Annotated in this window: 47 protein-coding genes; 14 read left to right on the forward strand and 33 right to left on the reverse strand. The window is 68.3% G+C overall.

Annotated elements, in window-relative coordinates; genetic code table 11:
* Nucleotides 1–113: 113 nt before the first annotated feature.
* Both KRR55_RS14780 and dinB read right to left on the reverse strand, forming a co-directional pair.
* Nucleotides 114–488: a DUF3040 domain-containing protein gene (locus KRR55_RS14780; protein WP_217389881.1), complete on the reverse strand. Its 375-nt coding sequence runs from the start codon at nucleotides 486–488 to the stop codon at nucleotides 114–116.
* Nucleotides 489–663: 175 nt separating this feature from the next.
* Nucleotides 664–1,866, reverse strand: a complete 1,203-nt coding sequence (gene dinB / locus KRR55_RS14785) for a DNA polymerase IV (protein WP_217389882.1) — start codon at nucleotides 1,864–1,866, stop codon at nucleotides 664–666.
* Between the two features lie 98 nt (nucleotides 1,867–1,964).
* Here dinB and KRR55_RS14790 point away from each other — a divergent pair, with 98 nt between their 5' ends.
* Complete coding sequence (locus tag KRR55_RS14790) at nucleotides 1,965–3,071, forward strand: polyprenyl synthetase family protein (protein WP_217389883.1); 1,107 nt, start codon at nucleotides 1,965–1,967, stop codon at nucleotides 3,069–3,071.
* A gap of 112 nt (nucleotides 3,072–3,183) precedes the next feature.
* Here the strand turns inward: KRR55_RS14790 and KRR55_RS14795 are convergent, their stop codons facing one another.
* Nucleotides 3,184–3,540, reverse strand: a complete 357-nt coding sequence (locus KRR55_RS14795) for an Rv2175c family DNA-binding protein (protein WP_217389884.1) — start codon at nucleotides 3,538–3,540, stop codon at nucleotides 3,184–3,186.
* 200 nt (nucleotides 3,541–3,740) lie between these two features.
* On the opposite strand from KRR55_RS14795, the gene KRR55_RS14800 reads away from it, so the two are divergent.
* Nucleotides 3,741–5,261 carry a LysM peptidoglycan-binding domain-containing protein gene (locus KRR55_RS14800; RefSeq protein WP_217389885.1) on the forward strand — a complete coding sequence of 507 codons (1,521 nt, stop codon included), beginning with the start codon at nucleotides 3,741–3,743 and terminating at the stop codon, nucleotides 5,259–5,261.
* A gap of 100 nt (nucleotides 5,262–5,361) precedes the next feature.
* Here the strand turns inward: KRR55_RS14800 and KRR55_RS14805 are convergent, their stop codons facing one another.
* From KRR55_RS14805 to KRR55_RS14825, 5 genes are all read right to left on the reverse strand, one after another.
* The gene (locus KRR55_RS14805) at nucleotides 5,362–6,834 is read right to left on the reverse strand and encodes a sensor histidine kinase (RefSeq protein ID WP_217389886.1); all 1,473 of its coding nucleotides are present in this window, start codon (nucleotides 6,832–6,834) and stop codon (nucleotides 5,362–5,364) included.
* Between the two features lie 3 nt (nucleotides 6,835–6,837).
* Nucleotides 6,838–11,652 carry an NAD-glutamate dehydrogenase gene (locus KRR55_RS14810; protein WP_217389887.1) on the reverse strand — a complete coding sequence of 1,605 codons (4,815 nt, stop codon included), beginning with the start codon at nucleotides 11,650–11,652 and terminating at the stop codon, nucleotides 6,838–6,840.
* A 105-nt stretch (nucleotides 11,653–11,757) separates the two neighbouring features.
* Nucleotides 11,758–13,008, reverse strand: coding sequence for a CpaE/TadZ family protein (locus KRR55_RS14815; protein ID WP_217389888.1), 1,251 nt, complete (start codon nucleotides 13,006–13,008; stop codon nucleotides 11,758–11,760).
* A complete protein-coding gene (locus KRR55_RS14820) occupies nucleotides 13,005–13,661 on the reverse strand; it encodes an SAF domain-containing protein (RefSeq protein WP_217389889.1) in 657 nt (218 codons plus the stop codon). The genes KRR55_RS14815 and KRR55_RS14820 overlap by 4 nt, the downstream gene beginning before the upstream one ends.
* A gap of 184 nt (nucleotides 13,662–13,845) precedes the next feature.
* The gene (locus tag KRR55_RS14825; protein ID WP_217389890.1) at nucleotides 13,846–14,391 is read right to left on the reverse strand and encodes a hypothetical protein; all 546 of its coding nucleotides are present in this window, start codon (nucleotides 14,389–14,391) and stop codon (nucleotides 13,846–13,848) included.
* A 119-nt stretch (nucleotides 14,392–14,510) separates the two neighbouring features.
* On the opposite strand from KRR55_RS14825, the gene KRR55_RS14830 reads away from it, so the two are divergent.
* Nucleotides 14,511–15,296: a LysM peptidoglycan-binding domain-containing protein gene (locus KRR55_RS14830; RefSeq protein ID WP_217389891.1), complete on the forward strand. Its 786-nt coding sequence runs from the start codon at nucleotides 14,511–14,513 to the stop codon at nucleotides 15,294–15,296.
* Between the two features lie 51 nt (nucleotides 15,297–15,347).
* Nucleotides 15,348–16,031 carry an Rv3235 family protein gene (locus KRR55_RS14835; protein WP_217389892.1) on the forward strand — a complete coding sequence of 228 codons (684 nt, stop codon included), beginning with the start codon at nucleotides 15,348–15,350 and terminating at the stop codon, nucleotides 16,029–16,031.
* On the opposite strand, the gene secA is transcribed toward KRR55_RS14835, so the two are convergent.
* The 7 genes from secA to mtrA form a co-directional block, all read right to left on the reverse strand.
* Entirely contained in the window at nucleotides 16,028–18,751 is a 2,724-nt protein-coding gene (gene secA / locus KRR55_RS14840; protein ID WP_217389893.1) for a preprotein translocase subunit SecA, read from the reverse strand. The two genes, KRR55_RS14835 and secA, sit on opposite strands and share 4 nt — an antisense overlap.
* A 77-nt stretch (nucleotides 18,752–18,828) precedes the next feature.
* Nucleotides 18,829–20,049: a winged helix-turn-helix domain-containing protein gene (locus KRR55_RS14845; RefSeq protein WP_217389894.1), complete on the reverse strand. Its 1,221-nt coding sequence runs from the start codon at nucleotides 20,047–20,049 to the stop codon at nucleotides 18,829–18,831.
* 24 nt (nucleotides 20,050–20,073) lie between these two features.
* Nucleotides 20,074–20,784, reverse strand: a complete 711-nt coding sequence (gene hpf, locus KRR55_RS14850; RefSeq protein ID WP_217389895.1) for a ribosome hibernation-promoting factor, HPF/YfiA family — start codon at nucleotides 20,782–20,784, stop codon at nucleotides 20,074–20,076.
* A gap of 151 nt (nucleotides 20,785–20,935) precedes the next feature.
* Entirely contained in the window at nucleotides 20,936–21,817 is an 882-nt protein-coding gene (locus KRR55_RS14855; RefSeq protein WP_217389896.1) for a ComF family protein, read from the reverse strand.
* A gap of 80 nt (nucleotides 21,818–21,897) precedes the next feature.
* Nucleotides 21,898–23,613: an LpqB family beta-propeller domain-containing protein gene (locus tag KRR55_RS14860; protein WP_217389897.1), complete on the reverse strand. Its 1,716-nt coding sequence runs from the start codon at nucleotides 23,611–23,613 to the stop codon at nucleotides 21,898–21,900.
* Complete coding sequence (mtrB, locus tag KRR55_RS14865) at nucleotides 23,606–25,417, reverse strand: MtrAB system histidine kinase MtrB (protein ID WP_217389898.1); 1,812 nt, start codon at nucleotides 25,415–25,417, stop codon at nucleotides 23,606–23,608. Before mtrB ends, KRR55_RS14860 begins: the two co-directional genes overlap by 8 nt.
* A gap of 20 nt (nucleotides 25,418–25,437) precedes the next feature.
* Nucleotides 25,438–26,115, reverse strand: a complete 678-nt coding sequence (gene mtrA / locus KRR55_RS14870) for an MtrAB system response regulator MtrA (protein ID WP_217389899.1) — start codon at nucleotides 26,113–26,115, stop codon at nucleotides 25,438–25,440.
* 224 nt (nucleotides 26,116–26,339) lie between these two features.
* Here mtrA and KRR55_RS14875 point away from each other — a divergent pair, with 224 nt between their 5' ends.
* A complete protein-coding gene (locus tag KRR55_RS14875) occupies nucleotides 26,340–27,515 on the forward strand; it encodes a hypothetical protein (RefSeq protein WP_217389900.1) in 1,176 nt (391 codons plus the stop codon).
* On the opposite strand, the gene KRR55_RS14880 is transcribed toward KRR55_RS14875, so the two are convergent.
* From KRR55_RS14880 to KRR55_RS14905, 6 genes are all read right to left on the reverse strand, one after another.
* Nucleotides 27,516–28,571 carry a uroporphyrinogen decarboxylase/cobalamine-independent methonine synthase family protein gene (locus KRR55_RS14880; RefSeq protein WP_217389901.1) on the reverse strand — a complete coding sequence of 352 codons (1,056 nt, stop codon included), beginning with the start codon at nucleotides 28,569–28,571 and terminating at the stop codon, nucleotides 27,516–27,518. It abuts the gene before it with no gap.
* A 12-nt stretch (nucleotides 28,572–28,583) separates the two neighbouring features.
* Nucleotides 28,584–28,976, reverse strand: a complete 393-nt coding sequence (locus tag KRR55_RS14885) for a chorismate mutase (protein WP_217389902.1) — start codon at nucleotides 28,974–28,976, stop codon at nucleotides 28,584–28,586.
* Nucleotides 28,977–29,184: 208 nt separating this feature from the next.
* Nucleotides 29,185–30,867: a dipeptide ABC transporter ATP-binding protein gene (locus KRR55_RS14890; RefSeq protein WP_217389903.1), complete on the reverse strand. Its 1,683-nt coding sequence runs from the start codon at nucleotides 30,865–30,867 to the stop codon at nucleotides 29,185–29,187.
* A complete protein-coding gene (locus KRR55_RS14895) occupies nucleotides 30,864–31,838 on the reverse strand; it encodes an ABC transporter permease (RefSeq protein ID WP_217389904.1) in 975 nt (324 codons plus the stop codon). Before KRR55_RS14895 ends, KRR55_RS14890 begins: the two co-directional genes overlap by 4 nt.
* A 2-nt stretch (nucleotides 31,839–31,840) precedes the next feature.
* Complete coding sequence (locus tag KRR55_RS14900) at nucleotides 31,841–32,926, reverse strand: ABC transporter permease (RefSeq protein WP_217389987.1); 1,086 nt, start codon at nucleotides 32,924–32,926, stop codon at nucleotides 31,841–31,843.
* Nucleotides 32,927–33,057: 131 nt separating this feature from the next.
* Nucleotides 33,058–34,695, reverse strand: coding sequence for an ABC transporter substrate-binding protein (locus KRR55_RS14905; RefSeq protein WP_217389905.1), 1,638 nt, complete (start codon nucleotides 34,693–34,695; stop codon nucleotides 33,058–33,060).
* A 224-nt stretch (nucleotides 34,696–34,919) separates the two neighbouring features.
* Here KRR55_RS14905 and KRR55_RS14910 point away from each other — a divergent pair, with 224 nt between their 5' ends.
* Nucleotides 34,920–35,285 carry a hypothetical protein gene (locus KRR55_RS14910; RefSeq protein WP_217389906.1) on the forward strand — a complete coding sequence of 122 codons (366 nt, stop codon included), beginning with the start codon at nucleotides 34,920–34,922 and terminating at the stop codon, nucleotides 35,283–35,285.
* 824 nt (nucleotides 35,286–36,109) lie between these two features.
* Here the strand turns inward: KRR55_RS14910 and KRR55_RS14915 are convergent.
* From KRR55_RS14915 to srmL, 5 genes are all read right to left on the reverse strand, one after another.
* Nucleotides 36,110–36,724 (reverse strand): dihydrofolate reductase family protein, encoded by a 615-nt coding sequence (locus KRR55_RS14915; RefSeq protein WP_217389907.1) that lies wholly within the window; start codon nucleotides 36,722–36,724, stop codon nucleotides 36,110–36,112.
* Nucleotides 36,725–36,893: 169 nt separating this feature from the next.
* The gene (locus KRR55_RS14920) at nucleotides 36,894–37,310 is read right to left on the reverse strand and encodes a DUF4259 domain-containing protein (RefSeq protein ID WP_217389908.1); all 417 of its coding nucleotides are present in this window, start codon (nucleotides 37,308–37,310) and stop codon (nucleotides 36,894–36,896) included.
* Nucleotides 37,311–37,573: 263 nt separating this feature from the next.
* A complete protein-coding gene (locus tag KRR55_RS14925; RefSeq protein WP_217389909.1) occupies nucleotides 37,574–37,954 on the reverse strand; it encodes a VOC family protein in 381 nt (126 codons plus the stop codon).
* Between the two features lie 138 nt (nucleotides 37,955–38,092).
* Complete coding sequence (locus KRR55_RS14930) at nucleotides 38,093–38,581, reverse strand: GNAT family N-acetyltransferase (RefSeq protein WP_217389910.1); 489 nt, start codon at nucleotides 38,579–38,581, stop codon at nucleotides 38,093–38,095.
* 149 nt (nucleotides 38,582–38,730) lie between these two features.
* On the reverse strand, nucleotides 38,731–39,849 hold the full coding sequence (gene srmL, locus KRR55_RS14935) for a PheS-related mystery ligase SrmL (protein ID WP_217389911.1): 1,119 nt from the start codon (nucleotides 39,847–39,849) through the stop codon (nucleotides 38,731–38,733).
* Between the two features lie 356 nt (nucleotides 39,850–40,205).
* Here srmL and KRR55_RS14940 point away from each other — a divergent pair, with 356 nt between their 5' ends.
* Nucleotides 40,206–40,754: a GNAT family N-acetyltransferase gene (locus KRR55_RS14940; RefSeq protein ID WP_217389912.1), complete on the forward strand. Its 549-nt coding sequence runs from the start codon at nucleotides 40,206–40,208 to the stop codon at nucleotides 40,752–40,754.
* Between the two features lie 495 nt (nucleotides 40,755–41,249).
* Here the strand turns inward: KRR55_RS14940 and mnmA are convergent, their stop codons facing one another.
* From mnmA to KRR55_RS14955, 3 genes are all read right to left on the reverse strand, one after another.
* Nucleotides 41,250–42,386, reverse strand: a complete 1,137-nt coding sequence (gene mnmA, locus KRR55_RS14945) for a tRNA 2-thiouridine(34) synthase MnmA (RefSeq protein WP_217389913.1) — start codon at nucleotides 42,384–42,386, stop codon at nucleotides 41,250–41,252.
* Entirely contained in the window at nucleotides 42,383–43,618 is a 1,236-nt protein-coding gene (locus KRR55_RS14950; protein WP_336245133.1) for a cysteine desulfurase family protein, read from the reverse strand. Before KRR55_RS14950 ends, mnmA begins: the two co-directional genes overlap by 4 nt.
* A 91-nt stretch (nucleotides 43,619–43,709) precedes the next feature.
* Nucleotides 43,710–44,621, reverse strand: coding sequence for a hypothetical protein (locus tag KRR55_RS14955; RefSeq protein WP_217389914.1), 912 nt, complete (start codon nucleotides 44,619–44,621; stop codon nucleotides 43,710–43,712).
* 133 nt (nucleotides 44,622–44,754) lie between these two features.
* Between KRR55_RS14955 and folP the strand changes: the two genes are divergently transcribed.
* The 5 genes from folP to KRR55_RS14980 all read left to right on the forward strand — a co-directional run bounded on the left by folP (nucleotide 44,755) and on the right by KRR55_RS14980 (nucleotide 48,741).
* On the forward strand, nucleotides 44,755–45,723 hold the full coding sequence (gene folP / locus KRR55_RS14960; RefSeq protein ID WP_217389915.1) for a dihydropteroate synthase: 969 nt from the start codon (nucleotides 44,755–44,757) through the stop codon (nucleotides 45,721–45,723).
* Nucleotides 45,723–46,505, forward strand: coding sequence for a dihydrofolate reductase family protein (locus tag KRR55_RS14965; RefSeq protein WP_217389916.1), 783 nt, complete (start codon nucleotides 45,723–45,725; stop codon nucleotides 46,503–46,505). The genes folP and KRR55_RS14965 overlap by 1 nt, the downstream gene beginning before the upstream one ends.
* Before the next feature lie 63 nt (nucleotides 46,506–46,568).
* Nucleotides 46,569–47,492 (forward strand): J domain-containing protein, encoded by a 924-nt coding sequence (locus KRR55_RS14970; protein WP_217389917.1) that lies wholly within the window; start codon nucleotides 46,569–46,571, stop codon nucleotides 47,490–47,492.
* Nucleotides 47,493–47,588: 96 nt separating this feature from the next.
* Complete coding sequence (locus tag KRR55_RS14975) at nucleotides 47,589–48,059, forward strand: tRNA (cytidine(34)-2'-O)-methyltransferase (RefSeq protein ID WP_217389918.1); 471 nt, start codon at nucleotides 47,589–47,591, stop codon at nucleotides 48,057–48,059.
* Between the two features lie 124 nt (nucleotides 48,060–48,183).
* Nucleotides 48,184–48,741 (forward strand): anti-sigma factor, encoded by a 558-nt coding sequence (locus tag KRR55_RS14980; RefSeq protein ID WP_336245134.1) that lies wholly within the window; start codon nucleotides 48,184–48,186, stop codon nucleotides 48,739–48,741.
* 110 nt (nucleotides 48,742–48,851) lie between these two features.
* Here KRR55_RS14980 and KRR55_RS14985 read toward each other — a convergent pair whose 3' ends face one another.
* The 4 genes from KRR55_RS14985 to KRR55_RS15000 all read right to left on the reverse strand — a co-directional run bounded on the left by KRR55_RS14985 (nucleotide 48,852) and on the right by KRR55_RS15000 (nucleotide 53,351).
* Nucleotides 48,852–49,613: a PIG-L deacetylase family protein gene (locus KRR55_RS14985; RefSeq protein WP_336245135.1), complete on the reverse strand. Its 762-nt coding sequence runs from the start codon at nucleotides 49,611–49,613 to the stop codon at nucleotides 48,852–48,854.
* A gap of 3 nt (nucleotides 49,614–49,616) precedes the next feature.
* A complete protein-coding gene (locus KRR55_RS14990) occupies nucleotides 49,617–50,570 on the reverse strand; it encodes an electron transfer flavoprotein subunit alpha/FixB family protein (RefSeq protein ID WP_217389919.1) in 954 nt (317 codons plus the stop codon).
* A gap of 19 nt (nucleotides 50,571–50,589) precedes the next feature.
* A complete protein-coding gene (locus tag KRR55_RS14995; protein ID WP_217389920.1) occupies nucleotides 50,590–51,411 on the reverse strand; it encodes an electron transfer flavoprotein subunit beta/FixA family protein in 822 nt (273 codons plus the stop codon).
* A 344-nt stretch (nucleotides 51,412–51,755) separates the two neighbouring features.
* The gene (locus tag KRR55_RS15000) at nucleotides 51,756–53,351 is read right to left on the reverse strand and encodes a S1C family serine protease (RefSeq protein ID WP_217389921.1); all 1,596 of its coding nucleotides are present in this window, start codon (nucleotides 53,349–53,351) and stop codon (nucleotides 51,756–51,758) included.
* A gap of 331 nt (nucleotides 53,352–53,682) precedes the next feature.
* Here KRR55_RS15000 and KRR55_RS15005 point away from each other — a divergent pair, with 331 nt between their 5' ends.
* Both KRR55_RS15005 and KRR55_RS15010 read left to right on the forward strand, forming a co-directional pair.
* On the forward strand, nucleotides 53,683–55,683 hold the full coding sequence (locus KRR55_RS15005) for a TPM domain-containing protein (RefSeq protein ID WP_254456251.1): 2,001 nt from the start codon (nucleotides 53,683–53,685) through the stop codon (nucleotides 55,681–55,683).
* A 120-nt stretch (nucleotides 55,684–55,803) separates the two neighbouring features.
* A complete protein-coding gene (locus KRR55_RS15010; protein WP_217389923.1) occupies nucleotides 55,804–56,544 on the forward strand; it encodes a PspA/IM30 family protein in 741 nt (246 codons plus the stop codon).
* The last annotated feature ends 228 nt before the right edge of the window (nucleotides 56,545–56,772 follow it).

Consider the following 56,772-nt stretch of genomic DNA (forward strand, 5'->3'; position numbering starts at 1 on the left):
CCCCGTTGGGTCCGGAACCGCCGGGCATTAAGAAGCCAAGGCCCCGCGATTGCGGGGCCTTGGCCGAAAGGTTGTGGCGGAGCGTGAAGCTCCGGCGAATCTGTTACCGAGTACTAGGAACCGTGCTCGTCACGCTTGCGCTGTTCCCACTTGTTTTCCAGATCACTCATGAATCCGGGCTTCTGCGGATTCTTGGCGGCTCCGGGGGCGCCGTTCTTCTTGGTGCCGCCCTTGCGCGAAAGAGCCAGGTACACGCCGCCAAACATGACAATGAAACCCAGGACGCCAACCATGATCACTTGGCTTGAAACGCCAAAGATCAGCACACCAAGCCCAACGATACCGATCAACGCACCCAGTGCTAGGTTGCGCGTTGAATAGTTCCCCGCCGTCGACGCAGATTTCATCGTCGAGGCGAAGCGATGGTCCTCATGTAGCTGCTTTTCCAGCTGCTCCAGAAGACGCTGCTCATGCTCGGAAAGTGGCATCGTCTCTTCCCCTTCACTTCACGGTCCCGGCTTTCGCCTTTACCTACTTGAACGTTGTACGCCTTGGCAATGTTCCCGGACGATCCGGCTGGCTAACGTCTACTTCCAGAATAGTCCCGAAACTCGCTAATGAGGTAGTCAGGATTCAACTCTGGGCAGACTCACGGCGAATGTGTCAAGATGGCTGCCCGGGTTTTTTCTCATTTTGCCCATGGTCCAGCAGTGATGCCGGCCGAAGGGCGCCCGCGGGGAACCGGGACCGGATCAAATCCATGGTTGCCTCGGCCGCCCGCCAGTTGTCATCGCGCGGGTCGATGCTCAATTGCATCCCGCCCCCGGCGTGCCCCAGCTTCTCCGCCCGGATCCCCACGAGTCGCACGGCCTGGGGTCGTGTGCCGAGCTTTTCCAGCAGGCCCTCGGCGGCTCCCACAAGGTCCCCTGCCGCGTTGCTGGGCACCGGAAGCGTCCTGCTGCGCGAAAGTGTGGAGAAGTCGCTGTAGCGCAGCTTTAACGCCACCACCCCTGCCACCTTCCCGGCCTCGCGCAGTCGAGCCGCCACGCGATGCCCGAGATGCAGTATCTCGCGGCGCAACGCAGCTTCGTCCCACAGGTCAGTGGTGAAGGTCTCCTCCGCCCCGATGCTCTTTTCCTCGCGTTCGGTCTCCACCGATCGGTCATCGAGCCCCCACGCGAGATTGTGCAGGTGGATCCCGGTTGCCCCCAGCTTCCTGCTGAGCGTGTCCCGGGGCGTCTGCGCCAATTGGGCAACGGTGGTGATGCCCATTTCGCGCAGTACGCCGGCGGTCTTGGCGCCGACTCCCCACAAGGCCCCAACGGGCAGGGTATGCAAATAGGACAGGGTCTGCTCGGGCCTGATCACCAGCATGCCGTTGGGCTTGGCGCCGGTGGAAGCGACCTTGGCCACGAACTTCGAGGCGGCGAGTCCCACGCTAGCGGGCAGGCCCAGCTCGTTGCGCAGCCTCGCGCGGATCATTTGGCCGATTGCCTCGGGGGGACCCAGACGGCGGATGCTGCCTGTCACATCCAGAAAGGCCTCGTCGACGCTCAGTTGCTCCACCAACGGGGTGATGTCGCGGAAGATCTCCATGATCCGGGCGGAGTATGCCGAATACAGTGAATGTGTCGGCTTGATGATGACGGCGTGCGGCGCCATCCTCATGGCCACGGACATCGGCATGGCCGATTTCACGCCCAGGGCACGGCATTCATAGGAAGCGGAGAGCACGACGGAGCGCTCCCCCGGAAACCCGACGATCACTTGCTTTCCGACCAGTTCGGGCCGGGTCAACAGCTCCACCGATACGAAAAAGGCATCCATGTCGATATGCAGTATCGCCCGTGCCTTGCCCTGAACCATGGATGAAGTCTAGCCAACGGGTCCGACAATCCGATGTGCGGCGGTGGCCCGGCTAGAGTTAAGGTGACACCACGCTGCGCGATCTTTGGATGGGAATCATGACACTTTATGCTGCGGACACCTCCGACCCCGAACAGGCACGGGAACTTTCCGCAGGCTTCTCGGAACGGCTCGAGACGTTGCTCTCGACCTTCCTTGCAGAACAGCATGAAGTCATCTCGGACATCGCCCCGGCGGCCGCGGAAATCGTCACCGCCATCGAGGACCTGACGCGGGGCGGAAAGCGCCTGCGTCCGCTCTTTGCCTTCTGGGGGTACCTGGGGGCCGGCGGCGACGCCCAGGCCGCCGACATCGTGCAGGCCGGGGCGGCCATCGAGCTCTTTCAGGCCGCCGCCTTGATCCATGACGACCTCATCGACCGCTCCGACACCCGCCGGGGCCAGCCCAGCATGCACCGTCGATTCGAGTCCATGCACCGCGCCTCGGGATGGCACCGCGATGCCTCTCGCTTCGGCGAGGCCGCCTCCATCCTGGCCGGGGACCTCTGCCTCTCGCTCAGTGAGCAGCTGTTCGCCACCATCAACCCCATGGTTCCCGAGGCACGGACCATCTTCGACCGCATGCGCGCCCAGGTGATGGCCGGACAATACCTCGATGTCCTTGAGGAGTCCGCCGGCCCCTCCTACGGGCCAGCCGAGGCCGTCAAGCGGGCGCGAACCATCGTGCGCTACAAGTCCGCGAAGTACTCCGTGGAGAACCCGACGCTGCTCGGCGGTGCGCTGGCCGGCGCCCCGGAGGATCTCCTGGACCAGTACTCCCGGTTTGCGCTGCCGCTGGGCGAGGCCTTCCAGCTGCGCGACGATGTCCTGGGCGTCTTCGGGGACCCGGCGATCACCGGCAAGCCCGCCGGCGATGACCTGCGCGAGGGCAAGCGCACCGAGATCATCGCCCACGCGCTGACCCTGGCCTCCGAGGCCGACCAGGCGTTCATCCAGTCACGGCTTGGGGCGGACGACTTGCAGGAAGACGAAGTCAGGCGCATGAGCACCCTGCTGGAGTCCTGCGGGGCGCTGGCCGCCACCGAGGCCTCGATAGCAGAGCTTTCCGAACAGGGCCTTTCAGCACTTGAGGAACTCACCGTCGCGCCGCTGGCACGCCACGGACTGCGGACCCTTGGCTTGGCGGCGATTCGCCGCACGTCCTGAACCCGCCAGGAAGAACAATAAGAGCGAAGGTCCCCTCCCAATTTCCCGGGAGGGGACCTTCGCTCTTGGGGCGGTGTCGGCGGTTCGGCCGGACACCTGAAAACCTCGCTGGCTACCAGCTCAGCGCCTGGGCACGGCGGCGGATTTCGGTCTTGCGTCCTGCACGCAGGGCGTCCATGGGCGTTCCGGCCAACGATTCGTCCGGGGTAAAGAGCCACACCAGCAGCTCGTGGTCCTCATAACCGGAATCCTTGAGGACGGAGATCGTGCCCTTCAAGCTCTCGACAATGCCGCCGTCCTGCAGGAAGGCCGCGGGCACGCTGCGGATGTTTCGTGGGCCCACGCGCACGGCAATGATTGCCCGCTCATCGATCAGGCTATGGACTCGTTTGATGGAAACGTCCAGCGCTTCGGCCAGGTCGGGCAGGGGCAGCCATTCGGCCACAAGATTCTCAAGATTGCTCACCATTCCAGCGTGCCACATATACGGGTCATTCTGGGGCCAAATTTATGATTTTGTCGTGGGATCTTTCACAATGTCGACTCCGTGGTGTAAATTCACAATAGTCACAACCGCACCATGAGTCACATACCCCACATGGGCCACACCCATGTGAGTTCAATTGCGACCGAACGATTCGTCCTTGCCCCAACCCAAAGGATCGCTCCATGTCCCTTGCACATAACAATCGCGTCAGAGCCATTGGCAGCGCCGTTGCCACGGCAGCAATCCCGGCGGTAGTCCTTGGTTCCCTAGCAGTCCCGGCCGAGGCAGCCCCGCTGCCCACCCGCGACGCCCTCCTGCCGAAGATCGCCACCCCGGCGATGGTGAAGGCTGCCGAGGCACGGATCAGCGCTCATTTGGTCGCCTCCCACGTTCCGGGGTCGGTCATTCCCCTGGCCAAAAAGGGCGGAACCGCCACGGTCAAGAAAAACGACACCCTTTCGCACATTGCCGCCCGCACCGGAGTCTCGGTGGGCGACCTGAAGAAGTTCAACAAGCTCTCCTCGGACCTGATCAAGCCCGGGCAGGTGCTGCGCCTTGGCGGCAGTTCCTCGTCCAAGTCCTCCCCCAAGGCCTCGTCGAGCAACAACGGCTCCTCGGCCAAGGCGCAGACCTACAAGGTCGCCCAGGGCGATGTCATGGGCTCGATCGCCAAGAAGCTCGGTGTGTCCCTTTCGGCGGTGCGCACCGCCGCGGGCAACCCGGCCAACGACACCATTTACGTCAACCAGACGCTCCGCTTCGGCTCCGCCGGCGCGGCAAAGTCCTCTCCGTCGTCCAACTCCGGCGGCTCGCAGGGCACCTACACCGTCAAGTCGGGCGACAGCCCCTCGATGATCGCCATCCGGCACAACATGTCGGTTTCCGCCTTCATGAAGCTGAACAACCTGTCAAACGGCGACATCATCCGTCCCGGCGACAAGTTGAAGATCAGCGGCTCCTCGTCTTCCTCGCCGTCCAAGTCCGCGGCCCCGTCCGCGCCCAAGGCCAAGTCCGGCGGCTCCAGCTACAAGGTGGTTTCGGGCGACACGCTCGGACACATCGCCCAGAAGACCGGGACCCCGCTGAACACCATCCTGCGCCTGAACCCGGGCCTGAGCTACTCGACCGTGCTGAAGATCGGCCGGACGCTGAAGGTCAACGGCGGCGGATCGGCTGCCCCGCAGTCCTCCGACGTCAACCCCACCAGCTCCAAGCCGTTGGTGGGCAACTCCTTCCTGGGCCGCACCTACAAGTCTGACGTGGTGGGTTCGGCGAACGACAACAAGCGCGAGCTGCTCTCGCGGGACCTGCCCTCCCGTGCCGCCATGCAGTCGATGGTGGCCAGCACGGCCCGCCAGATGGGCGTGGACCCGGCCCTGGCCATGGCCCATGCCTTCCAGGAATCCGGTTTCAACATGAGCGCCGTCTCCCCGGCAAACGCCGTGGGCGTCATGCAGGTCATCCCGTCGGCCGGCGAATGGGCCGAGGGACTTGTCGGGCGCCAGCTCGACCTGCTCGACCCGCAGGACAACGTCACCGCCGGCGTGGCCATCATCCGCTCGCACCAGCGCACCGCACCGTCCGTGGAACTGGGCATCGCCTACTACTACCAGGGCGCCACCGGCGTGAAGCGCAACGGCATGTACGCCGACACCAAGCGGTACGTGGCCAGCATCATGGCCCACCGGAGCAAGTTCAACTAGCCTTCCGGCCCCCAAGACGGGTGTGGCCCGGTTCCCTCACGGAACCGGGCCACACCCGTCTTTTTGCCTTTGTCCCCGCCGGCTCCGGCGGTTGCCGCGGCTAGCGCCTGGCCGCCACCGGCAACTCGATGACGACCCGGGTGCCCGGGCCGGAGCGATCCTCCCAGTGGATGTCCCCGCTCAGTTCGCTGGTGACCAGGGTGCGCACGATCTGCAGCCCCAGGCCCTCCTGCCGGGGCTCGGGGGGCAGGCCCACCCCGTCGTCGCTGATGGCCACCCGCAGGATGTCGGCGCCCACCGCGTTGCGCCGGCGGCCGGCGTCCAGCACCACCGTGCCGTCGCGCTCGGCCAGGCCGTGCTCCACGGCGTTGGTGACCAGCTCGTTGATGACCAGTGAAAGCGGGGTCGCCAGCTCCGCGGGCAGTTGTCCGAAGGCCCCGGTCCGCTCGGTCTTGACCTTCTGCCCCGGCGAGGCGATTTCCACGATGAGCCTGAACTGCCTGTCGATCAGCTCGTCGAAGTCAACGTTCTCGCTCAGCCCCTGCGAGAGCGTCTCGTGGACCGCGGCGATGGTGGCCACCCGGCGCATCGCCTGATCCAGGCCCTGGCGGCCCTCTTCCGACTTCATCCGGCGCGACTGCATGCGCAGCAGCGCCGCGACGGTCTGCAAATTGTTCTTCACCCGGTGGTGGATCTCGCGGATCGTGGCGTCCTTGGACACCAGTTCCTTCTCGCGGCGCCGCAGCTCGCTCACGTCGCGGCACAGCACCAGCGCGCCATAGCGCCCCTTGGCGTTGCGCAGCGGGATCGCGCGCAGCGACAGGGTCACCCCCAGCGACTCGATCTCGGTGCGCCAGGGCATCTTGCCGGAGACGACCAGCGGCAGCGCCTCGTCGGTGAGCCGGCGGTCCTTGACCAGCGCCATGGTCGCCTCCGAGAGCGACTTGCCCTCGAGCGTCGCCGCGGCCCCGAGCCGGCGGTAGGCGGAGACCGCGTTCGGGCTGGCGTACTGGACCACCGCGTCGGCATCCAGCCGGATGAAACCGTCGCCCACGCGCGGGGCGCCGCGGCGGGACCCGGTGGGCGTGGCGAAGTCCGGCCACAGCCCGCGGGTGCACATCCGCAGCAGGTCCTCGGCGCACTGTTTGTAGGTCAGTTCCAGGCGCGAGGGCATGCGCGACCCGGCCAGGTCGAAGTGCACCGAGAGCACCGCCAGCGTGCGCCCGTTGCGGACCATCGGCACGGTCTCGATGAGCATCGAGTGCTCCCCCGAGGAGGGGGCCCCGGCGTCGGAGCGCATGATGTCCTGGGTGCGCCAGGCCTGCTCGACCAGCGGCTTGAGGTCCTTGCGGATCCGCTCCCCCACGAAGTCGGTGTGGAAAACGGTGTGCGAGGTGGAGGGACGCACATGGGCCAGGGCCTTGTACGTCCCCTCCACCGGAAACCACAGGACCAGGTCGGCAAACGCCAGGTCCGCGATGAGCTGCCAGTCCCCCACCAGGAGGTGGATCCAGTCTTCATCCCCCGGACCAAAATCGGCCGACTCTCGAATTTGGTCCGTGAAGATGGCCAAGGTTTACCTCCGTACGATGGAACGCAACAGCCGCAGTGCCACCGACAGGGACGCCATGTCATCGCGTTCCAGGCGGTTCACTTCCGCGAACATGTTCTGTGCACGATCAAGATTAGCCGCGTTCGCGTCCAACCACTGCTTCACCCGTGCGGCCGGGTCCGTTTCGCCCCCGTCGGTCGCCGCCACGACGTCGCGGGTGAAGTCGATGATCGTCGAGTACAGGTCGTCGCGCAACGCCGCGCGGGCCAGCGCCTTCCACCTGTCGTCGCGCGGCAGCGCGGTGATCCGCTCGAGCAGCGAGTCCACGCCGAAGCGGTCGTAGAGCACGTAGTAGACCTTGGCCAGCTCAACGGCGTCGGTGCCGGTGCGCGAGGCCAGCGCCGCGATGTCAAGCAGCACGAAGGTCTCGAACTGCTCTCCCCACAGCGTGGCCAGGTCGCTGCCCAGGCCCCATCCCATGGCCTCGGCCTTCCAGGAGGCGGCGCGCTCGGCGTCCACCCCGCGCAGCAGCGAGCCGACCAGCGGGCGCAGCGACTGCACGGTCGGGGCCAAGGCGGCCACGGCGCCGTCGACCGGCTCGTCGCGGTCCACGTGGTGGACGTACCAGCGGGTCGCGCGGTCCAGCAGCCGGCGCAGGTCCAGGTGCAGGCGGCACCAGTGCTGCGCGTCGAAGGAAGCGGGCAGCTCGTTGATCGCCGCGATCTGCTCGTCGAAGGAATAGATCTCGCGCAGCGCCACGAAGGCCTTGGCGACCTGCGCCTCGTCGGCGCCGGTCTCCTCCATGACCCGGAATGCGTAGGTGGTGCCGCCGATGTTGACCATGTCGTTGGCCACCACCGTCGCGATGATCTCCCGGCGCAGCGGGTGGTTCGCCAGCTCCGCGCCGAAGCGCTCGGCAAGCTGCACCGGGAAGTAGTTGCGCAACGTCGCGGCGAAGTGGGGGTCGTCGGGCAGGTCGGACGCCGCCAGGGCGCCGGCCAGCTGGATCTTCGCGTAGGCGACCAGCACCGACAGCTCGGGGGTGGTCAGCGAGCCGCCGGCGGCCAGCCGGTTCTCGAGCACCTCGGTGGAGGGCAGGAACTCCAGGTCCCGGTCGAGCTCAGCATGCTCCTCCAGCCAGTCCATGAGCCGTTCGTAGGCCGGGGACATCGCGGCGAGCTCCTGCTTGTCGTTGAGCAGCAGCACGTTCTGGTCGAAGTTGGTCTTCAGCACCAGCCGGGCGACCTCGTCGGTCATCGAGTGCAGGAAGTCGGCGCGCTCCTCGGCCGCCAGCTTCCCGGCGACGACCATGCGGTCAACGAAGATCTTGATGTTGACCTCGTGGTCCGAGCAGTCGACGCCGGCGGAGTTGTCGATCGCGTCGGTGTTCAGGATGACCCCGTGCAGCGCCGCCTCGATGCGGCCGCGCTGGGTCATGCCCAGGTTGCCGCCCTCCCCGATGACGCGAGCGCGGATCTGCGCCCCGTCCACGCGGATGGCGTCGTTGGCGCGGTCCCCGACCTCGGCGTGGGACTCGTCGGAGGCCTTGACGTAGGTGCCGATGCCGCCGTTGTAGAGCAGGTCGACCGGTGCGCCCAGGATGGCCCTGAGCAGCTCGTTGGGGGCCATCGAGCTGACCGTGGAGCCCAGGCCCAGGGCCTGGCGGACCTCGGGGGAAATCGGGATGGACTTCAGCGCGCGGGAGTACACCCCGCCGCCGGCCGAGATCAGGTCCCTGTTGTAGTCGGCCCAGGAGGAGCGGGGCAGCTCGAAGAGGCGTTCACGCTCGTCGAAGGCGGCCGCCGGTTCCGGGCTGGGGTCAAGGAAGATGTCGCGGTGGTCGAAGGCCGCAAGCAGCTTGATGGTGCGGGTGCGCAGCAGGCCGTTTCCGAACACGTCCCCGGACATGTCGCCCACGCCGACGGCGGTGAACTCCTGGGTCTGGGTGTCGACGCCGAACTCGGTGAAGTGGCGCTTGACCGATTCCCAGGCGCCGCGGGCGGTGATGCCCATGGCCTTGTGGTCGTAGCCGATCGAGCCGCCGGAGGCGAAGGCGTCGCCCAGCCAGTGCCCGCGCTCCTCGGAGATCGCGTTGGCGATGTCGGAGAAGGCCGCGGTGCCCTTGTCGGCGGCGACCACCAGGTAGGTGTCGTCCCCGTCCAGGCGCACCACGTTGGCCGGCGGCACCACGCGTTCGCCGTTTTCGTCGGCCACCAGGTTGTCGGTGATTTCCAGCAGCGAGCGGATGAAGATCCGGTAGGCGGCCTTGCCCTCCTCCATCCAGCCGGCGCGGTCCAGCGCGGGGCTGGGCAGCTGCTTGGCAAAGAAGCCGCCCTTGGCGCCGGTGGGCACGATCACGGCGTTCTTCACCATCTGGGCCTTGACCAGGCCCAGGACCTCGGTGCGGAAGTCCTCGCGGCGGTCGGACCAGCGCAGCCCGCCACGGGCGACCTCGCCGAAGCGCAGGTGCACGCCCTCCAGGCGCGGGGAGCAGACCCAGATCTCGTACTTGGGGCGCGGGAAGGGTGCGTCGGTGATCTTCCCGGGCATCAGCTTGAAGGCCAGCGCGGCCGGGTCGGCGTAGTAGTTGGTGCGCAACGTGGCCTCGATGAGGTTCACGAAGCGACGCAGCAGCTTGTCCGCGTCCAGCGTCGGAACCTTCTCCAGGGCCTCGGCCAGCACCGCGTGGGCGCCCTCGATGGCCCGGGCGGACTCCTCCGCGCCCAGGGTCGGGTCGAAGGTGCCCTCGAAGAGCGCCAGGATCCCGTGGGTGACATCGGGGTTGCCCACCAGGGTGTCTGACATGAAGGTGTAGGAGTTCGAGACGCCCAGCTGGTGCAGGTACCGGCAGTAGGCGCGCAGCAGCGCGACCTGCCGCCAGGACACGCCCTCGAGCAGCACCAGGCGGTTCATGTGGTCGGACTCTGCCTCGCCGGTGACGACGGCGCCGTAGGCCTGCGCGAGCAGCGGCTCGGCGGCCAGCGGGTCGATTCCGGCGGGGAACTTCAGCCCCAGGTCGTAGAGGTAGCGCTCCTCGGCGCGGGAGGGGGTCACGGCGAAGGGGCGCTCGTCGATGACCTCCAGGCCCAGGTCCTGCAGCACGGGCAGGATCTTCGAGAGCGAGAGCGGGGCGGTGAGATAGAGCTTCATCCGCGCGTTGATCTCGGAGTCCTCGTCCTCCTCGGGCACGTAGAACCTCACCACCGGCCCGACGTGGCCGGGCTTTTCATAGAGCCCGAAGCGCTCGATGTCGGCCAGGGCGTCCTCGACCTCGAACTCGACGCGGTAGGCGGCGGGGAAGGCCTCCGCCCAGTGGGCGGCCAGCTCGGTGCCCTGTTCGGGGCCGTAGTGCTCGTTGGCGGCCACGGCGATGCCCTCGGACCAGGAGCGCACGGCGGCGACGAGGCGGGTTTCCAGTGCCGCGCGGTCGACCACCGGGGTCAGCCCGTGGCGCTGCAGGCGGATCCGGTAGAACAGGCGCACCAGCGAGGACTCCGACATGCGGACCTCGAAGTCCATCGACTCGGCGTTGAACGCCGCGGTCAGTTCCTTCTCGATGCGCAGCCGCACGCCGGTGGTGTAGCGGTCGCGGGGCAGGTAGACCAGGGCGGACATGAAGCGCCCGTAGACGTCCGGGCGCAGGAAGAGCGAGGTGCGGCGGCGTTCCTGCAGGCGCAGGATGCCCAGCACCGTGGTGGTGAGGTCCCCCACGGAGATCTGGAAGAGCTCGTCGCGCGGGTAGGTCTCCAGGATGGTGACGATGTCCTTGCCGGAGTGCGAGTCGGGGGCGAAGCCGGCGCGCTTGAGCACCGCCTCGACCTTTTCGCGGACCACCGGGACGCTGCGCACCGAGGAGGTGTAGACGCTCGAGGCGAAGAGCCCGATGAAGCGGCGTTCGCCGTTGACGTTGCCCTGGGCGTCGAAGCGCTTGACGCCCACGTAGTCCAGGTAGATCCCGCGGTGCACGGTGGAGCGGGAGTTGGCCTTGGTGATCACCAGGGCGCGCTTGTCGCGGGCCATGGCCCGCCCGCGCTTGGTCAGGTGCTGCAGCCCGCTGGCCGGCTGCGCGTTGCGCATCAGCCCCAGACCGGACTCGACCTGCAGCCGCAGCACGTCCTCGTTGTTCTCGGTGATCAGGTCGTATTCGCGGTAGCCCAGGAAGGTGAAGTTCCCGTCGTCGAGCCAGTGCAGCAGGTCGATCGCGGCATCCAGGTCGGGGATGTCCTGCGCGCCGGTGACGGTGGCCAGCGAATCGGCGATCTCGTGTGCCTTGTTGCGCATCGGCACCCAGTCCTCGACGGCGGCGCGGACGTCCTTCAGGATGCGTTCGAGCCCGGCCACCAGCGCGGAGACGGCCTCGTCGCTCGGGTCCCCGCCCAGTTCCACGGAAATCCACGATTCGATGGCGGTGTCGCGGTTTTCGGCGACCAGCGCGGAGATCGAGGGCATGGCGGCGGTGTCGCCGCTGGCCAGGTGGCTGTTGGCGGAAACCGTGTGAAGGGTGGTGATGTGTCCGTCGGAAGCGTCGCGGGTCACCAGGAACGTGGGGTGCACGACCACGTTGATGGCAAGCTTTTCCCGCACGATTTCCGCGGTGACCGAGTCGACGAGGAACGGCATGTCGTCGGTGACCACGTATGCAATGGTCGATCCTGCATGTCGGGTGACTGCCACGCGTGCCGTCTTGGGTTCGCGCTTCCAGCCGACGGCCAGGTGCGCCGCGACCCGGGTTTCAAGTTGCTTCGGCGCGTACGCCGCCGCGTCCTCCGCTGCCAACTGCCCGTAGTAGGTATCTACCAAATTGGGCGTGAGTGTCTCAGCGATGAAAGTTTCGGACATGCTGGACTCCGACGAGTTCAAAAGAACGCCTCCGTGGATCGAGTGTGCGTTTCGCTCCGTTGCGCAACGCTTGTGTTACAACACTATCCCGCCAGGTTACGAACGTCACATCGAGGGTGCGAAGCGGCGCAGAAGCGGCATCTTTGCCTTGATCTTGTGTCCGGCAAGCGCCGCGATCGCCACCCGGAGACCCGAATGCGGGGCGATCTCTGCTAGGGCGCTGCCGGCCAGCAATGCCGCGTCGACCGCCGCGGGGTCGTGCGGCAGGTACCCCGCAACCGGGACATCGGGCCCGAAGCGCGCCCAGGTCTCGGCCAGCGCCTGGCGCGGGGAGGCGCCCACATTGGCCGCGGAGACCTTGTTGAACAGCACCTTCACCTCCAGTTCCCCCAGCACCTCGCGCATCTCCTCCAGCGCCCGGATCAGCCGCGGCACGCCGATGCTGTCCGCGGCACCGACCGCGTAGATCTCATCGGCAATGCGCAGCATCGCCGCGGTGACTCCGTTTCGTTGCGGGGCCGCGGTGTCGAAGGACAGCTCCTCGTCGAGCTCCAGGGCAGCCGCGACATCGATGACGATCATGTCGCACCCCTCCTGCAGCGCCAGCACCGCCCGGCGCAACGCGGTCGGGCGCAGCTCCGGCCAGCGGCTGGCCCGCGGCAGCCCGGTGGCCACGCGCATCCGCGCCCCGGCAATCACCACCGGGGCGCAGCTTCGTTCCAGCTTCGTGGCATCGAACCTGCCCGAATCCACGGTGCGGCAGATCTGGGCGATGCCCGCCGCCTCGTCGAGCAGGCCCAGCTGCACCGCCTGGGAGGCCCCGTAGGTGTCCGCGTCCAGCAGCACCACGTCCTTGCCGTCCAGGGCACACTCCACCGCGTAGTTCAGCGCCAGCAGCGAGCGCCCCGGCGATCCGACCGGACCCCAGAAGACCACGATGCCGGCGCGCTTCGGGGTGCCACCGCCCGCAGGCTCCCCCGGCTGGACCGGTTCCGGGGCGTGTTCGCGGTGCCCCAGCTCGGCGCGGGCCCGGCCGACCAGGATGCCCAGCTCGGCCGCCGGGGTCCCCGTCGCCGCCACGTAGGCGCCGGCGGCCGCCAGCCGCTTGCCCTGGGCCGCGTCGTCGCAGAGCACCACCACCGGCACGCCGCGTTCGATCATGGCATCGATGTCGTGGGTTTCCACCTCTTCCGGCGGTCCGGCCAGGATCGCCGCGTCGGCCAGCCCGGTCTCGCACAGGGCGATCACCTCGGCTATTTCCGCGCAGGTGCGGGCCACCGTGAGCACGCCGCGGTGGCTCTCCAGCCGGTCCACCACGGTCCCGTCGTCCCCGTGCACCACCACGGAAATGTTCATGACGCACTGGCCCCGGGATTGAAGACCACGGTGATGCGCGCATCGTTGGCCATGGCCTCGAGCAGGCCCGCCAGCCCGGTGTCCACCACCAGGATCTCCACGAGGGTTCCGGCCGTGCCGCCGAACCCGGTGGCCCGTTCGGTCCGTGCGGTGACTTCCGCCGCGGGCAGCAGGAGCGTCGGCGGTGCGTAGGCGTTGGCGGAGCGGTCCTTGAGGGACACCCACACATCCACGTGGGCACCGGAGGTGATGGCCGAGGGCAGGGCGTCGGGCAGGTCGATGGACACCGGGCGGCGATTGGTTCCATCGTCCAGGCCCAGCGCGCTGCGCGGGAGCAGCTGCCCGGCGCGGATCAGGGCGTTCGCCCGCGTACCGGACAGCAGGCCGGCGTCCGCCGGGACATAACCGGCTTCCAGGGCGTCGAGCTTCACGTTGACCACGTTGAGTTTCTCCGCGGTGATCTCCTCGCCCAGCGAGATGTCCGACTTGGCCGAGTACATGGGCGTGGTGCGGTCCATGGAACTGGTCAGGGCAACCACCCCGACACAGGAGGCCAGCACGATGAGGATGCCCAGCAGCAGGCGGGGGTCCTTCCAACTGGGCTTGCCCAGCCGGCTTGCCGCAACGGCCACCTGATCGCGCGCCTTCTCCATCTCGCCATTCCCCCTCCGCCACCCGTCCCCGCACACGTGTTCCGTCGCTTGCCCGGCGCGCACGATGACTGGAATGCTCCGACCCGGGACCACAGGTCCCGTTTCCGGTCCTTGGGGGCCACCCTACGCCGCGGCGGCGATCGGTGAACAGGGGGCGGGCAACAATGGTGGATAACCCGCCGCCTCACTCCTCGCGGCGCACCCGGGCCAGCGCGGCGAAGGGGATCACGGTCCGGCCCAGCACGGCGGCGGACCGGCGGAACTCGTCGCGGGAATGCAACGCCACCTCGAGGAAGTCCTGGCCCACCTGGTCCAGGGTTCCGCTGGCCAGCAGTTGGCCGTCAAGCCCGCCGATGCTGACCCTGGCGCGGTCACGCACCAGTACGCGCAGCGCCTGGGAAAAGCCCACACGCCGCTCCCCCGGCGGCGGACCTGCGCCCACCTCGAGTGCCGCCCACCAGGCCAGCGCCTGGATGGGGATGAGCTCCTCGCTGCCGCCGTGGTGGAGCACCAGCCAGTCCTTGCCGATGCCCGCCAGCCGCCCGCCGACGCGCTCGCCCCCGAGCAGCTGCACGTCGACCCGGGTGCCCAGGTGCCGGGCCAGTCGCTGCATCAGGGTTTGCCGGGCGCGTTCGATCCGCACAAATTCCTGGATTTCACTGTCCTGGTTGCGGGCCTCATCGGCCTCGAACTGGGCTTCCAGGTCCGCGAAGAGCGATTCCCATCTCATGAGCACACCCTAGAGGCTCAAAAGATTTCCGCCTACCCCTAGCTTCTCCGTGCACGAAGTGTCATCATGCTCATACAAATATCAACAAATGACATCAAACATCATCAAAGGAGGTCAAGATGCGCACTCAACGCGTCCGTGACGCCCTGTCCCTCACCGGCATCGCCGCACTCTCGCTGGCCATGCTTGGTGCAAGCCTTGGCATCTGGCGTTCGCTGCACGCACGCTCCTTCACCGAGACCACGCTGGATGCCCGGTCGCTGGAACAACTCACGGGACTGGCCCTGGGCCTGCTGGGAGGTCTGGTGCTCACCTGGCTGCTCACGTGTCTCGGGCTGGCCCTGGTCGCCCGCGTTGCCTGCGCCCGCGGCCACCGGCTCCACGCCGCCGCCATGCTCGGACTCGTCCCCGGATGCGTTGCCCGGCTGGCGCTGGCGGGACTGGGCGGATCGATTGCCCTTGCGGGGTGTTCACTCGGTGCCGGGCCTGCCGGCACCGACGTCACCGTTGCCGTCGCCACGCCCCTGCAACCGCACCGGGAAGTTGCGCCGGATTCCGGGCCGGTCATCGAGGCCAAGGAACCTCCGGCCGGATCCCTGGAGCCTGCCGGTGCAGAGACCGAACTGCTGAGCCCCGGGTGGGTCCCCCACCGCGTTCCGCTGCCGTTGCAGCGGGTCGTCGGCGGCGGCAACACGCGTCCGGACGACGAGGTGGTGGTGGGCCCCGGCGACAGCCTCTGGGCCATTGCCGCCCGGCACCTTCCGGCCGGCGCTTCCGCCGAGGAAATCTCCGCCGCCTGGCCGCGTTGGTACGCGGCCAACCGCCGGCTCATTGGACCGGACCCCAATCGGCTGGACGTCGGCATGGTGCTCGAGGCACCACTCCCCGCGCCCCTGCGGTCCTGATCCGCCCCAGCCACCCAACCCCGACGCACCGCCGCCAACCAGGAGCCCGCCATGTCCATCACAGCGATCACGCCGTCCACCGCGAACGCCGAGCCGCTGCTCTTGCACGAGAACGTCTTTGCAACGCCCGGGGATGCAGCCCCTCCGCGGATCGAGGTCAGGCGATTCCCCGAGGCCTTGCGCACCGATCTCGCACCGCGCCGGCGGCGGTGCCTCCGTCCGGAAACCGGGACCGAGGCCCCGCCACCCGGCTTCCCGTCGCCCGCGGAGCCCGAAGCCGACGTCCCCGCGGAATTCGGGCGCGGATGCGACGAGGATTTTCCGGAAACGGTCCCCAACCCGGCCGCCCGGATGGTTCTTGAACAACTTTTCCCGCCCACGAACGCCCTGCTGGGCCTGGAGGAATCCGTGGCGGCAATCGTGCACGCTGCCGCGCCCGCGGTCCTGGAGGTGCTGGCCGGTGCCCGGCCGGCCCGCCAGTTGCTTCATGCCCTGAGCCCCACGTGCATGAGCAAGCTGGAACAACACATGCGGCTCGGCGCGGGCAACCTGCCCGACCCGCAGAGCCGTTGCTATTCCAATCCACGGGTGATGCGCATGCGCATCACCCAGGTCCTGCCTCTGGTCTTCGAGGCCGCCGTGATCCTGCGCGACATGCAAAAAGTCCGTGCCACCGCCCTGAGAATAGAGCGGTGGCACGGACGCTGGCAGGTGACTGCCTTGGAAATCGGCTAGCGGCGCTTGCCCTTTTTCTTCTTGTTCCCGCCGGCCGGCTTCGTGGAGTCGGCACCGGAGGTGCGCTCGACGTGCGTGGCGGCCTCGCCGCTCTCCTCCGGCGCCGTGTAGCGCAGGGTGGCGGGGCGGGCCGGGGCGTCGAGCCCCGGGGTGCTCAGCACCGGTTCGTTGGTCATGGAACGGGCATCGGTGACACCGGGCAGCGAGATCGCCGGGGCCTGCTTGGTTTCCACCTCGATGTTGAAGAGCATGCCGATGCTTTCCTCGCGGATGGATTCCATCATCGTCTGGAACATCAGGAAACCCTCGCGCTGGTACTCGACCAACGGGTCGCGCTGGGCCATGGCGCGCAGGCCAATGCCCTCCTTGAGGTAGTCCATCTCGTAGAGGTGTTCCTGCCACTTGCGGCCGATGACCGAAAGCACCACGCGACGCTCAAGCTCGCGCATGTTTTCCGACCCGACCGACTCTTCGCGTGCCACGTACTGCAGGCGTGCGTCGGAGAGGATTTCACGCTCGAGCAGCTCGGGAGTGATCGCGTCGCGGTGCCCGGCCTCCTCGGCAACCTCCTCGAGGGTGACGGAAATCGGGTACAGCTGCTTGAGGTTCCCCCACAGCCGCTTCAGGTCCCAGTCCTCGGCATGGCCCTCGCCGGTGGCCTCGGCGACCATGGCCTTGACCACGTCTTCGAGGAAGTGCGCGACCTTCTCGTGCAGGTCCCCGCCCTCGAGGATGCGTCGGCGGTCGCCGTAGATGGCCTCGCGCTGGCGGTTCATCACGTCGTCGTACTTCAGCACGTTCTTGCGCTGCTCGGCGTTGGTGCCCTCCACCTGGGCCTGCGCGGTCTCGATGGCCTTGGAGACGATCTTCGATTCCAGGGCCACGTCGTCGGGCATTGAGGGGTTGTTCATGATCCGCTGGGCGGCGCCGGCGTTGAAGCGGCGCATCAGCTCATCGGTCATCGACAGGTAGAAGCGGGATTCTCCCGGGTCGCCCTGGCGGCCGGAGCGGCCACGCAGCTGGTTGTCGATGCGGCGTGACTCGTGGCGTTCGGTGCCAAGAACATAGAGTCCGCCGGCCTCGGAGACTTCCTTCGCCTCGTTCGCGACCTGCTTCTTGGCGTCCTCGAAGACGGAGTCCCAGACGCGCTCGTATTCCTCGGAGTTCGTTTCCGGGTCAAGCCCGCGGCGCTCCATCTCGGCGACGGCCAGGAATTCGGCGTTGCCGCCGAGCATGATGTCGGTGCCGCGGCCGGCCATGTTGGTGGCCACGGTGACCGCGCCCTTCTTGCCGGCCTGGGCGACGATGGCGGCCTCGCGGGCGTGCTGCTTGGCGTTGAGGACCTCGTGACGGATGCCCTGCTTGGCCAGCAGGCGGGCCAGGTATTCGCTCTTTTCCACGCTGGTGGTGCCCACGAGCACAGGCTGCCCGGTGGCGTGGCGTTCGGCAATGTCCTGGACCACGGCGTCGAACTTGGCGATCTCGTTCTTGTAGATCAGGTCCGCCTGGTCCTTGCGCAGCAGCGGCTTGTTGGTGGGGATCTCCACCACGCCGAGCTTGTAGGTGCCCATGAATTCGCCGGCCTCGGTCTGCGCGGTGCCGGTCATGCCCGCGAGCTTCTTGTAGAGGCGGAAGTAGTTCTGCAGGGTCACGGTCGCCATGGTCTGGTTCTCGGCCTTGATCTCCACCCCTTCCTTCGCCTCGATGGCCTGGTGCATGCCCTCGGAGTAGCGGCGACCGGCCAGCGAACGGCCGGTGTGCTCGTCGACGATCATGACCTCGCCGTTGATCACGACGTAGTCCTTGTCGTTCTTGAACAGTTCCTTGGCCTTGATGGCGTTGTTCAGGAATCCGATCAGCGGGGTGTTGGACGCCTCGTAGAGGTTGTGGATGCCCAGGTAGTCCTCGACCTTTTCGATGCCGGGTTCCAACACGCCGATGGTCCGCTTCTTCTCGTCGACCTCGTAGTCGGTGTCGAGGCTCAGGCGGGTGACCAGCTTGGCGAATTCGGTGTACCAGCGGTTCACGTCGCCGGAGGCCTGGCCCGAAATGATCAGCGGGGTGCGGGCCTCGTCGATGAGGATCGAGTCGACCTCATCGACGATGGCGAAGTTGTGGGCGCGCTGGACGAGCTCGTCGGAGCTCCAGGCCATGTTGTCGCGCAGGTAGTCGAACCCGAATTCGTTGTTCGTGCCGTAGGTGATGTCGGCTTCGTATTGCTTGCGGCGCATCGCCGGATCCTGGTTGGACAGGATGCAGCCGTTGGACAGGCCCAGGAAGCGGTAGACCCGGCCCATCAGGTCCGACTGGTACTCCGCCAGGAAGTCGTTGACCGTGACCACGTGGACGCCCTTGCCGGACAGTGCGTTGAGGTAGGCCGGGGCGGTCGCGACCAGGGTCTTGCCCTCGCCGGTCTTCATTTCGGCAATGTTGCCCAGGTGCAGGGCGGCGCCGCCCATGAGCTGGACGTCGAAGTGGCGCATGCCCAGGGTGCGGTCGGCGGCCTCGCGGACCGCGGCAAACGCCTCGGGCAGCAGGTGGTCAAGGGACTCGCCGTCGGCGATACGCGCCCTGAACTTGTCGGTTTCACCACGCAGCTCCGCATCGGACAGGGCACGGAATTCGCCATCAAGCACGTTGATGGCGTCGGCGTACCCGCGCAACGTCTTCAGCGTTTTCTTGTCGCCGGTACGCAGGATACGTTCAAGCAGTGATGCCACGAGGCAGCTCCCAAATCTCAAGCACAGGAATTCTGGCGTGTTCAGTCTACGTGAGAGATTGCTTTCACCTGTGGCTTTTAGCTGGATTCGGGCGAGCTTAGTGAAAACTCCAAGGCGGCTGCCAGATTCCCCCGCGCCGAAACCACCACCTCGCCAAGCCCCAGCCAGTTCGCCATGAGCCGCAATTCGGCCGCCAGTTCCCCGGCGGTGTTCCCCGGAGCGCCGGGCTCGGCGAAGGCCCCGCGGACCAGAAGCTGCCCGGTGGCCCGGTCGGCCTTCAAGTCGACGCGGGCCACCAGCTGCTCGCCCAGCAGGAAGGGAAGGACGTAGTAGCCGTAGACGCGCTTGGCCTCCGGGGTGTAGATCTCCAGTCGGTAGGTGAACCCGAACAGCTTTTCGATGCGGCGGCGGTTGAACACCATCGAGTCAAAGGGGCCCAGCAGGGCCCTTCCGCCGGCGGACCGGGGAACGACGGTGCCGGGCAACAGGTAAAAGGTTTCCTTCAGCCCCTCGATGCCCACCCGCTCCAGGGCCCCGCGCCCGGCCAGGTCCTCAAGGACCTCGGCGCTTTGCCGCAACGGCAAGCGGAAATAGTCGGCGAGGCAGTGCACGCTGCCCACCCCGTGCGCCTTGGCGGCGGCCAGCAGCAACCGTTCCATCCCCAGCCGCCGCTCGTGCTCCGCAGCGGGACCCGGGGTATCGGGGAATACCCGGTGCAGCGAGGTGTAACGGCGCTCGAACGCGCCATTGCGGCCCTCGGTGCTGATCATTCCCTCCGCAAACAATGCCTCCAGGGCGCGCTTGACCGCCGACCAGTTCCATCCCCAGGATTCCTGGTCCCTGACGTGTTCGTGGCCCAGTTCGGCGGCGACCTCACGGGAGGTCAGCGCCGTGCCCCGGGCCAACAGCTCCAGGATCCGGTGGGCCAGCACGCGCCCCTCGTCGTCGATGGTCTTCATGCTTCCGGGCCATGAACGTTGCTGCCAGGGCACAAGGTCGTGGAAATGTTCACTGCGCACCAGCGATGCCTCATGCGCCCAGTATTCAACGGCCTTGCGCGGGCGCTTCACCGCAAGCCTGTCCAGGAGGTCCGGGGCGTAGGGGCCCAGGCGGGAAAAGATCGGCAGGTACTGGGCGCGGGCGAGGACGTTGACCGAGTCGATTTGGATCAGTTCCAGACGCGCAAAGGTCCGGCCCACCGCCCCCAGGTTGATGGGAGTGGTGGGCCGGACCTTGTGCAGCCCTTGGGCTGCCACGGCGATCCGACGGGCCTGCGAAGAAGTAAGATTCCTGCTCATGAGCCCATCGTAGGTCCCGCGATGCTAGGCGTTGGCCGGTTCCGGGTCGCGGTACCGGCGTGTCTCCAGTGTCGCCTCATCGGTGGCATCCGGGTCCAGGGTGATGGTTCCGTAGGAGTACTGCTGGTTGCCCTTGCCCTTGCGGGCGTAGACCACCGAGTGTGCCCCGGTCGCCGCATCCACGAAGAGGTAGAAGGGGTGCCCGATCATTTCCATGCGGTCAACGGCGTCGTCGACACTCATGGTTTCCGCAGGGAAGACCTTGCGGCGGATCTCGATGGGCGGTGCGCCGTTCTGGTCGGCTTCGGCGGCCTGGCGGGCTTCTTCCTCCTGCTGGGCCAGACGCGTTGATTCGTGCAGCGGAAGCGAGCTGTCGGCCGGTTCCAGGCGGCTGGTGGCCTGGTGCACGGCTGTCGGGGTCTGGCGTCCGTGGTGGATCTTGCGACGATCCCGGGCCTTGCGCAAACGCTCGAGGAGCTTTGCGAACGCGGTGTCAAAGGCTGCGAACTTGTCCGCGGCCTTGGCCTCGGCGCGGATCGCGGGGCCACGACCCAGGACCGTCAATTCGACGGTCAGAGCAGTGTCCGCATTGCGTGCGTGCTGCTCCTTGGTGACCTTGATGTCCAAGCGCTGGATCTTCGTTGCAAGTTGATCGACCTTGTCGATCTTCTCGTCCACGTACTCGCGGAACCGATCCGTGACACTGACATTGCGTCCGTTGATCGTCATCTCCATGGTGTCCTCCATCATTGCTCAGGTGACACAACAGCGACCGAAGAATTCACTCCTTCCGGTCGCTGAAGATGGGTTCGTTTCCCCTCGCGGGGTGCCCATACCTCACCCTATGACACCTGCCAAGATAATCAAGGATGTGCGCATTATTACTTCATCGCGTTGAGCGAACACCGCGCTTTTCATCCGGTGCGGGTGTCGCCGCCAGCACCACGGCACCGCAGGCCGGGAGACCTGCCTCGGCCAGCGCGCGTTGCGCCTCGGCCAGCGTCGATCCGGTGGTGAGCACATCGTCGATGAGCAGGACCCGGGCGCCCCGGCCGGCGAGCCGGTCCAGCGTTCGCCTGCGCCGCGCGCACATGGAATTCCGCACCGCGCCCCGGGCGCGCCGTCCCTTGCCCTTCTGGGCCGCGGTGAATTGCCGCGCGGCCCGATAGCGCACCAACCGGGCAACCCGCACCCCCTCCGGCAACACCCCCGCCCGCCGCAGCCGGCCCAGCAACAGGCCCACCGGGAAGTATCCGCGCCGGTTCCTCGCCTGCAGCCGGGTGGGCACCGGAACCAGCACCACCGGCGCGCCGGGCTCGGCCAGGGTGTCCAGGGCGGACTTCACGGCGCGGGCCAGCGGCGGCACCAGCATCCCGGCCAGGGCCGGCATCTGGTGGTTCTTGTAGGCCAGGACGACGGCGGCCAGCTCGTGTTCGTAGGAGCCGGCGGCAATCACCGGCATCGGCTCGTTGCCGGGGTTCAGCGGGAGGGCCTCGGCCCGGTGCTCGACCCTCCGGGGACGAAGGCACGCGGTGCGCAGGGCCCGCGCGCACCGCCCGCACACCACGGCATCGGGGCGTCGGCAGCAGACGCATTCGACAGGCAGCAGCAGGGCCGCGGTGCCGCGGACAGCGGAACGCACCGCACGCGGGGACCCGTGCACCCACCATGCGTCGAGGCGCCGGAGCCAGTCTCGCGCCGGCGCTCGTCCGGCGGGAACCGCACGCCTGAACGCGGCATCCGGATCGGGGCGCACCCAGTTCGTCATGTCAACCAGCATGGGCCCGCGGGCCGCCCTCCGGTCTCCCGCCGCCTGCGGGCTGTGGATGGCCGCGGCCCGGGAGCTGCTCAGCCCGGGTAGGACAGGTCCCGGACCATGTCTTCCATGATGTGCCAGGAGTTGCCCACGCGCGAGTGGATCTTGTCCGTGGTCTCGGCGTAGACCGGGCGGCGCTCCCCGGGCCCTGCGGACAGGCCCACCATGCCCAGCAGCGGCAGGTACTTCACCCGGGTGCCGGTCAGGCTGATTTCCTCGGCCGCGACCTTCTCGGTGGTGCTGGTCGAGGAGACGATGACCGAGACGTCGGAGTTCCACACCGCCTGGGTCGCCGGGACCTCGGGGTAGATGCGCTTGGGCGGGGCGAAGCCGCGCGGGGCGCCGTCCACATCGCGCAGGATCCCGCTGATCGTCACGCTGGTTTCCCCGTCGCGGGAGGAAACGATCAGCGCCCTGGTCCCGTCGCGCGAGACCCGCAGCGAGGTGACCTTGGAGTCGGCGAGCCCGTCGGCGGTGACGGGCCGGACCTTGCCGTTCAGGTCCGTGTCGGCCGGCACCGCCAGGACCCTGGTGGTCGCCGAGTTGTCCACGGTCCAGGTCCACCCGTGGGCGTCCATGGACGGGCGGACCAGGTCCTTGCCGGTGGCGACCACGGAGTTGCTGCCGTCCTCGTCGACGACGACCAGGGAGGTCCGCGACCCGTTGAGGAACGCGTAGCGGTTGCCCAGCGGGCTCATCGCCGGCAGCCGCGGGTGGTAGCCGGCGATGTCGCCGATGCCGCCAACCAGCCGCAGGGAATTGCCCTTGAGGTAGTACAGCGCGTGGTCAACCACGCCGATCTGGGTGTCGGGCACCGCGGGGTTGATCTCCGCGACCACGAATTCGGGGTCCTTCGGGCCGACCTTGACCTCGGACTGCTCCTCGGTCATCACCACCGAGCGCACGCTGCCCAGCCCGCCGAGGGTCAGTTCAAGCTGCTGCTGCATTTGCTGCCGCGACAGTTCGGTGGCGTCAAGGAACGTCTCCGAGCTCAGGTCGACGGTGGCGCGCTGCGACTCGATCGGCACCGAGGAACGGACCAGGCCGCTTCCGCTCGGGAAGGCGGAGACCACCGCGTTTTCCAGGTAGTCGGCGGGGCCCGCCAGCAGCGCCTCGACCATGGCGGCGGCGACGCCCGTGCGGGTCGGGAACCAGCGCACGTCGGGCACCGCATAGTGGAAGCTGACGTCGTAGAAGTACAGGGTCTGCGCGGCAAAGAGGTGGGTGAAGTTGGCCGTGTCCAGCATGATGCCGTCGGGCAGCTGCGAGATCCGCCACTGCCCGTCGACCTTTTCCAGGGACACGTCAAGGGCGCGGGTGGTGTGCGGCGGCATCTCGGTCATGATGCCCGCCGCGTCGATCTCGGAGACGACCTCCAGCTGGATCGTGTAGCTGTTGGCCTTGGCCCCGGGGATCACCGAGGGGCGGTCGTCGTAGACCAGCGTCCGCACCGAGCCCTTCCAGATGCCTGACTGCTTCGGGGTCAGGAAGTCGCGGGCGACCTTGTAGTCGTCCTGGGCCGCGACGCCGGCCTGGATGAAGCCCTCGACGATTTCCCTGGCGTTGGCGTCGGCCGTCGGACCGGGGGCGGTGAACTGCACGTCGCCGTTCTCCGCGGCGTCGCTCCCGTCCAGCGCGATGGACTGGACCGGGGAGTTGCGCGGGATCTCCGAGCAGCCGGTGAGCACCAGCGCCACGCCCAGGAGCACTGCCAGCATCCTTGCGGGAGTCGGGAGTTTCCTAGTCATGCGGGTGGTGCCTTCCTGGGGTGTGTGCCGCGGCGCCCGGCGCGCCGGCGTCGGTGCCCGGGGATGCCTCGGGGATCAGCGGCGGGGCGGGCTTGAATCCGATGGCCGGGATCTCCCCGGTCAGCGGGAAGGAGACGACCTTCCCGGCCTCCAGGACGGCGTCGGCGAGCACGATCGGTTCCAGCGGGAGCGGCGAGGCGACGATCTGGTTGCCCAGGATCCGCGGCAGGGTCAGCCGGAAGCACGATCCCACGCCGCGCTCCCCCCAGGCCTCGAGCCGGCCCTCGTGCAGCCGGGTGTCCTCCATCGCGATGGACAGGCCCAGTCCCGAGCCGCCGGTGGTGCGCGCCCGGGCGGGGTCGGCCCGCCAGAACCTGTCGAAGACCCGGCCCGCGGCCTCCGGGCTCATGCCGATGCCGCGGTCGCGCACCGTGATGGCCACCGCGTTCTGGTTCCCGGCCACGGTGATGTCGATGGGGTTTCCCTCGCCGTGCTCGATGGCGTTCATCACCAGGTTGCGCACCACGCGTTCGATGCGCCGCGCGTCCATTTCCGCCACCGCTCCCCCGGACGGGGTGCCCAGGCGCAGCACCGAGCCCATGGCGTCGGCGTGCGGGGTGGCAGCGTCGATCACGCGCCGGGCCACGGTGACCAGGTCGTTGGGCTCGGCATCGAGCACCGCCACCCCTGCATCGAAGCGGGAGACCTCCAGCAGGTCGTTGAGCAGGATCTGGAAGCGCTCGACCTGGTTGTAGAGCAGCTCGGCGCTTCGCTTGTTGATGGGGTCGAAGTCCTCGCGTGCATCGTGGAGCACCTCGGCGGCCATCCGCACGGTGGTCAGCGGGGTGCGCAGCTCGTGGGAGACGTCCGAGACGAAGCGCTGCTGCATCTGCGAGAGCGTTGCCAGCTGGTTGATCTGGTCCTGCAGGGACTCGGCCATGTGGTTGAAAGAGTTCCCCAGCCTGGCGGTCTCGTCCTCCCCGGAGACGACCATGCGCTCCTGGAGCTGGCCGGCGGCAAGCTTCTCCGAGACCTGTGCGGCGGCCGCCACGGGGCGAACCACGGCGCGGGTCACGTACCAGGTGATGCCGCCGACAACCAGCAGCAGCAGCCCGCCGACCAGGCCCATGGCCCGGTTGATGAAGTCGAGGGTCTTTTGCACGCTGGTGAGGTCATAGACCAGGTACAGGCCGTACTCGCGCCCCGGCGGCAGCGTCACCTTGGTGCCGAAGATCAGGCCCGGCCCGGCGCTGGCCCCGGCGTTGACCTCGATGGACTGCCAGTAGGTGGCGTTGGATTCCCGGACCTGGGCGGCCAGCGCCTCCGGGACGATGCGGGAGGTCAGGTTGCCGCTGGCGGTGGGCCCGACGTACAGGTCGTCGTCGCCCGGCAACGGGACCAGCACGAAGTCGCGCGGCACCAGGGCGGTGTCGCCCTCGAGGATCTTCAGCGTGCTGGTCACCAGCGAGTGCGTGCTGGAGCGGTCGGTGGTGGCGGCCGAATCGAAGATCGCGCGCACCTGGTTCAGCCCGCGCAGGGACTCGGACTCGACCTGGTTGAAGCGTTCCTGGAACAGGCCGATGGCAATCTGGTTGGACAGGAACGCGCCGGCGCCCAGCATTGCCACGGCGCTGAGCAGCATCGCGGAGGTCACGGTCCGGAAAAGCAGCGAGCGGGTCCAGCGCGAGCGCATGGTGTTGCGCGCGCGCACCAGGGCCGCGAGCGCACGGCGCGGCCAGTCCCACGTGCGCGGGTGGTGCGCCGGGGCCGCGGGGGCGGCCCGCGCCGGCTCGACGGTTTCCATGCTTCCCGTCATCTCCTGGCTCAGGCCTGGCCCGCCTTGTATCCCACGCCGCGGACGGTCAGCACGACGCCCGGGCTCTCGGGATCAAGCTCGACCTTGGAGCGCAGGCGCTGCACGTGCACGTTGACCAGCCGGGTGTCGGCGGCGTGGCGGTAGCCCCACACCTGCTCGAGCAGCTGCTCGCGGGTGAACACCTGCCACGGCTTGCGGGCCAGGGCCACCAGCAGGTCGAATTCCAGCGGGGTCAGCCCGATGGGCTCCCCAGCGCGGGTGACGCGGTGTCCGGCGACGTCGATGCTCAGGTCCCCGATCTTCAGGGTCTCCGGGGCGTGCTGTTCGCCGGGGCGCAGACGGGCGCGCACGCGGGCGACGAGCTCGGCGGGCTTGAAGGGCTTGGGGACGTAGTCGTCGGCGCCGGACTCCAGGCCGCGGACCACGTCGGCGGTGTCGGACTTGGCGGTCAGCATGACGATCGGGACGTCGTCCTCGGCGCGGATGAGCTTGCAGACCTCGATGCCGTCGAGCCCGGGAAGCATCAGGTCAAGCAGCACCAGATCGGGCTTGACCTCGCGGAAGACACCCAATGCCTTGGCACCGTCGTAGCAGAACACGGCCTCGAAACCGTCGTTCTGCAACACGATGCCGATCATTTCGGCCAGCGCCTCGTCGTCGTCGACAACCAGGATGCGTGCCTTCATAATCTGCCCTTCCGTAGCGCTGCGCTGGGCGCTGAGAAGACCACGCGCCCGGATACCTCAAGACTACATGAGCAAGCCGGGCAAATCGCCGCGGAAACGGCAATCCACCTCACCGTTCGCCCCGCCTGCCCCGGCGCTAGACTGGAGCAAACGCGGGGGTCCGGCGCCTTCCTGGACGGATACCCGGACCGCATCACGGAACGCGAGGGAGAGCTGACGCTGACATGAGTACACACGGTGATCCACCGACGCCGCCGCGGGACGCCGCCGGAACCCCGGGAGGCTGGGGCCAGCCGCCGCCCGGGTGGAACCAGCCGCCGGCCGGCGGCACCCGGGGCCCGGAGCCGCGGCCCGGCCCCTCGGGCTGGTGGCAGGCGCCCAAGCCCGGCGTGGTGGAATTGCGGCCGCTGGGCTTCGCCGACCTGCTCGATGCCACCTTCGCCGTGGTGCGCCGCGCACCGCTGGCCACCGTCGCCAATGCGATGCTCGTCCAGTTGTTGCCGGTGCTGGCCATGGTGTTGCTGGTGCAGTGGCTGGATTTCTCGGTCGTTGCCCTGGAACGCGCCCTGGATGCGCTGGCCTCCGACCCTGGATCCGACCCGCTGGGCCCCGGCGTGTGGGCCGAGGCCTTCCCCCACCCCTGGCTGGCCTATGCCGGCGCCGGCGTCGCCGTGCTGGTGGTGCAATTGCTGGCCAACGTGCTGGTCGTGGGTCCGGCCACCGTAGCCGCGATGCGTGCGGTGCTCGGGCTGCCGACCGGCTGGGGCCAGTCGCTGGCGCTGGCGCGCGGCGGGATGCTGCGCATCGCGCTGTGGAACGTGCTGCTTGGTGCAGCGGGCACCGCGCTCGTCGCGGTCCCGGTGGCGGTTTCGCTGCTGCTGGCCGGCGCCCTGGGCGTTGCTGTGGCGTCGCTCGGAATGGTGGCCATGTTCCTGGTGCTGGCACCGCTGTGGCTGTGGGTCGCCATCCGGATCTGCCTGGTCCCCGCGTTGCTCATCACCCGGCCGCCGGGGATCGCCCGCGCGGTGCGTTCCTCGTGGTCGCTGACCCAGGGCTCCTGGTGGCGGACGCTGGGGATCCTGCTCGTCGTCGCCGTGGTGCTCGGCATCATCGGCGGGATCCTCTCGCAGCTGGCCGCGGTGCTCGGCGGCCAGCTCTTCGGCGCCGCGTCCGCGCCGGATGCCGTGGTGGCCCTGGGCATCGTGGTCAACGCGCTGGTCGGCGCCGCCGGCATGGTGCTGACGCAGTTGATGCTCACCATGTTGCAGGTTGACCTGCGCATCCGCCGCGAACGCCTGGACCTGGTGCTGGCCGCCGGGACGCAGCACCCCGGCAACCTGCCGATCCCCGGATACGGGGCGCCGGGCGCGATCCCCGCGGCCGGGCCGCCCGCCGCCTAGCTAGCCGTCGACGCGGACCTGGTTCAGCGCCTCAGCATAGGAGGCCAGACGCCCCAACACGGCGGTGGCACGTGCCGGGGACAGCCCCTCGAGCCCGCCGGCGGGGGTGAGCACCAAGGCGCCCAGGGCCGCATCGGGCAGGCCGAGCTGGCGCCAGGGCCGCCGGATTGCGTTGACCGCCTCCACGACGCCGGGCGGGTTCGCGGCCGCGTCCAGGCACCCCAGCCAGAGACGGCTGCCGGATTCCACGGCGGCGGCCAGCAGTTCCCAGCCCGGGACGGTGAGCGATGCGGCGTTGGCGCCCAGTCCGTCGGCCCCGGCCTCCAGGGCCGTGGTGGCAAGCTTCGTCCAGGTTCCGGGTTCGGCGTCGGCGCCGATGACCACGGCCGCGGCACCGGCCCCGTGCAGCGAGTCGGCCAGTTCGCTCCACCAGCCGCGGATCTCGGCGGCCGGGACCGCGCGCAGCGTGCGGTAGCCGCTGGCGGTGGGCAGCGTGCCGTTGAGCACCGCGCCGGCGTCCGGCTCGTCGATGTACACGGTCACTCGCTCGGCGCCGGTCATCCTGGCCACCGACTGCAGGTGCCGCACGGCGCCCAGCGCCAGGGACTGGGCCAGGTCGCGGCGCGCCCCGTGGTCGGAGACCGCGCGTTCCCCGTGGTGCAGGTAGAGGTTGGCCGCCAGCGTGGCGGGACCCGGGAACTGGATCTTCAGCTCGGTGCCCGGGGCTTCCTCGGCGCCGATGGCATCGGAGAGCACGTTCAGGTCGGTGCGCAGCGCCGAGGCGGCCCGCCGCGCGTCGATGCCGGGTGCGGCGGCCAGCCGCCAGCCATAGGGCTGCAGGTCTACGGCGAGGTCCTCGAGCAGCTGCGCTCCGCGGCCGATGGCGTCGGAGCCGACGCCGCGCTCCGGTAGCTCGGGCAGGTGCGGCAGGTTCGGGGCCCCGATCTCGCCGCGGATCACCAGCACCGATTCCATCGGGTCGGTTCCGGGCATGGGGCCGTGCGCGCTGGCCTGGACCTGGGGCACGGCGGGCGCCGCCTGAAGTTCCTCGGGCATCGGGGGCATCGACTAGTTTCCGGACTCGGCGTGCGTGGCGGAGATGTTGTTGTGGTGCCGGATGACCTCGGAAATGATGAAGTTCATGAATTTCTCCGCGAATTCGGGGTCCAGGTGCGCTTCCTGGGCCAGCCGGCGCAGGCGCTCGATCTGTGCCTTTTCCCGTCCCGGGTCGCTCGGCGGCAGCGCGTGCACCGCCTTGAGGTGGCCCACCCGCTGGGTGGCCTTGAAGCGTTCGGCCAGCAGGTAGACCAGGGTGGCGTCGAAGTTGTCGATGCTGCTGCGGATCGACAGCAATTCCGCCATGACCTCGTCGGGGACGGAGTCGGCCAGGGAGCTGGCAGTGGGGTCGTAGGCACCGGTGTCCGCGGGGTCCGCAGCCTGCGGGTTCTTCTGTTGGCTCATGGCTTCAAGTCTAGGGTTGCCCGCTTCAATGCGCCCAACCGTGACGCGCGACTCCGGGACCAATCAGCTTTGGGCTGACAGATCCCTTCCCCGGCCGCCCCGTTCCGCTCCCCCGCGGCGGCTCCGGGACGGCCACTGGACGGCCACGGGGGCGGCCCGCACGTGGCGGGCCACCCCCGTTTCAGTGCCCTGCGGGCCACTTTCCTGCCTATACCGCCTTGAGGAATGCCTCGCGGCGCAGCGCCTGCTCCACCGGGTCGGGCACCGGCAGCGAGGCGATCAGCCGGCGGGTGTACGGGTGCTGCGGGTCGCCCATGACTTGGTTGCCGATGCCCTCCTCGACGAGCTTGCCGCGGTAGAGCACCCCCACCCAGGTCGAGAGCATGTCAACCACGGCCAGGTCGTGGGAGATGAACAGGGCCGCAAAGCCAAGTTCGGCCTGCAGCTCCTTGAACAGCTCCAGCACCTTGGCCTGGACGGAGACATCCAGCGCACTGGTCGGCTCGTCGGCGATCAGCAGCTTCGGGTCCAGCGCCAGCGCCCGGGCCAGCGAGGCGCGCTGGCGCTGGCCGCCGGAGAGCTCGTGCGGGAAGCGGGCGGCGAAGGCAGCCGGCAGCTGCACCGCCTCGAGCAGCTCGTCGACCCGCCTGCGGGCGGCACGGGCATCGAGCGCCTTGTGCACCAGCAGCGGCTCGGCGACGCACTCGCCGATGCTCAGCTGCGGATTGAAGCTGGCCGCCGGGTCCTGGAACACGAACCCGATGTCCTGGCGCAGCTTCTTGAAGGTGCGCTCCCTGAAATCGAGCATCTCGTAGCCGAAGACCTTCAGCGAGCCGGCGCTGACCTTGTTCAGCCCCGCAATGGCGCGTCCGATGGTGGTCTTCCCGGAGCCGGATTCGCCCACCAGCCCGTAGACCTCCCCGGCACAGATGTGCAGGGAGACATCGTCGACGGCGGTGAACGATGGCGTGCCCAGGCGCCCGGGATAGACGATGGACAGGTTCCTCGCCTCGACCAGCACCTCCTTGCCCTGGCCGGAGCGCTCGACCATGCCCTCGGAAGCCGAGTGCCGGCCCAGGTGCGGCACCGCGGCCAGCAGCGCCTTGGTGTAGTCCTCGCGCGGGGCGGCGAAGAGCTCCGAGCTCGGCGCACTCTCCACGATCTTGCCTTGGTACATCACCACCACGCGGTCGGCCAGGTCCGCGACCACGCCCATGTTGTGGGTGATCAGCACGATCCCGGTGTTGAAGTCGTCGCGCACCTCGCGCAGCAGCTCCAGGATCTCGGCCTGCACCGTGACATCCAGCGCCGTGGTCGGCTCGTCGGCGACGATCAGCGCCGGGTTCAGGGCCAGGGCCGCGGCGATGATGACGCGCTGCTTCTGCCCGCCGGAGAACTGGTGCGGGTAGTAGTTCACCCGCTTCTCCGGCTCCGGGATGCCGACCTTGCGCAGCACCTCGATGGCGCGGGCCTTGGCCTCCTTGCGCCCGACCTTGCCGTGGGCGCGGATGCCCTCGGCGATCTGCCAGCCCACGGTGTACACCGGGTTCAGCGCGGTGGAGGGCTCCTGGAACACCATGGAGACCTCGTCCCCGCGCACGGCGCGCAGCTCGCGGGCGCCCAGGGTGAGCATGTTGCTGCCCTTGAGCACCACGGCCCCGCGGGCGACCGCGGTCTCGGCGAGCAGCCCCAGGATGGTGCGGGCGGTCACCGACTTGCCGGAGCCGGATTCGCCGACCACGGCGACGACCTCCCCGGCGGCGACCTCGAAGCCGACCCCGCGCACGGCCGGAACCTCGCCGGCGTCGGTGGTGAAGGTGACCTCGAGGTCCTTGATTTCCAGGACGGTGCCGTCGGCGCGGCCGATCACGTCCCTGCGGTGTGCGTTCATGCTGTGGCCTTTCCGCCGCGACGCTTTGCTTTTCGGCGCATCCGCAGGCGCGGGTCTGCCAGGTCGTTCATGGATTCGCCCACCAGGGTCAGCCCGAGCACCGTGAGCACGATGGCGGCGCCCGGGAAGACCCCGGTCCACCAGATGCCGCTGCTGGCGTCGCTCAGGGCGCGATTCAGGTCAAAGCCCCATTCGGCGGCCTTGGTCGGTTCGATGCCGAATCCCAGGAATCCCAGGCCCGCCAGGGTCAGCAGTGCCTCGGAGGCGTTGAGCGTGAAGATCAGCGGCAGCGAGCGGGTGGCGTTGCGGAAGATGTGCTTGGCCATGATCCGCACGTTGGAGGCGCCGACGACCTTGGCGGATTCAACGAAGGGCTCGGCCTTCAGCCGCACGGTTTCGGCTCGGATCACGCGGAAGTACTGCGGGATGAAGACCACGGTGATGGAGATCGCCGCTGCCATGATTCCGCCCCACAGACTCGATTGGCCTTGGGAAATCACGATGGACATCACGATGGCCAGCAGCAGCGAGGGGAAGGCGTAAATGGCGTCGGCCAGCACGACCAGCACCCTATCCAGCCAGCCGCCGATGTACCCGGAGATCAGGCCCAGGATCACGCCGAGGAAGATGGAGAAGACCACGGCGACAACGATCACGGCGACGGCGGTCTGCGCTCCCCAGAGGGTGCGCGAATACACGTCGAATCCGCTGACGGTGGTGCCCCACAGGAATTTATCGCCAGGCGGCTCCTGGGTGGGGAAATTGCCCTGCGCGTCGGAGAGCTGTGAGAATCCGAAGGGTGCCAGCACCGGGGCGAGAAGTGCGGTGAGCAGGAAGACTGCGGACAGGACCAGTCCCGCCACCAGCATCCCGCGCTGCAGCCCGGCGCTCATCCGGTAGTGGGAGACGATCGGCAGGCGCGTCCACAGCGGCTTCCTGGCCCCGAGGGCCGTGGGGGTTGTGGTGGCCATGGCTAGAACCTCACTCGGGGGTCGATGAGCGCGGCAATGATGTCCACGATGAAGTTGGTGACCGCGACGATGACCGCCAGCAGCACCACAATGCCCTGCACGGCCACGAAGTCACGGGCCGTGAGGTACTCGGCCAACATGAAGCCCAGCCCCTTCCACTCGAAGGTGGTCTCGGTGAGCACCGCGCCTCCGAGCAGCAATGCGATCTGCAGGCCCATGACCGTGATGATGGGGATCAATGCAGGGCGGTAGGCGTGCTTGGTGAGCAGCCGGTATTCGGAGACGCCGCGGGAGCGACCTGCTTCCACGTAGTCGCGCCCCAGGGTGCCGATGACGTTGGTGCGCACCAGGCGCAGGAACACCCCGGCGGTGAGCAGGCCCAGGGCAACGGCGGGCAGGATTGCGTGCTGGATGACGTCGGAGGCCGCAGCCATGTTCCCCGAGCGCAGCGCGTCAAGCAGGAAGATGCCGCTGGGCTGCTCCAGGGAAGTTAGCGCGAGTTCGGCATTGATGCCCGCCCGCCCGGCAATCGGCAGCCAGCCGAGCCACACCCCGAAGATGAGCTTGAGCAACAGCCCGGCGAAGAACACCGGGGTGGCGTAGCACAGGATCGCGAAGACGCGCAGGATCGCGTCGGGCCAGCGGTCGCGCAGCTTGGCCGAGAGCAGTCCGAAGGGGATGCCGATCAGCAGGGCGATCACGAGCGAATTGAAGGCCAGCTCGGCGGTGGCCGCCCCGTAGGTGGCCAGCACCTCGGTGACGGCGCGGTTGTCGGTGAGCGTCCGGCCGAAGTTGCCGGTGAAAACCTGCCCGAGGTACTCGAAGTACTGGACGAGGACCGGGCGGTCGTAGCCGGCGGCGGCGATGCGCTCGGCCAGCTGGTCGGGGGTCAGGCGGCCGCCGAGGGCGGCGGTGATTGGGTCGCCGGTGACGCGCATCAGGAAGAAGACGAGCGTCACCAGGATGAAGATGGTGGGGAAAATCAGCAGGAAGCGAGTGACGAGGTAACGTACAAAGCTGCCTCCTGCCTTGGTAGCCGTTGCCACCGGTGTCGGTTGTGGCGACTCGGCTTCGGCAAGATCGGTCATGATGGCCATGAATGGTGCATCCTAGCTAGTTTGGGGCTATGGGTGGCGGGCCCCGACATGGCCCGCCCCGGCTCCCCTCCGACGGAGGGGAACCGGGGCCGGTGTGTCGGTGGATCCCGACGGGTGTCTGCCTACTTGGAGATGACGCCCAGGCGGAACTTGAAGGACGGGTCGAGGGTCTTCTCGACGCCGGCGACGCTGGCTCCCGCGACGGCAACCTGGGCACCCTGCAACAGCGGCAGGGTGGAGAGGTCGCCGGCGACCTTGGTCTGGATTTCCTCGATCAGGGCGGTGCGCTTGGCTGCGTCCGTTTCCACGCGCTGCTCGTTGATCAGCGTGTCAACTTCCTTGTTGTCGTACGCGTTGCCCAGGAAGTTGTTCTTGGCGAAGAACGGGCTCAGGTAGTTGTCGGCATCCGAGTAGTCCGGGTACCAGCCCAGCTGGTACGACGGGTAGTCGGTGACGCGCGACTTCTGGTACGTCACCCATTCGGTGGACTGCAGGTCCACCTTGAACAGGCCGCCCTTTTCCAGCTGGCTCTTCACCAACGCGTATTCGTCGCCCGAGCTCGGTCCGTAGTGGTCCGGGTTGTACTGGAGCTTCAGGTCGACCGGGGTGCTGACGCCTGCCGCCTCGAGGACCGCCTTGGCCTTGTCCGGTGACGGCTTGCCGTCTTCCCCGTACATTTCCTTGAGCGGCTCAATGGCCCCGGTGAAGCCCTGCGGCACGTAGGAGTATGCCGGGAGGTAGGTGCCCTTGTAGACGCCGGTGGCGATCGCCTCGCGGTCAACGAGGTTGGCGGCCGCCTGGCGGACGGCAAGGGACTTTGCCGGGTCGGCGTCATCGGTCTTGGCACCGAACGGCATGATGTCGAAGTTGAAGACGATGTAGCGCAGCTCGCCGCCCGGTCCGGTGAGGACCTTGACCTTGGAGTCCTTGCCCAGGTCTTCCACGTCGGTGGATGAAAGTGCGCGCCAGGCGACGTCGATGTTTCCCTGCTGCACGTCCAGCTTGAGGTTGTTCGAATCCGCGTAGTACTTGATGTTGGCGGCGTTGTTCGCCGGCGCCCCCAGCAGGCCCTTGTAGCCTTCGTACGGCTTGAAGGAAACCAGCGAGTTCTTGGCGTAGCTTTCAATCGTGTACGGTCCGTGGAAGGCCTTGCCGGCGACGATGTCCTCGTCCGGGATGACCTTGTCGGCGGGGAAGACCTCGTCATCTACAATCGGGCCCACGGGGCTGGTGAGCACCTGGGGGAAGGTCTGGTCGTTGCCGCTCTTGAGCTTGAACACCACGGTGGTGGCGTCCGGGGCCGACACGCTGTCGAGGTTGCCCAGGAGGGAGGACGGCCCGTTGGGATCGGCGATCTTCACCTGGCGGTCGAACGTGTGCTTGACGTCCTTGGAGTCAAGGGCCGTGCCGTTGGCCCATTTCAGGTCCGCCTTGAGCTTGACGGTGTATTCGGTTGGCGTGGTGAACTCGGCCGATTCGGCAATGTCGTTTACCGGGTCCGCCGAACCGGGCACGGAGTTGAGCAGGAACGGGAAGACCTGGTTCATGACCATGAACGAACCGTTGTCGTAGGATCCTGCAGGGTCGAGCGAGGTGACCTTGTCCGTGGTTCCCACGGTGATCGGGCCGCTGGCTGGGGCGGATTCGCCTCCGGTGCCGGCGCCTGGAGTTTCGGCCGGACCGGTGCAACCGGTCAGGGCCAGGGCGGAGATGCCGATAACGGCTGCGGCGAGGCGCATCCCGTTTTTCTTGCGGGCCATGAGCATTCCTTATCTGTCAGCGAGCATGCGAGGTGATAGAAAACACATGCTTCACACAGCTTAGGTGATCGTCGTCACTAAGCGCCATTGCCTGCGGCATTCGACCGAATTGAAATGAAAATGCAACCAGGTCTCCACTCAATCGCGCCCCGCGGCGCCGCCGCCCCCTGGCCGCCGCCCCTCCCGTCCCCGGGCCGCGGCGAAGTGGCCTAGGGTTAAGCACGATGATGACACGAAGAGACGCTGCGATTGCGTTGGATATCCCCATGGAAATGGCCAAGCGGCACGGCATTCCGCCACGCCTAAGCGAAGCCGCATTCGCCGAATTGAACGCCAATCCCCCGGCTTGGCTGATCCAGTCGCGCGCCAACCGCACGGGCAAGCGCGCCGTGTGGGTGCATCTGACCTGCGCCGTTTGCGGTTTCACCGAGGCCGAACGACCCAAGAAGTGGTGGCCTGAATTCGACTTCGTGCACTGCGCCGAGCACGGCCCGGCCCAGCTGCCACGGCTCGAGGCGGGCAAGACGCGCCTGGAATACCCGGACATCACCCCGCGCATGTACGGGATCGTCGACGAGGCGAAGGCCTAGCTAGCCGCACCCACAAGGTTTCCAACGTTCCGTCTGCCCGCCGCTTTCCGCGGCCGGCGGGCGGGACGTTTTCATGTGGGATGCAGCACGCGAATGCGAATGGGTTCCACCGGGTGCGCCGTCAGGAACCAAGGCCACCCATTCCACCCAAGGCCGACCATCGACGGATACTTCGAACCGGTGTAGGTGCATCCGTCGATGGACGGCGCATCCGCCTGCTGATTCCAGGTCGGGCGACGATTCAGAGGCGCATCGGAACAGGCGAGCCCTTCACGCGTACGTCGACGCCATTGACGGTGCTGCCTCGATTCGCTGGGTGCTTCAAGGACACCGCGAATTCTCTGTTGGCCAACGCATTGCAGGAGTAGCCTTAAAGGGCGATCCTCACAGTGATCGCCAGTTAAGTCCTCAGTTGCCCTACGAGCTTCGGGAGAGAACCGTCCATGGACTTCGTCTCCGTTTTGATCATTCTAGGGATTATCGTTCTTTGCCTGTTGCCGTTCTTGTTTGGGGCCTGGCGAAACATTGATAGGCGGGCAAACGATATTCAGGGCAGGGATCCTGATACCGCACGTGCGCTAAGGGAGGCACGGAAGAACATCGATCGCGGCAAGGGCTGGAATTGACCGTATTTCCCGCGAGGTACACCCTGCGGAAGTGAACCCACATTTTTTGCGTCACGTCAGCCGGAGCCTCCCTCGCCCCGGGGTGGGGCAAACGGGGGTAGGCAAACCCGAAGCACGGGGTTCCCGTGCAGCCCGCGGAATACAGGATGCCGAGGGATCGGTTCGCGCAAGCCTCGCCGTTCGGCGACTTGGTCCTGTCTAGGCGCCTGTGGCGTCGGCCGCGTTTCCCGTCTCAGGAGGCCCCTCCAGGCGCCTGTAGCGAAGCAGCATGACCCCGCTTCTGAAGGCTTTCGGCGGCTCGACCAATTCGAAGCGGCTGGGAGTGGTGCCCGCAGGAAAAAGCCGCTTGCCTTCCCCGATCACGACCGGGCACATCCACAGGTTCACTCGGTCGACCAGGCCCTCGCGAAACAGGGTCTGCAGGAGATTCGCGCTTCCCCACGTGTGGATCTGCTCATGCCGTTGCCGCAGGTCACGAACTTCCTCGGCGGCATCGGTGATTTGGGTGCTGGTGGCCCAGGTCAGCTCCGGGGTGCCGCGGGATGCCACATATTTAGGCACCCGATTGAAAACCTCGCCGATTTCGTCGGTCGCACCGGGCCAGTACCCGCGGAAGATCTCGTACGTCGTGCGGCCCAGCAACAGCGCGTCCGATGCCTGGACATCGAGTTCCAGCAGGTCTGACGACTCCCGGTCCCAAAACGGTCGTTCCCAGCCGGCGTATTCGAAGTCCCCGTCTTGTTCGTTGGGGCCGCCGTTGGCCTGGATCACCCCATCGAGTGTGATGTTCATGTTGACGTGCAGTTCACCCATGATTCCGCCTCCTCGGCGTTCGCGCGGTGTCCATCCCTACCCTGCAGCCAGTATCCGACCGGCAGTTCGATTCGACAACAGTTCGTGCTTGTTTCCGGGAGTGGACCGAACTCGAGCGGCTCGGGCAGCCTTCTTTCGGGGCGCCAGAGCCGCCTCACCACCACATCGCCTAAGGCAAACGTGACCGCCAGCGGAGGAGCTCGGCCTCGAATTCGGCGGACTCTCCCGCCTCGGCCCACAGCCCGGCCAGCTCATTCCCATCCGCATTGCCCATGCGGTCCAGGGCACCTGCCGCCTTGGCATTCAGGTGTTCGGGCAGCGGGTCCGATGATCGCGGCCATGGCTCCGGGGCGCTGCCGCCGTCCGTTCCCAGCAATTCCGGTTCATTCCACGAGACCACGAGTGCAGCGGCCGCCAGGCCCACCGCGCCGTCCGAGGCCTCGACCTCGGGGGCCGCGTTGAGTACCGTGTCGAGGGCTTGCTCCAATATCGGCGCAACCTTGGCAGCGGTGTCGGCGTCGTCAAATTCGTAAATGAAGTCAGCGGCATCGTCGTTTCCAAAGACCGATGTGTCCCAAGCGCCCATAAGAAATTCTCCTGATTCGACTTCGGCCGACCATTTTCAGCCACGTTGCGATTCTGTCATTCACACGACCCAATGCCAATGGACTTCTGGCGAAACAATCAACCAGCCATCAGGACCGGCGGTTCCCCGATGCCCGGCCTTTCGAGCGAACCTTCGCCTCGGCCCGCGCCGCCGCGCAGGTTCCCCTGGCAGGAGCGTTGGGTCTTCGGGGAGCGCCGACGACCGGCCGCCTGCGCCCCGCGCGCTCGAGGTTGCCCCGGATCCTAGTCCAGGTTTTTCACGTCCTGCACGGTGCGCGACAGCAGGCAGAATTCGTTGCCCTCGGGATCGCACAGGACGACCCAGCTGACTCCTTCGCCCTGGCCCACGTCCGTGCGCCTGGCACCCAGGGCAAGCAGGCGCTCGAGCTCCTCGGCGGTGGACAGGCCGTCCGCCCGCAGGTCGAAATGCAGCCGGTTTTTCACGCCCTTGCCCTCGGGCACCGCGAACACATCGATGGAGGGCCATGCCTTGTCGCGCGGCGCGATGCTGATTCCGTCGCTGTCTTCGTCGACAATCTGCCAGTCGAGGACAGCGCACCAGAACTCGGCCACGACCCGTGGCCGGATCGCATCGATGGCAATGGCGGCTATGCGACTGGACATGGGACCACAGTAGACCATAAGGTGCGGCCCTGGGCAGACCCTCCGACTCAGGATTTTCCCCCAGGCCCGTGGCCACCTGCCGGCGGAGGGTGAGGGTTGCAGGCGTGGCAACGACGGCCCGCTACCGCGCGCCTGATGCTATGGCTTGGGAAGTTCCAGTGCGTACCTGTCCAACCCGCGCTGGTGGGATTTACGCTGGAAGCCGCGGCGGGTGAGAAGCCTGGACGAGGCCGTGTTGGCCGGGTCCACGCGGGCGAAGAGTTCCCGGGTTTCGTAGACCTCGGGGATCGTGGTCAGCGCTCCATCGACCATGGCCCCGGCAATGCCGCGTCCCCAGCAATCCGGCGACACCCAGTATCCGATCTCGACGCCCTCCTCCGTGCGGGTGGACACCACGATGCCGACTGGTTCGCCTGCCTCCTTCGCCAGGAACCAGCGGGAAGCTCCCGCGCGATGTGGCGGGTCCTGTCGCAGGGCTGCGCGGATGCGGTCCTGGGTGATTTGCCGGTCCCACGGCCGCCCGTCCCCGATGAAGCGGGTCACCCTCTCGTCGGAGGCCATGGAAGCGAAAAATGCCGCGTCGGCCTCCTGGAACGGCTGGAGGGTGATCGACGGGGTTTGCGGCATTGGATCTCTTTCGGCGATGGCGGGCTCCTGGCCAAGCTATCAAGGACCAGGGCGAGGGCCGAATCCGTCCGGAGCATCCGGCGCATTTCGGTTGGCGGCTGTTGGCCGCGGCAGGCCCGCTGGTTGGCGCCGACCGCGACCTTGCCGCGCTATTCCGCGATGAGCTCCATGACACTGCCCCGGTGGAGCGCCCTGTAGATGTCGTCGCGCATGAGGTTGGCCTCCAGGGCGGTGAGGGTCCTTTCGATTGGCCGGAGTGTTATGCGAACCAGGGCGTTGGCTTGCCCGGGGTCCAGCTGCAGTCGCTCCCGGGCCGCCTCGGGCAGGTCCTCGTAGTCGGTCAGCCCCAGCAACTCAACGGATTCCAGGTCATCCGACCGGGTCCCCAGCGCCCGGCGGACTTCGTCGCCCAGGACTTCCTCGTCGAAGGATTTCGGGACGACGATGGAGATGTCGCGCCGGATCGAAGGAAGCAGCGAGACAGGTTGCCACGGTTCCAGATGGAGCATTTGGGATCCGATGCGCTGGTCCCGGGCGCGCAGCAGACGTATGTCCGGGATGCCCTTGCGCAGCATCAAGGCCCGGTCCAGGCCCATTCCCAGGGCAAGGCCCGACCACCGTTCCGGGTCGAGTCCCGCATCGGTGAACAAACGGGGCGCCATCATGCCGCATTCGGCAAGTTCCAACCATTCGCTTCCGACCAGGACATCCACTTGCATCCCCTTGGTCGTGTACGGGTGAACGGCCGGCACCGTGCGCCATTTGGCCCCGGGCAGGACCGCGTCGACAAGCACGGCGACCATCGATTCCAGGTCGTCCGGCGTCAGTGCGGTGGATGAAGATATCCGCCAGAGGTCAACCTGGTGGGGTGTGCCGACGTGGGTACGGTCAATGGCGTCCCTGCGGTACACCAGTCCGGGCATGACCACCAGGTCGTCCATGGAGATGGATCGCGGTAGATTCCGCAACAGCGAGGGGACCGACGCCGAGGTGTGGCTCCTGAGCATGACCGAGGGGCTCACATATCGTGAATACCTTTGGTCGCGGGTCACCGTCGACGGGGCGAATCCCAGATTGTCGTAGTTGTCGGTGACCGAAACCAGCGGACTGTCTCGCACCATCCTGGCAGGCACGCCCCAACCATGGGCGAGAACGCTTGTGCATTGCCCCAGCAGCTCTTGCATGGCGTGCGGACCATGTGCAGGATCCGAGAGGTCGCGCAGTGTCAGGGCGTCGTGAAGTTCGTTCGCGGAGAGATACGTTGTCATGGGAAGTCCTTGGTGGGGTTTGGATCGGTGAACAATCCCCCGATCCGCTCCGCCGCCAGGACTTAGGCGCGCGCCACGAAGCCCTCGCGACCGGTAACCGGTCGGGGGCTGGTAAATCGCTGTGGGGTACGCATATCGCCAAGGCTAACAGGCTGCCCGTCCCGGTCCAAGGAACACCTGGCCATGCGCTGAAGGCAAGCGCATGTGCGACGGTGTTTCCGTCCGGCCCGGCAAGTGGTGTCTTGGGCAGAGTCCGCGTCGGCAGTCGGTGGCTGCTGCGCGCGGCCATTTAGCGGGTCGGGGTCTGGTGCGCGAAGCACCGCCACGGGATCATTGCAACGGAGTAGGGTTGCAACGTGCCCACATTGCAGCTCCTGCGAGCCGAACATTTTCCGGCCGTCCTGGCCTTTGAGCTGGCCAACCGCGCCTTCTTCGCTGCCCGGGTCCCCGACCGGGGCGATGCGTACTTCGAAGATTTCGACCACCGGCTCCAGACTTTGCTGGAGGAACAAAACGCCGGAGACGGCGCCTTCTACCTGCTCGTCGACGGGGAAGGCCATGTCTTGGGGCGATTCAATCTGGAGTTCATTGGCGACGGCATTGCAGAACTCGGCTACCGCGTCGCCGAACGGGAGACAGGACGGGGTGTGGCGACAGCCGCCGTTCGTGAAGTCTGCCGACTGGCAGCTGAATCGCATGGCCTACGCGCACTCAGGGCAGTTGCCGCCACCCGGAATCCGGCGTCCCGGAAAGTCCTGACCAAGGCAGGGTTCCTGGCCGCCGGCCAAGCCGACCCGGCAAGTCTCGACGGTCAACCGGGAACCCGCTACTCGCTCGAACTAGGTCGAGCAGGACAGTTTGCCTTGGGTGACCCCACCCGTCCCGATTCCGGGCACAGCGCGTAGTTGCCCTTGTTTCCCGTGGGTCGGATGCCGACCATGGCGATGTCCCTGGCGGCCGTGCTGCCGGTCCCCCTGCGGCGGACTGGTCACGTTCCGGACGGCGCGCAGGGTCCTCGGTTTGGGGAATCTTCACCGGATGGGCACCGACACAGCTGGGTGCCCGGCGGCCTTGATCCTGGACCAGATCGACATCACGCGTGATTTTCCGGCATCGGATGACTCAAGGGCCATGAGGAGTTGGTTGCGGCACTGGCTCATTCGGCCAACGAACTCCGAAGTCGAATGACACCGATGGGCACCCCGTGGGAGCCCCAGCACCATGAACGTGATGCCGGGGCACAACTCATCGGCGGAAAGTTGCCGTGTTCCAATCGGGAAGGATTACGGCGCCAGGCCGAACGCCATTCGGGGGGGGCCGATGGCTGTATTCCGCCTCGTTCAATTTGCCGCCATGTACGGTCCCCCGGGACTTGGCGGCTTCCCGGATGGCAATACCGCTCAGGAGACCAGGCTCGGGTCCCAGGCGGTGGAGCGGGCCGAGTCGATGGTTGCCTGGCCCAGCACGCGGGTGCCCTGGTAGATGACCATGGTCTGGCCCGGGGCGACGCCGCGCATGGGCTCGATGAGCGTGGCCACCAGGACATTGCTGCCGTCTTCCTGCGCCTCGACGCGGGCGCGGGCATCGACCGGGTCCCCGTGCGCGCGCACCTGGACCATGCAGTCGAACTCGGTGCCGGCGGCCGCGTCGGCGATCGGCAGCCCGGCCCAGGAGATCCGGATGCCGCGCAGCTCGTCGACCGCCAGCAGGGCCTCGGGGCCGACGATGACCTTGTTTTCCTTGGGCCGGATCTCGAGCACGAAGCGCGGCTTGCCGTCGGCGGCCGGGGTGCCCAGCTTCAGGCCCTTGCGCTGTCCGACGGTGAAAGCGTGGGCGCCCTCGTGCTCACCCAGGGCTTTGCCCTCCTGGTCGACGATGGCACCGGGTTCCATGTCGATGCGCTCGGCCAGCCAGCCGCGGGTGTCCCCGTCGGGGATGAAGCAGATGTCGTGGCTGTCGGGCTTGTTGGCCACCGAGAGCCCGCGGGCCTCGGCCTCGGCGCGGACCTCTGCCTTCGAGGGGGTGTCGGCCAGCGGGAAGATGCAGTGCTCCAGCTGCTCGTGGGTGAGCACACCCAGCACGTAGGACTGGTCCTTGGCCCAGTCGGCGGCGCGGTGCAGCTCCGGGTTGCCCTCGGAATCGCGGATCACCTTGGCATAGTGCCCGGTGCAGACCGCGTCGAAGCCCAGCGCGATGGCCTTTTCCAGCAGCGCGGCGAACTTGATCCGCTCGTTGCAGCGCATGCACGGGTTGGGGGTGCGCCCGGCCTCGTACTCGGCGATGAAGTCGTCGACCACGTCCTCCTTGAAGCGCTCGGAGAAGTCCCACACGTAGTAGGGGATGCCGAGCACGTCGCAGGCGCGCCAGGCGTCGTTGGAGTCCTCCACGGTGCAACAGCCGCGGGACCCGGTGCGCAGGGTGCCGGGCATGCGGGAAAGGGCCAGGTGCACGCCGACGACCTCGTGGCCTGCCTCGACCGCGCGTGCCGCCGCGACCGCGGAGTCGACCCCGCCGCTCATTGCTGCCAAAACCTTCATCGTGTGAACCCTGTCCCTGCCGTTTGGATGCTGCTGACTTGTGCGGCCATGCCGGCCTTTTTGGCGCGCGCGTATGCCTCGGGCAATGCGGCCACCAACTTCCCAACGTCGGCGGCGCCGGTTGTATGCCCGAGCGTGAAGCGTTGTGCGCCACGTGCCGTCGCCTCGTCCCGGCCCATGGCCAGCAACACGTGCGAGGGCCGCGGCACCCCGGCGGTGCAGGCCGAGCCGGTGGAGGAATGGATCCCGAGCATGTCCAGCACGAAGAGCAGCGAGTCGCCCTCGCAGCCCGGGAAGGTGAAGTGAGCGTTGCCCGGCAGCCGGGTGCCCGCGTGCCCGGGGTCCGCGGTGCCGTTGAACACGGCCTCGGGGACCAGCTGGCGCACTCCCTCAATGAGGGTGTCGCGCAGCGTGGCCAGGCGCTCGGACTCTGCCTCAAGGTTTGCCGCGGCCTGCGTGGCCGCGGCGGCGAACCCGGCTGCGGCAGCTGCATTGAGCGTGCCCGAGCGCAGGGCGCGTTCGTGCCCGCCGCCGTGCTGGACGGGGGTGAGCACCACGTCGCGGCGCACGAAGAGGGCGCCGATTCCCACCGGGCCGCCGATCTTGTGCCCGGAGACGGCCATGGTGGCCAGCCCGGAGCCGGCAAAGTCGGTGGGCACCGAGGTGAAGGCCTGGACCGCGTCGGAGTGCACCGGAATGCCGTGGGCGTCGGCGAGCGCAACAACCTTGGCCACGGGCTGGACGCTGCCGACCTCGTTGTTCGCCCACATGACGGTGACCAGGGCGATGTCGCGGGGGTTTTTCGCAATTTCGCATTCGAGCGCGGCGAGGTCGATGACGCCGTCGGCGTCCACCGGCAGCCAGGTGACCTCCGCCCCCTCATGGGCCTGGAGCCACTCCACGGTGTCAAGGACCGCGTGGTGCTCGATGACCGAACAAATGATGCGGGTGCGCGCGGGGTCCGCGGCGTTCCGGTTCCAGTACAGGCCCTTGAGGGCGAGGTTGTCCGATTCGGTGCCGCCGGAGGTGAAGACGACCTCCGAGGGGTGCGCCCCGGCGGCGGCGGCCAGCTGTTCGCGGGCCTCCTCGGTGACGCGGTGGGCGCGGCGGCCGGCGCCGTGCAGCGAGGAGGGGTTGCCGGTCTGCGCCAGCTCATGGGTCATGGCGGCGAGCGCGGGGCCGGACATGGGTGTCGTGGCTGCGTGGTCTAGGTAAATGGGGCTCGTGGACACCGAACAATTCTAGCCCTGTTGCCGGTTGGGCGGGCGGAGTGATTGCTCACAGCTCCCCGCCCGCCCAACGGTGCACGTCCGGGAGGGAAAGTTAGTTCCCTTCCCCCTGGAAGTACTCCCCCGCCAGTTCCTCCGGGTCGAAGGGTTCGGTGTCGGGCGCAGGCAGTTCGTTGCGGGTGTCCCCCGCCGCATCGAGCCGGGAGTCGGCGTCGACTTCCCAGGCCTCGATGCCGGGGCAGGCCAGCAGGGCGTCGATCAGCCCGCGGCTGCCTCCGACGATGGTGGAGTCCTCATACAGCTCCGTGGACATCAGCCAGGCACGGTCCTCCGGCCAGGCCAGGTTGGGCGACTGGCGCTGTTCGCCCTGGGAGGTCCGTGCCCACAGCGGGCTGGCCAAATCCTGCCCGTCGCCGCGGAAGACGTAGAAGGAGCGGTAGCCGGAGCCGATCTGCAGCGTCGGGGCGTTCCTGATCTCGTCGGAGAATGCCGGGGCCTTCGCCTGGGCGGCGAGCTCCGCGGTGCGCCGCGCGTTCTCCTCCTCGCCCAGTGCGGGGTCCTCCTCGATCACGACCTCGACCTGGTCCCCGCCGTGGATGAACGCCAGGCCGTTCCACAGCGCCAGGTGGATTTCACCGGGGGTACCCGTGTGTGCCGCGAGCAGCGGGGCGATGGCGCGCAATTCGTCGGCGCCCAGGCCGTCCCAGCCCGGTGCCTCGCCCTCCCAGGAGTCCTCCGCCAGCGGCACCCCGTCCTCGCCGATCCCGGAGAGCGCGGCGAACTGCGCCAGGGCGTGCATGGTGCTGCCGCGCCGCTTGGCGATCGCATCCCAGCGCACGGGCTGCCCGTCCGGGCCCATGGCCGGGTGGAAGATCCGCACGTAGGCGGCGAAACCGCGCGGCACCTGCCCGGCCACCAGGTTTGCGGTGTCCGCGTCCCGGCCTTGTTCCTGCAGGGCCTGCACTATCCATGCGCCGGCATCGGGGGCGACGAAGTTCAAAGTCATTAGTACAGGGTACCCAAGCCCGCGCCCGTGGCGCGCCCGGTGGCCCGGAGCCGCCGCCGGGACTCCGTTGTGCCCTCCCAAAGCCTTCTAAAACTGGTATGAATGATCTAACAGATCATTGCAAGGAGCCCGCATGAGCATGTACCTACCCGCACTTCGCCATCCGGTCCACCGCTTCGCGCACCGCAGCATCGATTTCAACACGCAGGTCGCGTTGATGGCGATCATCAACCGCACCCCGGACAGCTTCTACGACTCCGGGGCGACCTTCGCCCTGGGCTCCGCGGTGGACGCGGCCCTTGAGGCAGTCGAGGCCGGTGCCGACTGGATCGACATCGGCGGGGTTCCCTTCTCCCCCGGGCCCGCCCTGTCCTGGCAGGAGGAGGCGCAGCGGATCGTCCCCGTCATCAAGGCGGTGCGCGCGCAAAGCAACGTGATCATCTCCGCCGACACGTTCCTGCCCGAGGTCGCCTCGGCCGCCATGGCAGCCGGCGCGGACGTCATCAACGACACCACCGGCCTGAGCAACCCGGAGCTCGGGCGGGTCGTGGCCGAGGCAGGGGCGCACCTGGTCATCACCCATTCGCTGGCCGCACCGCGCACCGTCTACCCGCGGCCGACCTATGACGACGTGGTGGCAGAGGTCACCGCCTACCTGCGCCGGAAGGTCGACTTCGCCCGTTCCCTGGGGATCGCCGAGGAGAAGATCATCGTGGACCCCGGGCACGACCTGAACAAGAACACGCTGCACACCCTGGCCATCACCGCCGGGTTCGAGGCCATCGCCGCATTGGGCTACCCGAGCCTCGCGGCGGTCTCCAACAAGGACTTCATCGGCGAGTCACTGGACCTGCCCAAGTCCGAACGCACCGCGGGCTCCATGGCGGCGGCCACCATGTGCATCATGAACGGGGCGCGGATCATCCGCATGCACAACATCCCCGAGTCCGTCTCCACCATCCGGATGCTCGAGGCCGCGATGGGCTGGCGCGAGCCGGCCTACCTGGTGCACAACATGGGCGACGTCAATCCCCCCGCGCACCCCGGCCCCGCTTCGGCCCGCCTGGGCTCCGGGCGCCCGGCCGCCCGGGAAGGGGCCTGATGCGCCGCCTGCTGCCGGACCCGGCCCCGGACCTCGACGACGCCGGCGTGCTTGGCTCCTACGCGCCCCCGTCTGGCACCGACCCGTTCGTCCGCTTCAACTTCGTCTCCTCGATCGACGGGGCCGCGACGCTCGGCGGCCTCTCCGGTGGCCTGGGCGCCCGGGCGGACAAGCGCGTGTTCATGCTGCTGCGCCGGTCCGCCGACGTGATCCTGGTCGGCGCCGGAACCGTGCGGGCCGAAGGCTACGACGGGGAGCTGCTCGATGCGGCCTCGCGGGCCTGGCGCCTGGAGCGCGGCATGGCCGAGCGCCCGGTGCTGGCGGTGGTCTCCGGGAGCCTTGGCCTGGACCCCGACGGCGAGCTCTTCACCCGGAACCCCGGCCAGATCCTGGTGCTCACCTCGGGCGCCGCGGACAGCGGACGGGCATCGGCCCTGGGCGCGGTGGCCGAGGTCATCGCCGCCGACGCACCGAGTACCGCCATCGACCCCCGGTGGATCATCGAGACGCTGCACGGCAGGGGGCTGCGCGTGATCCACTCCGAGGGCGGGCCCACGCTCCTTGGCGACTTCCAGCGGGCGGATGCCGTGGACAGCCTCTGCGTGACCTACTCCCCCCTGCTGGTGGCCGGGGACTCGCGCCGGATTTCCCGCGGCACCCCCGCCGACGTGCCCCGGGAAATGGCGCTTCGCCTCTTGTTCGAGGAGGAGGGCAGCCTGCTGGCGGAATACCGCCGCCCCGATTCCGGCACCGGGCGGGACGGGCCAACACCCACCGGCTAACGGTAGGATCGCTTGAGCAACATCGCGCATCGATGCCTGCTCCCCGATCCGAAAGGCAGCCACGTGGCCCAGCGGCAAACCCACTATGAGGTACTGGGCGTTGCCCCCACCGCCAGCGCCACCGAGATCAAGTCGGCCTACCGCCGCGCGGCCCGGCTGACGCATCCGGACCACGGCGGAAACGCCCAGGACTTTGCCCGCGCCACGCTGGCCTACGAGACCCTCATCGACCCGGCGGCCCGCACCCGGTACGACCGCAGCTACGGCACCGAATCAAGCTACCTGCGCGGCAAGGCGCCCGCCCCCGGCCCCGGCGGCGCGGCCGGCGGTGGCTCGATGCGCTTCGAGACCGGCGGCAACCGCCCCGCGGCAACCGACGCCACCGTCTATGTGCCGGGCCTCGAGGAGCCCGGAGCCGTGGACCGGGCGACCTCCGTCCGCCAGGCGCACGGCACCCCGCGCAAGCGCGGGATCTTCGGCGCCCAGGCCCGCCTGGCCCGCGAGAACCGCACCGTGCAATTGCTGACCCGCCAGGTACTGCCCTCGTTGCCCTCCACGCGCCTGGTCAACGGGCTGCACGCCCCGGGCGGCGGCTACATCGACCACGTCCTGCTCGGCGGCTACCGGCTGGCGCTGATCCACTCCATGATGCTGCCCAAGGGCGTGTACCGCTGGGACGGGACCTCGCTGCTGCGTGACGGCAAGCACATCGACCCGCCGCGCATCGCGCCGCTGGTGCACGACATGCAGCGCCTGTTCCCCGAGCTGAACGTCACGGGGTGGACGGTCATCCTGTCCCCGGACGGGAACCTGCACGAACCGGTCATCGACTACGCCCGCGGCGGCGAACCCGGGCCCATGAACGTGCTGAACGTCGTCAACGCCATCAACCTGGTGCGCGAAATGAAGATGTTCCTGGGCACCGGGCCGGCCCCGCATGTGGTGGATCGCACGATTTTGGCCCGCCTGCTGGGCGGAATGTACTAGCCGCGTGCGCCCCCGCGCCCCGCACGGGGCGGGCGGGCCGCGCCACGGACGGGCCCGCTGCCGGCCGCGGGCCCCGCGCACCGTAAACTGGAGTGCGTGTTCCGAATCCTTTTTTACACTCCCGAAATTCCCGGCAATACCGGCAACGCCATCCGCCTGGCCGCGGTCACCGGCGCGCAGCTGCACCTCGTCGAGCCGCTCGGCTTCGACTTCGAGGACTCGAAGCTGCGCCGCGCCGGCCTTGACTACCACGACCTTGCCGTCGTGACGGTCCACAAGGACCTGGCCTCCGCCTGGGAGGCCCTGGCCCCCACCCGCGTCTTCGCGTTCACCTCCGAGGGCGAGACGATGTACACGGACGTTTCCTACGAGCCGGGCGACGTGCTGCTCTTCGGCCCCGAGTCCGTCGGCCTGCCCGCCGAGGTCAAGGCCGATGCCCACGTCACCGCTACGGTGCGCCTGCCCATGTTGGAGGCCCGCCGCTCGCTGAACCTGGCCAACTCGGCCTCCATCGCCGTGTACGAGGCCTGGCGCCAGCACGGATTCGCGGGCACCGGCGCGCGCTAGGCGCCGCCCCTCGCCGGGCAGCCGGGACCCGGCCGGCACACAAGAAACACCTAGGCTTCTGGCCTATGCTTACACGTGGCCTTCCCCGGCCACCCAACTCGATTTCCAAAGGACGGCAACCCTCATGACCGGCATCGATCCCTCCATCCCCGCGCACCGCGGCGACGAGAACGACGAGAACCTCGGCATGGACCTCGTCGACCAGGTTTCCACCCAGGCCGAGCGCCCGGCCCGGCGCCCGCTGAAGCGCTGGATGTTCGTGGTCGCGGCCCTGGCCGTGGTCGTCATCGGCCTCGTCGCCGGGCTGGTGAACCTGATTCCGACCAACTACGTCTCCAAGGTCGAGCGCGCCTCCGACCAGGTTGTCGCGCAGGCGGATCTGGAGGACGGCGGGCACGCGGTGCTCACCACCTCGGCCAAGGCCGACGCCGGCATGGTGGAACTGACCGACCTGCCGCGCCTGGAAGCCAGCGAAACCTACGCGGTGTGGCTCATCGAGGCCTCCACCGACAGGCCCACCCTGCTGGCCAACGTGCTGCCCGACGAGGATCCCATCCGGGAGGGCTTCAACGGCGTCGGGAAGATCGGCTCGGTGATGGTCTCGCTGGAGCCGGCCGACGGCAGCAGCACCGCCCCGAGCACCGAGCCGCTCGCGGTCCTCGACCTCCCCGAGGCCAAGTAGCGCAGTTCCGGCGCCCCCGCGCCGCATACGACCGTGGGCCGGTCTCCCCTTGGAGGGAGACCGGCCCACGGTCGTATGCCGCCGGAATGGCCCGGGGCCCGGTCCGCCGGCTAGAAGCCGGCGATGGTGTCGGCGGCGTTGACCGCGACCACGTGGAAGGCCTCGGCCAGGGCGCCGGGGGCAAGGCCCGCCGCCGCGCCCTGGGCCTCGGACTGGGCGCGCACGTAGCGCTCCATGGCCGGCACGTCGGGGTGCTGGCTCAGGTGCTGGCGCAGCGCCGCAAGCTTCTTCTCGAACACCTGGGTGATCTCCACCCGGTGGTTCTCCCGTTCCGCCGGCGCCCCGTAGAGCCACAGCCACGGCAGCTTGTACGCCGCCAGGCCCGCCTCCAGCAGCTCCGGGTAGGAGAACGGGTTCTCCACCGCAGGGTAGATCGCGCGGGTCACCGCCTCCCCGCATGCCAGGTGGTCGGGGTGCGAGCGCTGGATCCGCTCCCAGTTGCGTTCCGGGTGCATGGCCAGCACCACGTCCGGGCGCAGCGCGCGGATCAGCGCGACGACCTGCTTCATGACGCGGTGGTTGGGCTCCAGGAAGCCGTCGGCCTCTCCCAGGAAGTGCACGGTGTCAACGCCCACCAGGGCCGCGGCGGCACGCTGCTCGGCATGCCGGGTGGCGGTGATCTCCGCCGCGGTGCGCGCGTCGAAGCCGCCGGCGTCCCCGTCGGTCATGATGCAGTACTCGACCTGCACGCCCGCCGCGGTCCACGCGGCCACGGTGCCCGAGGCCCCGAAGTCCAGGTCGTCGGGGTGCGCGCCGAAGCACAGCACCCGCTGCACCCGGTGCACGGCCGGATCAAACAAACCCTGTCCCACGCCCTAGCCCTTGCGCCGGCGGATTTCGGCGGCGGCCTGCGGCAGCACCTGCGCCAGGTCGCCCACGATGCCCAGGTCCGCGATCTCGAAGACCGGCGCGTCGGGGTCCTTGTTGACCGCGATGATGGTCTTGGCTGTCTGCATGCCCGCCTTCTGCTGGATGGCCCCGGAGATGCCGGCGGAGATGTACAGCTGCGGGGAGACCGTCGTGCCGGTCTGCCCCACCTGGGCGGAGTGGTCGATCCACCCGGCGTCGGTGGCCGCGCGCGAGGCGCCCACCGCCGCGCCCAGGGCGTCGGCCAGGTCCTCGACGGGGCCGAAGTCCCCGTCAACGCCGCGGCCCCCGGCCACCACGAAGCGGGCCTCGGAGAGCTCCGGGCGCCCGGTGGCGGTGTGCTCGGCGGTGGCGGTGATGCGCGCCGCGACGGCGGTGTCCCCGAGCTCAAGCTCGTGCACCGGGGCCGCGGCGCCGGCGGCGGGCAGCTCCGCGGGCAGCTCGACGCTGTTGGCCTTCAGCGTGATCAGCGCCGGGCCGCGGGTCACCTGCGCCTTGACGGTGTAGCTGCCGGCGAGCACCGGCTTGGTCACGGTGAGGTCGGCGTCGACGTCGATGGCGTCGGTGATGACCCCTGCGTCAAGGCGCACGGCGGTGCGGGCGGCGATCTCGCGTCCCTCGACGGTGTTGGGCAGCAGCACCGCCGCGGCGTCGGAGGCGCGCACCGCGGCCTCCAGCAGCGACACGGCGGGGGCAATGAGCCCGCTCGCGTCCAGGCCGCCGGCTGCGGCATAGAAGCCGGTGGCGCCGGCGGCGCCAAGCGACGCCAGCGCGGCGTCGTCGGCAGGACCGCCCAGCACCGCGGTGGCCTGCCCCAGGCGGGCGGCAAGGGCCAGCAGTTCGCGCTGCCCCTTGCTCGGAGTGCCGGCGGGGGCGTGGATGTATACCAAGATGTTCGACATGTTTTTCCCCTTGTTGGTGCTAGATCAGCTTGGCGTCGGCCAGGAAGTCCACCAGCGCGATGCCGGCGTCACCGGAATCGGTGATGACCTGCCCGCCCGCACGCGGCGGGCGGGGCGCGGCCTCGAGCACGCGGGTCGCGGACCCGGCGGCGCCAACGGCAGACCCGGCCAGGCCGAGCTCGGCGAGCGTGAGCGTGGTGGTCTTCTTCTTCTTGGCCGCCAGGATCCCCCGGAAGTTCGGGTAGCGCGGCTCGTTGGCCTGGTCGGTGACGGAGACCAGCACCGGAAGCTCCGCCTCCAGCGTCTGCTCCCCGTCCTCGCCCTGGCGCACGCCGGTGACGACGCCGGAGCCGGGGGCGAGCTCCACCTTGGACAGGTTGGTCAGCTGCGCCACGCCCAGGCGTTCGGCCAGCTGCGCGGGGACCAGCGAGGTTTCGGCGTCGGTGGACGCCATGCCGGTGAGCACCACGTCGAAGCCGCCCAGGTGCTTGATGGCGGTGGCCAGCACCAGGGAGGTGGCCCCGGCGTCGGAACCGGCCAGCGCCGGATCACAAATGTGCACGCCCGCGGCTGCCCCCATCTGCAAGGACTTCTTCACGGCGTTTGCCGCCGCCTCCGGCCCCATGGTCATGGCCGTGACGGTGTTGCCGGCCTTGTCCCCGCCGCGGGACTCGGCCAGTGCCAGGGCCGCCTCGATGGCGTACTCGTCGAGTTCCGACAGGACGGAATCCTTGCGGTCAAGCCGCTGCCCCGGGCCGGTCAGGTGCCGCTCGAATTGGACATCGGGAACGTGTTTGACCAACACGAGAATGTTCAAGGGCGTGCCGGTGTTCTGGCTCATTGCTGCCTTTCTGGAAACTTGGACAGATCTGCGTGGGAAACGGCGGCCGGTGCGCACCGGTTGCCGCCAGGGGCGGGCGGGACCGGCCATGTTCCCGGACTCCATCGTATCGGTGCCCGGCACCGTCCGATGGCACGGCCCGGGCACCCCGTGCGGCGGGTTACGCGCCAGGTTCGCGGCACCGACGCGGCAAACGCGGCGTGCCGGCAGCAGAGTCAATCCCCGCCCCGGCACGCCGCGCCCGCCCAGATTTCGCCGCGTTGCGCAGCATTTCGCCGTGTGTCACCCGGCGTCGCCGGCAGTGTTGCGCCATGTGTCGGCCCCGCGGGGGCATCGCCCTGCTATCAGGTGGCCGGGGATTCCCCGACCGTCACCTTCGCCGTGGCCTCGGACCCGCCGCGGGTGTAGTGGATCTCGGCGGTGCCGCCCGCGGGGATTTCGCGGATCGCCGCGGTCAGCGAGGTGCTGTCGGAGATGATGCGGTCATCGACCCCGGTGATGATGTCCCCTTCCCTCAGGCCGGCCTTGGCCGCCGGGCTGTCGGCAACGACCTTCCTGACCTCGGCGCCGACGCTGAAGGAGGAGGATCCGCCGTCCTTCACTGTCGCCGGCTTGGCCATGACCTCGACGCCGAGCATGCCGTGCGAGGCGGTGCCGTCGGCGATGATGTCGTTGGCGATGCGCTTGGCGTAGTCGATCGGGATGGCGAAGCCCACGCCGATCGAGCCGCTGTCCGAGGAGCCCTCGGAGCCGGATCCGGAGGAGGCGATCGCGACGTTCACGCCGATGATGTCGCCGTTGACGTCGACCAGGGCACCGCCGGAGTTGCCGTGGTTGATGGCGGCATCGGTCTGGATCACGTTGATGAAGATCGAGCCCGCGGCCTTGGACCCCTGTTCGTCCGGGACCCCGGGGAACTCGAAGTTGAACTGGTTTCCGTTCCCTTCCTCCTCCGCGCCCTCGCCTTCCTTGGGCACCGCCGAGGAGGCGACCGAGATGGTGCGGTTCAGCGTGGAGATGATGCCGTCGGTGACGGTGCCGCTCAGGCCCAGGGGGGCGCCGATGGCAATGGCGGTATCGCCCACGTTCAGGGTGCCCGAGGCGCCCAGCGTGGCCGGCACCAGGTTCTGCGCGTCGATCTTGATCACTGCCAGGTCCGAGAGCGGGTCGGTGCCCACCAGGGTGCCGTCGTGCACCTTTCCGTCGGAGGTGCGCACGGAGATCGCCGGGCTGCCGGTGGTGCCGCCGAGGGTCACCACGTGCGTGTTGGTGAGGATGTGCCCGGCGGTGTCCAGGATGATCCCGGAGCCCGAGCCGGCTGACCCCGAACCCGAGACGTCCAGGGTCACGACGCTGGGGCTGGCCTTGGCAGCGGCCGCGGTGACCGCGGTGACGTTCTTCGGGTTGTTGATGACCACGTCGCCCTGCGGGGTCTGGGTGCTCGAGGTCACCGTCGATCCGGAAGACGACATCACGTAGTTGGCGCCAACGGCCCCGCCGGCACCCACCAGGGCGGCGGCGACCATGCCCACGATCAGGGCGCCGGAGGTGAACTTCTTCGGCGCGTTGTTCCGTGCCGGGGGCACGGGGAGCGCGAAGGCGGAGGCGTGTTCCTCGGGAGTCGGGGTCCCATAGGGCGAGTCGGCGTGCGCCGGCGGCGTGTTCCACGCGTGTGGCGGTGCCGGCTGCTGGGCGGGTTGCTGCGGTTGCGCGCCGGGCGCGGATTCCTGCCCGTGCTCACCGGTGTGGCGCGGCAGTGCCTGGGTTGGGTCGGCTGCACCGTCGATCCTGGCCACCGGCGCCTGTGGGTCGGCCGCGGCATCCGGCGCGCTGGCCGGGGTGGTTGGCGGTGCCACGGGGCGCGGCGGCACAGCCCCGGACTCGGGCTGCGATTCGCCGTCGGCCGGGGTGCCCGGGTTCTTTGACTCGTTCTCGCTCATGGCTCTGCTTCCCATCCTGAAGGTGGACAATCCTGCGTTTCCTGGTATCAACTATGCCCGTTTGGGCTGTGGCGGCGAAAAGGAAGACCTGAGTGTCAGCTGTGAGAATGCGCTATTCCGCAACCCCCTGCCCGATGCACCGGCGATTCTGTGGACTCGCGCCGATCGCACCCATAGAATCAACATCGACAGCAGAAACCGGAAAGTTGCGAGTATCCATGCTCCCGGCCCGGTGCCTCTGCGGCCGACCATGCAAGGGTGAAGGAAAAATATGAAGTCGCTCCCCCGGCGGATGGCAGTTGTTGCCTCCGCAGGAATCTTGTCCCTGTTCATGCTTGCACAACCGGCCTCGGCCGACTCCCCGGTGCAGATTCCCCCGGGCGAATTCGTGGTGGACCAGGCGCGGGTTCTGGGGTCCGACGCCACCGAGGTGACCGACGCGGTGAACCAGCTGCGCCTTGACACCGGGCAGTCGCTCTTCGTGATCTACGTTGACACCTTTTCCAATCCCGACGACCCCGACGACTGGGTTCGCGAGGTGGCCGCGAACAAGCAGATGGGCAGCAGCGACTCGGTCCTGGCCATTGCGGTCGAGCAGCGCCAGGCGCGGTTCGTGTCCCAGGAGAATGGCGACATCGTCGAACACGACCAGGAAATCTTCACCAAGCTGGTCAGTCCGCAATTGTCGCGTGACGACTGGGCCGCCGCGGCACTCGGCGCCGTCACCGGCATCGAGAACGTCGCCGAGGGCAACACGCCCACCGGGGAAGAGGCGCCGAGCGGTTCCGAGGGCTCGGGCGGATCCGGCGGCGGCGCCGGATGGATCCTGGTCGGCGGCGTCGCGGTCGTCGGCGGCGCCACCGCGTGGGCGCTGGCGCGCCGCAAGAAACTGCCGGCCGGTCCCCCGCAGGTGGCCACGGGCCCCGACGGCAAGCCGCTGGACCCGTTCGCATCGCTCAGCATCCCCGACCTGCGCACCAAGGCCGGCAGCCTGCTCATTGCCGCCGACGACGCCATCCGTTCCTCCGAGCAGGAGGTCGGCTTCGCGCAGGCGCAATTCGGCGAGGCGGCAGTCAAGCCCTTCGCCGAGGACATCGAGGCGGCCAAGGCCCACATGTCCGAGTCCTTCAAGTTGCAGCAGCAGCTCGACGACCACATCCCCGACACCGAGGCCGACCAGCGCTCCTGGCTCGGGGAGATCATCCGCCGCTGCGAGGCGGTGAACGAAACCCTGGAGGCGCACACCGAGGAATTCGCGTCGCTGCGCGAACTCGAGAAAAACGCCCCCGAGGCGGCCGCCTCGCTCAAGGCGCAGATCGACCCGATGCGCCAACGCGTCAGCTTGGTCCAGGACCAGCTCACCGAGCTCGCCGCCCGCTACACCGACGGTGCGCTGCACCAGGTCCACACCAACATCGCCGAGGCCACCGACCGGCTGGACTTCGCCAACACCGCGGTGCTCACCGCGGAGGCGAAGATCGCGGCCTCCGAATCATCCGAGGCCGCCGTGGCGGTGCGCGCCGGCGAGGACGCCGTGCACCAGGCCACCGTGCTGCTTGACGCTGTGGCCCATGCCGGGGACGACCTCGACAAGGCCCGGGCCGACCTCGAGTCCCTCGTTTCCACCGCCGCCAAGGACCTGGCCCAGGGCCGCGCCCTGGTCGCCAACGGCTCCAACCCCGAGCTTGCGGGTTCCGTCGCCGTCCTGGAGGCCGCGCTTTCCTCGGTCCAGTCCCAGGTAGGCAGCGGCCGGGTGGACCCGGTGGCCCTCGTTGCGGAGGTCGACGCGGGACTGCGTCCGCTCAATGAGCAGCTGAACCAGATCCGCGACCAGCAGGAACGCGCCAACCGTGCCGCCGAGTCGCTGCAGGCGGCCATCCGCACCGCGCAGATGAAGATCAGCGGCACCGACGACTTCATCCGGGCACGGCGCGGCGGAGTCGGCGCCACGGCGCGCACCCGCCTGGCCGAGGCCCAGCGCAACCTCGAGGAGGCCCTGCGCCTCGCTCCCTCGGACCCGCTCAATGCCCTGTCCCATGCCGAGCACGCCTCCGCACTGGCCGACCAGGCAGCACGCGAGGCGGAAAGCGACGTCGACGGCTTCGGCGGCGGTTTCGGCGGCGGCGGCTTTGGCGGTGGACGCGGCGGAGGCAGCGGGCTGGGCGGTGCCATCCTCGGCGGCATCCTCATCGATTCCATCCTGCGCGGCGGTTCGCACTCGGGGGACTCCGGCGGAGGCCTCTTTGGCGGCGGCGGCTTCGGCGGCTTCGGCGGGGGCGGCGGCGGAGGGTTCGGCGGCGGCTTCGGCGACGGAGCGGGCGGCAGCTTCTAGGGGCCGGCCTGCAGCACGGACCCCGGGCGGGCCCGTTCCAAAGATTGCAGCACTGCGGTTCCGGAACCCGGAAGCGCGACAGGGAAAAGTTCAACAAGTCAGTCAACGAAAGGTCTCACCGTGGTAAAGCAGTCTATTTTTGGTCGTGTAGCCCAGCTGGCCAAGGCCAACATCAACGCCATGCTCGATTCGGCGGAAGATCCGCAGAAGATGCTCGACCAGATGGTGCGCGACTACACCGACAACATCGCCGAGGCCGAAACGGCGGTGGCGCAGACCATCGGCAACCTGCGCATGATCGAGGAAGACTACACCGAGGATGTCCAGGCCGCCTCGGACTGGGGCAACAAGGCGCTGGCTGCCTCGGGCAAGGCGGACGAGTTCCGTTCCTCCGGCGACGGCGCAAACGCCGACAAGTTCGATTCGCTGGCCAAGGTCGCCATCCAGCGCCAGATGCAGGCGGAGGCGGAGGCGAAGTCGGCCGAGCCGACCATCACCTCGCAGCGTGACATCGTGGATAAGCTCAAGACCGGCCTGGACGCCATGAAGTCCAAGCGCCAGCAGCTGGTCTCCAAGCGCGACGAACTCGTTGCCCGTGCCAAGTCCGCCCAGGCGCAGAACCAGGTGCAGGAGGCCGTGAAGAGCATCGACATCATGGACCCCACCAGCGAGGTCAGCCGCTTTGAGGAAAAGATCCGCCGCGAGGAAGCCCGCGTGCGCGGCGCCGCCGAGCTTGCCTCCTCCTCGCTCGACGCCCAGTTCAACTCGCTGGAGGACCTGGGCGAGCAGACCGAGATCGATGCCCGCCTCGCCGCGCTGAAGGCTCCGAAGGCCGCGCCTTCGATCACCACCGGCGAATAGCCCCGCCGGACCGATCTTCGACCGTCACCTGCGGGCTGGCGCCTGAGGGGGCGGACGGAGGCGACACCCCGGCATCATGCCCGGGGTCCCGCCACCGTCCGCCCCCTTTTTTGCTGCCCGGATGCTTCCCCGCACAAATTGGAGGCACGGCTGGCGCCGGGTCGGCTGGATGACCGGCCGGATCACGTTGTTGTCCACAGATTTCCACCGGGTCTGGAAACCCGGCCG

The organism is Paeniglutamicibacter quisquiliarum (assembly GCF_019084045.1).
GTDB lineage: Bacteria > Actinomycetota > Actinomycetes > Actinomycetales > Micrococcaceae > Paeniglutamicibacter > Paeniglutamicibacter quisquiliarum.

Excerpts from the sequence above, each read along its gene's own strand:
- KRR55_RS14965 (WP_217389916.1), top strand. The coding sequence starts at position 45,723 with ATGCGCCGCCTGCTGCCGGACCCGGCCCCGGACCTCGACGACGCCGGC.
- KRR55_RS14895 (WP_217389904.1), bottom strand. The coding sequence starts at position 31,838 with ATGGCCACCACAACCCCCACGGCCCTCGGGGCCAGGAAGCCGCTGTGG.
- KRR55_RS14915 (WP_217389907.1), bottom strand. The coding sequence starts at position 36,724 with ATGGGTGAACTGCACGTCAACATGAACATCACACTCGATGGGGTGATC.
- srmL (WP_217389911.1), bottom strand. The coding sequence starts at position 39,849 with ATGACAACGTATCTCTCCGCGAACGAACTTCACGACGCCCTGACACTG.
- KRR55_RS14835 (WP_217389892.1), top strand. The coding sequence starts at position 15,348 with ATGTCCATCACAGCGATCACGCCGTCCACCGCGAACGCCGAGCCGCTG.
- KRR55_RS14920 (WP_217389908.1), bottom strand. The coding sequence starts at position 37,310 with ATGGGCGCTTGGGACACATCGGTCTTTGGAAACGACGATGCCGCTGAC.
- KRR55_RS14995 (WP_217389920.1), bottom strand. The coding sequence starts at position 51,411 with ATGAGCCAGAACACCGGCACGCCCTTGAACATTCTCGTGTTGGTCAAA.
- KRR55_RS14875 (WP_217389900.1), top strand. The coding sequence starts at position 26,340 with ATGAGTACACACGGTGATCCACCGACGCCGCCGCGGGACGCCGCCGGA.
- KRR55_RS14855 (WP_217389896.1), bottom strand. The coding sequence starts at position 21,817 with ATGACGAACTGGGTGCGCCCCGATCCGGATGCCGCGTTCAGGCGTGCG.
- KRR55_RS14810 (WP_217389887.1), bottom strand. The coding sequence starts at position 11,652 with ATGTCCGAAACTTTCATCGCTGAGACACTCACGCCCAATTTGGTAGAT.
- KRR55_RS14800 (WP_217389885.1), top strand. The coding sequence starts at position 3,741 with ATGTCCCTTGCACATAACAATCGCGTCAGAGCCATTGGCAGCGCCGTT.
- KRR55_RS14815 (WP_217389888.1), bottom strand. The coding sequence starts at position 13,008 with ATGAACATTTCCGTGGTGGTGCACGGGGACGACGGGACCGTGGTGGAC.
- KRR55_RS14880 (WP_217389901.1), bottom strand. The coding sequence starts at position 28,571 with ATGCCCGAGGAACTTCAGGCGGCGCCCGCCGTGCCCCAGGTCCAGGCC.
- KRR55_RS14990 (WP_217389919.1), bottom strand. The coding sequence starts at position 50,570 with ATGTCGAACATCTTGGTATACATCCACGCCCCCGCCGGCACTCCGAGC.
- KRR55_RS14820 (WP_217389889.1), bottom strand. The coding sequence starts at position 13,661 with ATGGAGAAGGCGCGCGATCAGGTGGCCGTTGCGGCAAGCCGGCTGGGC.
- KRR55_RS14780 (WP_217389881.1), bottom strand. The coding sequence starts at position 488 with ATGCCACTTTCCGAGCATGAGCAGCGTCTTCTGGAGCAGCTGGAAAAG.
- KRR55_RS14925 (WP_217389909.1), bottom strand. The coding sequence starts at position 37,954 with ATGTCCAGTCGCATAGCCGCCATTGCCATCGATGCGATCCGGCCACGG.
- KRR55_RS14845 (WP_217389894.1), bottom strand. The coding sequence starts at position 20,049 with ATGAGCAGGAATCTTACTTCTTCGCAGGCCCGTCGGATCGCCGTGGCA.
- KRR55_RS14930 (WP_217389910.1), bottom strand. The coding sequence starts at position 38,581 with ATGCCGCAAACCCCGTCGATCACCCTCCAGCCGTTCCAGGAGGCCGAC.
- mtrB (WP_217389898.1), bottom strand. The coding sequence starts at position 25,417 with ATGGAAACCGTCGAGCCGGCGCGGGCCGCCCCCGCGGCCCCGGCGCAC.
- KRR55_RS14885 (WP_217389902.1), bottom strand. The coding sequence starts at position 28,976 with ATGAGCCAACAGAAGAACCCGCAGGCTGCGGACCCCGCGGACACCGGT.
- KRR55_RS14795 (WP_217389884.1), bottom strand. The coding sequence starts at position 3,540 with ATGGTGAGCAATCTTGAGAATCTTGTGGCCGAATGGCTGCCCCTGCCC.
- hpf (WP_217389895.1), bottom strand. The coding sequence starts at position 20,784 with ATGGAGATGACGATCAACGGACGCAATGTCAGTGTCACGGATCGGTTC.
- KRR55_RS15000 (WP_217389921.1), bottom strand. The coding sequence starts at position 53,351 with ATGAGCGAGAACGAGTCAAAGAACCCGGGCACCCCGGCCGACGGCGAA.
- KRR55_RS14910 (WP_217389906.1), top strand. The coding sequence starts at position 34,920 with ATGATGACACGAAGAGACGCTGCGATTGCGTTGGATATCCCCATGGAA.
- mnmA (WP_217389913.1), bottom strand. The coding sequence starts at position 42,386 with ATGAAGGTTTTGGCAGCAATGAGCGGCGGGGTCGACTCCGCGGTCGCG.
- KRR55_RS14905 (WP_217389905.1), bottom strand. The coding sequence starts at position 34,695 with ATGGCCCGCAAGAAAAACGGGATGCGCCTCGCCGCAGCCGTTATCGGC.
- KRR55_RS14900 (WP_217389987.1), bottom strand. The coding sequence starts at position 32,926 with ATGACCGATCTTGCCGAAGCCGAGTCGCCACAACCGACACCGGTGGCA.
- mtrA (WP_217389899.1), bottom strand. The coding sequence starts at position 26,115 with ATGAAGGCACGCATCCTGGTTGTCGACGACGACGAGGCGCTGGCCGAA.
- KRR55_RS15005 (WP_254456251.1), top strand. The coding sequence starts at position 53,683 with ATGCTTGCACAACCGGCCTCGGCCGACTCCCCGGTGCAGATTCCCCCG.
- folP (WP_217389915.1), top strand. The coding sequence starts at position 44,755 with ATGAGCATGTACCTACCCGCACTTCGCCATCCGGTCCACCGCTTCGCG.
- KRR55_RS14790 (WP_217389883.1), top strand. The coding sequence starts at position 1,965 with ATGACACTTTATGCTGCGGACACCTCCGACCCCGAACAGGCACGGGAA.
- dinB (WP_217389882.1), bottom strand. The coding sequence starts at position 1,866 with ATGGTTCAGGGCAAGGCACGGGCGATACTGCATATCGACATGGATGCC.
- KRR55_RS14980 (WP_336245134.1), top strand. The coding sequence starts at position 48,184 with ATGACCGGCATCGATCCCTCCATCCCCGCGCACCGCGGCGACGAGAAC.
- KRR55_RS14825 (WP_217389890.1), bottom strand. The coding sequence starts at position 14,391 with ATGAGATGGGAATCGCTCTTCGCGGACCTGGAAGCCCAGTTCGAGGCC.
- KRR55_RS14890 (WP_217389903.1), bottom strand. The coding sequence starts at position 30,867 with ATGAACGCACACCGCAGGGACGTGATCGGCCGCGCCGACGGCACCGTC.
- KRR55_RS14955 (WP_217389914.1), bottom strand. The coding sequence starts at position 44,621 with ATGACTTTGAACTTCGTCGCCCCCGATGCCGGCGCATGGATAGTGCAG.
- KRR55_RS14860 (WP_217389897.1), bottom strand. The coding sequence starts at position 23,613 with ATGACTAGGAAACTCCCGACTCCCGCAAGGATGCTGGCAGTGCTCCTG.
- KRR55_RS14830 (WP_217389891.1), top strand. The coding sequence starts at position 14,511 with ATGCGCACTCAACGCGTCCGTGACGCCCTGTCCCTCACCGGCATCGCC.